This is a genomic window from Flavobacterium sp. (assembly GCF_031537875.1).
In the GTDB taxonomy this organism is placed as follows: Bacteria; Bacteroidota; Bacteroidia; order Flavobacteriales; family Flavobacteriaceae; genus Flavobacterium.
In genome coordinates, this window is record NZ_JAVKNB010000010.1 from 1 (window position 1) to 57,671 (window position 57,671).

Annotated in this window: 53 protein-coding genes and 5 tRNA genes (1 of these 58 running past the window's edge); 38 read left to right on the forward strand and 20 right to left on the reverse strand. The window is 34.7% G+C overall.

Annotated elements, in window-relative coordinates:
- On the forward strand, positions 1-265 hold a 265-nt coding region (locus RMR09_RS05165), incomplete at its 5' end, for a PfkB family carbohydrate kinase (protein WP_310594743.1).
- A gap of 304 nt (positions 266-569) precedes the next feature.
- On the opposite strand, the gene RMR09_RS05170 is transcribed toward RMR09_RS05165, so the two are convergent.
- Positions 570-642, reverse strand: a tRNA-Met gene (locus RMR09_RS05170).
- A 119-nt stretch (positions 643-761) separates the two neighbouring features.
- Here RMR09_RS05170 and era point away from each other — a divergent pair.
- Entirely contained in the window at positions 762-1,643 is an 882-nt protein-coding gene (gene era, locus RMR09_RS05175; RefSeq protein WP_229325392.1) for a GTPase Era, read from the forward strand.
- A 165-nt stretch (positions 1,644-1,808) separates the two neighbouring features.
- Positions 1,809-3,119, forward strand: a complete 1,311-nt coding sequence (gene der, locus RMR09_RS05180; protein WP_310594744.1) for a ribosome biogenesis GTPase Der — start codon at positions 1,809-1,811, stop codon at positions 3,117-3,119.
- 50 nt (positions 3,120-3,169) lie between these two features.
- Here der and RMR09_RS05185 read toward each other — a convergent pair whose 3' ends face one another.
- From RMR09_RS05185 to RMR09_RS05235, 11 genes are all read right to left on the reverse strand, one after another.
- On the reverse strand, positions 3,170-3,931 hold the full coding sequence (locus RMR09_RS05185) for a phosphate ABC transporter ATP-binding protein (RefSeq protein WP_310594745.1): 762 nt from the start codon (positions 3,929-3,931) through the stop codon (positions 3,170-3,172).
- The gene (gene pstA, locus RMR09_RS05190; RefSeq protein ID WP_310594746.1) at positions 3,928-4,767 is read right to left on the reverse strand and encodes a phosphate ABC transporter permease PstA; all 840 of its coding nucleotides are present in this window, start codon (positions 4,765-4,767) and stop codon (positions 3,928-3,930) included. Before pstA ends, RMR09_RS05185 begins: the two co-directional genes overlap by 4 nt.
- Positions 4,768-4,778: 11 nt before the next feature.
- On the reverse strand, positions 4,779-5,672 hold the full coding sequence (pstC, locus tag RMR09_RS05195) for a phosphate ABC transporter permease subunit PstC (protein ID WP_310594747.1): 894 nt from the start codon (positions 5,670-5,672) through the stop codon (positions 4,779-4,781).
- A gap of 77 nt (positions 5,673-5,749) precedes the next feature.
- A complete protein-coding gene (locus RMR09_RS05200; protein WP_310594748.1) occupies positions 5,750-6,697 on the reverse strand; it encodes a substrate-binding domain-containing protein in 948 nt (315 codons plus the stop codon).
- Positions 6,698-6,725: 28 nt separating this feature from the next.
- Complete coding sequence (locus RMR09_RS05205) at positions 6,726-7,871, reverse strand: porin (RefSeq protein WP_310594749.1); 1,146 nt, start codon at positions 7,869-7,871, stop codon at positions 6,726-6,728.
- Between the two features lie 239 nt (positions 7,872-8,110).
- Entirely contained in the window at positions 8,111-8,524 is a 414-nt protein-coding gene (locus tag RMR09_RS05210; RefSeq protein WP_310594750.1) for an Rrf2 family transcriptional regulator, read from the reverse strand.
- Positions 8,525-8,578: 54 nt separating this feature from the next.
- Positions 8,579-9,382, reverse strand: coding sequence for a TPM domain-containing protein (locus RMR09_RS05215; protein ID WP_310594751.1), 804 nt, complete (start codon positions 9,380-9,382; stop codon positions 8,579-8,581).
- Positions 9,382-9,819, reverse strand: coding sequence for a TPM domain-containing protein (locus tag RMR09_RS05220; protein ID WP_310594752.1), 438 nt, complete (start codon positions 9,817-9,819; stop codon positions 9,382-9,384). Before RMR09_RS05220 ends, RMR09_RS05215 begins: the two co-directional genes overlap by 1 nt.
- 18 nt (positions 9,820-9,837) lie before the next feature.
- Entirely contained in the window at positions 9,838-10,431 is a 594-nt protein-coding gene (locus tag RMR09_RS05225) for a LemA family protein (RefSeq protein ID WP_310594753.1), read from the reverse strand.
- Between the two features lie 37 nt (positions 10,432-10,468).
- Positions 10,469-10,801: a MerR family transcriptional regulator gene (locus RMR09_RS05230; protein ID WP_310594754.1), complete on the reverse strand. Its 333-nt coding sequence runs from the start codon at positions 10,799-10,801 to the stop codon at positions 10,469-10,471.
- On the reverse strand, positions 10,801-11,778 hold the full coding sequence (locus RMR09_RS05235; protein WP_310594755.1) for a M23 family metallopeptidase: 978 nt from the start codon (positions 11,776-11,778) through the stop codon (positions 10,801-10,803). Before RMR09_RS05235 ends, RMR09_RS05230 begins: the two co-directional genes overlap by 1 nt.
- Positions 11,779-11,951: 173 nt before the next feature.
- Between RMR09_RS05235 and alaS the strand changes: the two genes are divergently transcribed.
- Positions 11,952-14,588, forward strand: a complete 2,637-nt coding sequence (gene alaS, locus RMR09_RS05240; protein ID WP_310594756.1) for an alanine--tRNA ligase — start codon at positions 11,952-11,954, stop codon at positions 14,586-14,588.
- Positions 14,589-14,724: 136 nt separating this feature from the next.
- The gene (locus tag RMR09_RS05245) at positions 14,725-15,678 is read left to right on the forward strand and encodes a GSCFA domain-containing protein (protein ID WP_310594757.1); all 954 of its coding nucleotides are present in this window, start codon (positions 14,725-14,727) and stop codon (positions 15,676-15,678) included.
- Here the strand turns inward: RMR09_RS05245 and ilvA are convergent, their stop codons facing one another.
- The 3 genes from ilvA to RMR09_RS05260 all read right to left on the reverse strand — a co-directional run bounded on the left by ilvA (position 15,679) and on the right by RMR09_RS05260 (position 17,803).
- A complete protein-coding gene (gene ilvA, locus RMR09_RS05250; RefSeq protein WP_310594758.1) occupies positions 15,679-16,923 on the reverse strand; it encodes a threonine ammonia-lyase IlvA in 1,245 nt (414 codons plus the stop codon). It lies immediately after the preceding gene.
- A 95-nt stretch (positions 16,924-17,018) separates the two neighbouring features.
- The gene (locus RMR09_RS05255; RefSeq protein WP_310594759.1) at positions 17,019-17,558 is read right to left on the reverse strand and encodes a DUF4136 domain-containing protein; all 540 of its coding nucleotides are present in this window, start codon (positions 17,556-17,558) and stop codon (positions 17,019-17,021) included.
- A 65-nt stretch (positions 17,559-17,623) separates the two neighbouring features.
- Positions 17,624-17,803 (reverse strand): DUF5522 domain-containing protein, encoded by a 180-nt coding sequence (locus RMR09_RS05260; protein WP_310594760.1) that lies wholly within the window; start codon positions 17,801-17,803, stop codon positions 17,624-17,626.
- A gap of 105 nt (positions 17,804-17,908) precedes the next feature.
- Between RMR09_RS05260 and RMR09_RS05265 the strand changes: the two genes are divergently transcribed.
- Genes RMR09_RS05265 through hemL form a run of 3 tightly spaced genes read left to right on the forward strand, consistent with a single transcriptional unit; the run spans position 17,909 to position 20,907 of the window.
- On the forward strand, positions 17,909-18,802 hold the full coding sequence (locus RMR09_RS05265; RefSeq protein WP_310594761.1) for a pyridoxal-phosphate dependent enzyme: 894 nt from the start codon (positions 17,909-17,911) through the stop codon (positions 18,800-18,802).
- Positions 18,799-19,602: a glucosaminidase domain-containing protein gene (locus tag RMR09_RS05270; RefSeq protein WP_310594762.1), complete on the forward strand. Its 804-nt coding sequence runs from the start codon at positions 18,799-18,801 to the stop codon at positions 19,600-19,602. The genes RMR09_RS05265 and RMR09_RS05270 overlap by 4 nt, the downstream gene beginning before the upstream one ends.
- 18 nt (positions 19,603-19,620) lie before the next feature.
- Positions 19,621-20,907: a glutamate-1-semialdehyde 2,1-aminomutase gene (gene hemL, locus RMR09_RS05275; RefSeq protein ID WP_310594763.1), complete on the forward strand. Its 1,287-nt coding sequence runs from the start codon at positions 19,621-19,623 to the stop codon at positions 20,905-20,907.
- 45 nt (positions 20,908-20,952) lie between these two features.
- Here hemL and RMR09_RS05280 read toward each other — a convergent pair whose 3' ends face one another.
- Positions 20,953-21,387, reverse strand: a complete 435-nt coding sequence (locus RMR09_RS05280) for a hypothetical protein (RefSeq protein WP_310594764.1) — start codon at positions 21,385-21,387, stop codon at positions 20,953-20,955.
- Positions 21,388-21,628: 241 nt separating this feature from the next.
- On the opposite strand from RMR09_RS05280, the gene RMR09_RS05285 reads away from it, so the two are divergent.
- The 4 genes from RMR09_RS05285 (at position 21,629) to RMR09_RS05300 (ending at position 24,996) form a co-directional block, all read left to right on the forward strand.
- A complete protein-coding gene (locus RMR09_RS05285; protein ID WP_310594765.1) occupies positions 21,629-21,898 on the forward strand; it encodes a hypothetical protein in 270 nt (89 codons plus the stop codon).
- A gap of 130 nt (positions 21,899-22,028) precedes the next feature.
- Positions 22,029-22,826: an MbnP family protein gene (locus RMR09_RS05290; protein ID WP_310594766.1), complete on the forward strand. Its 798-nt coding sequence runs from the start codon at positions 22,029-22,031 to the stop codon at positions 22,824-22,826.
- Between the two features lie 54 nt (positions 22,827-22,880).
- Entirely contained in the window at positions 22,881-23,921 is a 1,041-nt protein-coding gene (locus RMR09_RS05295) for a cytochrome c peroxidase (protein WP_310594767.1), read from the forward strand.
- A 121-nt stretch (positions 23,922-24,042) separates the two neighbouring features.
- Positions 24,043-24,996 (forward strand): transporter, encoded by a 954-nt coding sequence (locus RMR09_RS05300; protein WP_310594768.1) that lies wholly within the window; start codon positions 24,043-24,045, stop codon positions 24,994-24,996.
- A gap of 54 nt (positions 24,997-25,050) precedes the next feature.
- On the opposite strand, the gene lysS is transcribed toward RMR09_RS05300, so the two are convergent.
- Positions 25,051-26,754, reverse strand: coding sequence for a lysine--tRNA ligase (gene lysS, locus RMR09_RS05305; protein WP_310594769.1), 1,704 nt, complete (start codon positions 26,752-26,754; stop codon positions 25,051-25,053).
- A gap of 274 nt (positions 26,755-27,028) precedes the next feature.
- Here lysS and RMR09_RS05310 point away from each other — a divergent pair, with 274 nt between their 5' ends.
- Both RMR09_RS05310 and lipB read left to right on the forward strand, forming a co-directional pair.
- The gene (locus tag RMR09_RS05310; RefSeq protein ID WP_310594770.1) at positions 27,029-27,754 is read left to right on the forward strand and encodes a hypothetical protein; all 726 of its coding nucleotides are present in this window, start codon (positions 27,029-27,031) and stop codon (positions 27,752-27,754) included.
- 159 nt (positions 27,755-27,913) lie between these two features.
- On the forward strand, positions 27,914-28,618 hold the full coding sequence (gene lipB, locus RMR09_RS05315) for a lipoyl(octanoyl) transferase LipB (protein ID WP_310595129.1): 705 nt from the start codon (positions 27,914-27,916) through the stop codon (positions 28,616-28,618).
- Positions 28,619-28,658: 40 nt separating this feature from the next.
- On the opposite strand, the gene RMR09_RS05320 is transcribed toward lipB, so the two are convergent.
- On the reverse strand, positions 28,659-29,258 hold the full coding sequence (locus tag RMR09_RS05320) for a ribonuclease HII (RefSeq protein ID WP_310594771.1): 600 nt from the start codon (positions 29,256-29,258) through the stop codon (positions 28,659-28,661).
- Positions 29,259-29,462: 204 nt separating this feature from the next.
- On the opposite strand from RMR09_RS05320, the gene RMR09_RS05325 reads away from it, so the two are divergent.
- The 5 genes from RMR09_RS05325 to RMR09_RS05345 all read left to right on the forward strand — a co-directional run bounded on the left by RMR09_RS05325 (position 29,463) and on the right by RMR09_RS05345 (position 37,814).
- Positions 29,463-32,612, forward strand: a complete 3,150-nt coding sequence (locus RMR09_RS05325) for a SusC/RagA family TonB-linked outer membrane protein (RefSeq protein WP_310594772.1) — start codon at positions 29,463-29,465, stop codon at positions 32,610-32,612.
- Between the two features lie 14 nt (positions 32,613-32,626).
- On the forward strand, positions 32,627-34,090 hold the full coding sequence (locus RMR09_RS05330) for a SusD/RagB family nutrient-binding outer membrane lipoprotein (RefSeq protein ID WP_310594773.1): 1,464 nt from the start codon (positions 32,627-32,629) through the stop codon (positions 34,088-34,090).
- A 144-nt stretch (positions 34,091-34,234) separates the two neighbouring features.
- Positions 34,235-36,193 (forward strand): putative porin, encoded by a 1,959-nt coding sequence (locus RMR09_RS05335; RefSeq protein ID WP_310594774.1) that lies wholly within the window; start codon positions 34,235-34,237, stop codon positions 36,191-36,193.
- A gap of 80 nt (positions 36,194-36,273) precedes the next feature.
- A complete protein-coding gene (locus RMR09_RS05340; RefSeq protein ID WP_310594775.1) occupies positions 36,274-37,545 on the forward strand; it encodes a DUF2851 family protein in 1,272 nt (423 codons plus the stop codon).
- A gap of 50 nt (positions 37,546-37,595) precedes the next feature.
- Positions 37,596-37,814: a PspC domain-containing protein gene (locus RMR09_RS05345; RefSeq protein WP_310594776.1), complete on the forward strand. Its 219-nt coding sequence runs from the start codon at positions 37,596-37,598 to the stop codon at positions 37,812-37,814.
- 54 nt (positions 37,815-37,868) lie between these two features.
- Here RMR09_RS05345 and RMR09_RS05350 read toward each other — a convergent pair whose 3' ends face one another.
- Positions 37,869-39,341, reverse strand: a complete 1,473-nt coding sequence (locus tag RMR09_RS05350; protein ID WP_310594777.1) for an amino acid permease — start codon at positions 39,339-39,341, stop codon at positions 37,869-37,871.
- A 196-nt stretch (positions 39,342-39,537) separates the two neighbouring features.
- On the opposite strand from RMR09_RS05350, the gene RMR09_RS05355 reads away from it, so the two are divergent.
- The 19 genes from RMR09_RS05355 (at position 39,538) to RMR09_RS05445 (ending at position 57,199) form a co-directional block, all read left to right on the forward strand.
- The gene (locus tag RMR09_RS05355; RefSeq protein WP_310594778.1) at positions 39,538-40,422 is read left to right on the forward strand and encodes a helix-hairpin-helix domain-containing protein; all 885 of its coding nucleotides are present in this window, start codon (positions 39,538-39,540) and stop codon (positions 40,420-40,422) included.
- 15 nt (positions 40,423-40,437) lie between these two features.
- A complete protein-coding gene (locus RMR09_RS05360) occupies positions 40,438-41,580 on the forward strand; it encodes an acyl-CoA dehydrogenase family protein (RefSeq protein WP_310594779.1) in 1,143 nt (380 codons plus the stop codon).
- A gap of 249 nt (positions 41,581-41,829) precedes the next feature.
- Positions 41,830-42,024, forward strand: coding sequence for a 30S ribosomal protein S21 (gene rpsU, locus RMR09_RS05365; protein ID WP_229317267.1), 195 nt, complete (start codon positions 41,830-41,832; stop codon positions 42,022-42,024).
- A 71-nt stretch (positions 42,025-42,095) separates the two neighbouring features.
- On the forward strand, positions 42,096-42,992 hold the full coding sequence (locus RMR09_RS05370; RefSeq protein ID WP_310594780.1) for a tyrosine-type recombinase/integrase: 897 nt from the start codon (positions 42,096-42,098) through the stop codon (positions 42,990-42,992).
- Between the two features lie 32 nt (positions 42,993-43,024).
- Positions 43,025-43,327, forward strand: a complete 303-nt coding sequence (gene hpf / locus RMR09_RS05375; RefSeq protein ID WP_310594781.1) for a ribosome hibernation-promoting factor, HPF/YfiA family — start codon at positions 43,025-43,027, stop codon at positions 43,325-43,327.
- Positions 43,328-43,419: 92 nt separating this feature from the next.
- Positions 43,420-43,493 (forward strand) — tRNA-Thr (locus RMR09_RS05380).
- A 36-nt stretch (positions 43,494-43,529) separates the two neighbouring features.
- Positions 43,530-43,610 (forward strand) — tRNA-Tyr (locus RMR09_RS05385).
- Positions 43,611-43,784: 174 nt separating this feature from the next.
- Positions 43,785-43,856 (forward strand) — tRNA-Thr (locus tag RMR09_RS05390).
- A 57-nt stretch (positions 43,857-43,913) separates the two neighbouring features.
- Positions 43,914-45,098 carry an elongation factor Tu gene (gene tuf / locus RMR09_RS05395; RefSeq protein WP_310594782.1) on the forward strand — a complete coding sequence of 395 codons (1,185 nt, stop codon included), beginning with the start codon at positions 43,914-43,916 and terminating at the stop codon, positions 45,096-45,098.
- Between the two features lie 61 nt (positions 45,099-45,159).
- Positions 45,160-45,230, forward strand: a tRNA-Trp gene (locus tag RMR09_RS05400).
- A gap of 16 nt (positions 45,231-45,246) precedes the next feature.
- Positions 45,247-45,444: a preprotein translocase subunit SecE gene (gene secE / locus RMR09_RS05405; RefSeq protein ID WP_229317259.1), complete on the forward strand. Its 198-nt coding sequence runs from the start codon at positions 45,247-45,249 to the stop codon at positions 45,442-45,444.
- Positions 45,445-45,454: 10 nt separating this feature from the next.
- Complete coding sequence (gene nusG, locus RMR09_RS05410; protein ID WP_310594783.1) at positions 45,455-46,006, forward strand: transcription termination/antitermination protein NusG; 552 nt, start codon at positions 45,455-45,457, stop codon at positions 46,004-46,006.
- 67 nt (positions 46,007-46,073) lie between these two features.
- Positions 46,074-46,511, forward strand: a complete 438-nt coding sequence (gene rplK / locus RMR09_RS05415; protein WP_310594784.1) for a 50S ribosomal protein L11 — start codon at positions 46,074-46,076, stop codon at positions 46,509-46,511.
- A 13-nt stretch (positions 46,512-46,524) separates the two neighbouring features.
- Entirely contained in the window at positions 46,525-47,214 is a 690-nt protein-coding gene (gene rplA, locus RMR09_RS05420) for a 50S ribosomal protein L1 (RefSeq protein WP_229317256.1), read from the forward strand.
- A 22-nt stretch (positions 47,215-47,236) separates the two neighbouring features.
- Complete coding sequence (gene rplJ / locus RMR09_RS05425) at positions 47,237-47,731, forward strand: 50S ribosomal protein L10 (RefSeq protein WP_264532592.1); 495 nt, start codon at positions 47,237-47,239, stop codon at positions 47,729-47,731.
- 83 nt (positions 47,732-47,814) lie between these two features.
- On the forward strand, positions 47,815-48,186 hold the full coding sequence (gene rplL / locus RMR09_RS05430) for a 50S ribosomal protein L7/L12 (protein ID WP_310594785.1): 372 nt from the start codon (positions 47,815-47,817) through the stop codon (positions 48,184-48,186).
- A gap of 260 nt (positions 48,187-48,446) precedes the next feature.
- On the forward strand, positions 48,447-52,259 hold the full coding sequence (gene rpoB, locus RMR09_RS05435; RefSeq protein WP_310594786.1) for a DNA-directed RNA polymerase subunit beta: 3,813 nt from the start codon (positions 48,447-48,449) through the stop codon (positions 52,257-52,259).
- A 267-nt stretch (positions 52,260-52,526) separates the two neighbouring features.
- Positions 52,527-56,834 (forward strand): DNA-directed RNA polymerase subunit beta', encoded by a 4,308-nt coding sequence (gene rpoC / locus RMR09_RS05440; RefSeq protein ID WP_310594787.1) that lies wholly within the window; start codon positions 52,527-52,529, stop codon positions 56,832-56,834.
- 62 nt (positions 56,835-56,896) lie between these two features.
- Entirely contained in the window at positions 56,897-57,199 is a 303-nt protein-coding gene (locus RMR09_RS05445) for a DUF3467 domain-containing protein (protein ID WP_229317243.1), read from the forward strand.
- A gap of 39 nt (positions 57,200-57,238) precedes the next feature.
- Here the strand turns inward: RMR09_RS05445 and RMR09_RS05450 are convergent, their stop codons facing one another.
- Positions 57,239-57,671 carry the 3' portion of an Lrp/AsnC family transcriptional regulator gene (locus tag RMR09_RS05450; RefSeq protein ID WP_310594788.1) on the reverse strand. 23 nt of this gene lie beyond the right edge of the window, so 433 of the gene's 456 nt are visible here — the last part of the coding sequence; its start codon lies off the right edge, out of view — the gene reads right to left on this strand; its stop codon occupies positions 57,239-57,241.

Genomic DNA, 57,671 nt, shown 5'->3' on the forward strand with positions numbered 1-57,671 from the left:
GGCTGTTTTGTTTTACAATGACAAATTTTATTATAACAGTGGATATTTTATAAAAGTAGCTGACACAGTAGGGGCAGGAGATTCGTTTTTAGCTTCATTAGTAACTAAACTTTTGCGAGGAGATTCACCTCAAAAATCATTGAATTTTGCTTGTGCAATGGGGGCATTGGTAGCATCAAAAGAAGGAGCAAATCCTGAAATTTCCGAAAAAGAAATCAAAAAATTTATGATGTTGAAAGAGTTTAAAAATATTCTATTAATTTAATAGTAATTCAAAAGCCTCAAGATTTTCCTTGAGGTTTTTTTATTCCAAAAATCGGTAAAATTTTTCTAACTAATTGATTATTAATCTATAAATTTTCTCTAAAAAGAGTATGTTTTGTCATTTACATCCTAATGATAAAGTTAAGCGCATCGAATTTGAGCATTGGAAAGACTTGGATGTTAAGTTTGGCAAGGAAATGTTTACTAGATAACAAAAAAAACCATACCCGCCGCTTCTCAGTAGAACCAGTTACTGATTGTATTGCATAAAAAAACCTCAAAATTGCTTTTGAGGTTTGTCTTAGTAGCGGGAACAGGACTCGAACCTGTGACCTTCGGGTTATGAGCCCGACGAGCTGCCTACTGCTCTATCCCGCGATGTTTCGAGTGCAAATATACAACGAAAATCGACTATTGCAACAAAAAAAATTAAAAAATCTTTTATTTCTTCTATTAGCTTGATATAACTACCTTTGCAAAAAATTAAAACGCAGTAAATGGCACACAAAGCAGGTTTTGTAAACATCATTGGAAATCCAAACGTAGGAAAATCAACCTTGATGAACGCTTTCGTTGGTGAAAGATTGTCTATTATCACTTCTAAAGCACAAACGACTCGTCATAGAATTTTAGGAATCGTAAATGGAGAAGATTTCCAATTGGTTTTGTCAGACACACCTGGAATCATTAAACCAGCTTACGAAATGCAGGAATCAATGATGAACTTTGTAAAGTCGGCTTTTGAAGATGCTGATATTTTGATTTATATGGTCGAAATTGGCGAACAAGAGTTAAAAGACGATGCCTTTTTTAATAAAATTATACACGCCAAAATTCCAGTATTATTGTTGTTGAACAAAATCGATAATTCGAATCAAGAACAATTAGAAGAGCAAGTGGCTTTTTGGACAGCCAAAGTACCTAACGCTGAAATTTTTCCGATTTCAGCTTTGCAAAATTTCAATGTACCTGAAGTTTTTGGACGTATTATAGAATTACTGCCTGAATCACCGGCTTATTATCCAAAAGACCAATTGACCGATAAACCGGAACGTTTCTTTGTGAACGAAACCATTCGAGAAAAAATCTTGTTGAATTACAGCAAAGAAATTCCGTATGCAGTTGAAATCGTGACGGAGGAATTTTTTGAAGATGAGAATATCATTCGCATTCGTTCCTTAATTATGGTAGAACGCGATACCCAAAAAGGAATTATCATTGGTCACAAAGGAGCCGCTTTGAAAAAAGTAGGAATGGATTCCCGTGCCGATTTAGAAAAATTCTTTGGCAAACAAATCCACATCGAATTGTACGTTAAAGTCAATAAAAATTGGCGAAGCAATGCCAATATGCTAAAACGTTTTGGGTACAATCAATAATTTTTTGGCGTGACCACAAGGGTCAGGCTATCCGTTTCAATCTTTTTAAGTTGCCTTCAAGAACCTCAGTCAACTTAAAAAGGATTTTCACTACTATCCTTCACGCACCACAATAGTAGCATATAAAATAATACCGTACCTTTGCAAAATATTTCAAATTAGATTATGAATAACATAGTAGCCATAGTAGGAAGACCTAACGTAGGAAAATCGACCCTTTTTAACCGATTAATCCAAAGAAGAGAAGCTATCGTAGATTCAGTTTCAGGGGTAACCCGTGATAGAAACTACGGAAAAAGTGAATGGAATGGAAAAGAGTTTTCAGTAATTGATACGGGTGGATATGTTCGTGGATCGGACGATATTTTTGAGGGAGAAATTCGCAAACAAGTAGAACTAGCTATTGATGAAGCGGATGTAATCATTTTTGTGGTGGATGTGGAAGAAGGTATTACTCCTATGGATGATGCTGTAGCAAAATTACTTCGAAAAGTGACTAAACCAGTATTATTAGCCGTGAATAAGGTAGATAATGCGATGCGTGAAAAAGATGCAGTAGAGTTTTATAACCTAGGTTTAGGAGATTATTTCACTTTTGCCAGTATATCTGGAAGTGGAACGGGAGATTTATTAGACGCTTTGATTGACGCTTTCCCTGTAAAACCAGAACCAACGGAAGAAGAAGTGACATTACCTCGTTTTGCAGTAGTAGGACGTCCTAATGCGGGTAAATCTAGTTTTATCAATGCCTTGATTGGTCAAGACCGTTACATTGTTACCGATATTGCAGGAACTACACGTGATGCTATTGATACTAAATTTGATCGTTTTGGATTTGAATTTAACTTAGTCGATACCGCTGGAATTCGTCGTAAAGCGAAGGTAAAAGAAGATTTAGAATTTTATTCGGTAATGCGTTCCGTTAGAGCCATTGAACACGCGGATGTGTGTATCTTAATTATTGATGCTACTCGTGGATTTGAAGGGCAAGACCAAAGTATTTTTTGGTTGGCTGAGAAAAACCGTAAAGGGGTTGTGATTTTGGTAAACAAATGGGATTTGGTTGAAAAAGACACCATGTCAACCCGCGATTACGAAGAAAAAATCAGAAAAGAATTAATGCCTTTCACGGATGTGCCTATTCTTTTTGTTTCGGCTTTGACCAAACAACGTTTGTTAAAAGCTTTAGAAGCAACGGTTCAGGTGTATGAAAGTAGACAACAGCGTATTCCAACCTCTAAATTCAATGAGTTTATGTTGAAAGTGATTGAAGCCTATCCGCCACCTGCAACCAAAGGTAAGTATGTCAAAATTAAATATTGTATGCAGTTGCCAACACAAACACCTCAGTTTGTATTCTTTGCTAACCTACCTCAATATGTAAAAGAACCATACAAAAGGTATTTGGAAAACAAAATCAGAGAAAAATGGGACTTCTCAGGAGTGCCAATCGATATTTATATTAGAGAAAAATAACAAAAAAGTCCCGAGAAATCGGGACTTTTTATTTTAGTATTTGTTTTTGATTAACTCAAAAATCCTTTTACATAATCTCTAGTTAATTTCTCTTTAGGATTCAACAAAATTTCTTCGGTAGGACCAAATTCAATAATTTCTCCCATGTATACAAATCCAATATAATCGGAAACTCTTCTAGCTTGACGTAAAATATGAGTTACTAATACAATAGTATATTTGTCTTTTAGCTGTAAAAATAACTCTTCGATATGTTGCGTAGAAATAGGATCTAAGGCAGATGTTGGTTCATCACCTAGAATAATTTCAGGTTCAATCGCCAACCCTCTTGCTAAACAAAGACGTTGTTGTTGACCAATAGACAAACGGGTTGCAGGTGATTTTAATCGGTCTTTTACTTCATCCCAAAGGTTGACACCACGAAGGTATTTTTCTACAATTTCATCTAATTCTGCCTTGTTGTTGTTCCCATGGATGCGTTGCCCATAAGCAATGTTGTCATAGATGTTCATTGGCAATGGGAAAGGTCTTTGAGATAGTAATCCCATTTTTTTACGAATGTGAGTTACTTCTACTCCAGGGTCGTAAATATTTTCACCGTCAACTAAAACTTTACCTTCTACTCTTACATCATTTTGGCGATCTAAAAGTCGGTTCATGGTTTTTAGCAAGGTTGTTTTTCCACAACCTGAAGGCCCAATTAGCGAGGTTACTTTTTTGTCTGGAAAATCAATGTTAATGTTTTTTAAGATATGGTTGTCACCAATGTGTACATTAAGGTCTTGAATACTGATATGTGGTTGAATGATCATATTTTATTTTTTGAAAGGTTTTTGCTAACTATTTTTGCGCTAATGCTAATGATTAAAACGATTATGGTAAGAACTACTGCGGCAGCATAAGCTCTATTTTGAACTTCTACAATTGGACTACTCAATTGAAAGAAAATAGATAAGGGTAGCGTGGCTGCTGGTTGATCTAGTGAGGTAGGGATACTATCTGTAAATCCTGCTGTAAAAAGTACACAAGCAGCATCTCCAATAGCTCTACCAAAGGAAAGTAAAATGGCTGTTACAATACCTGGAATGGATTGTCTAAGAATTATTTTAGCTGTTTCATATCGGGTTCCTCCTAAAGAATAAACGGCATTACTCATATCCTCAGGAACCACTCGTACGACTTCGTCTATGGCTCTAACCAAAATAGGAATAATTAATAAAGTCACTGTCACAATTCCTGCTAATAGAGAAGTTTTTAATCCAAAATACACCATAATCACAAATCCGAATGCGCCATAAACTATGGATGGGATTCCAAAAAGGATGTCGTAACTTAATCGGGTAATATTGGCTAATAACGAATTTTTCTTAGTGTAGATATTAATATAAATCACAATAGGAAGACTAACTAAAAGTCCTAATAAGGTTGAACCAATGGTAATGTAAATGGAACCTATAATTGCATTTAAAATTCCGCCACCTTTACCAATATAGAATCCTCCTTCAGGTATTTTGGATACCATATCCCAACTAAGCGAACCAATTCCTTTTGAAAAAATGGTATACAATATCATGAATAAGGTACTACTTACAATCAATGTGCTAAAAATCATGATGCCTTTAGCGATATTTTCTTCTATTTTTCTCATGTTTTTTAGATTTAATTGTTTCTTTTTTCGATTCGGAATAAAATGATTCTCGACACTGCATTAAATAAAAAGATGATGACAAAAAGTAGTAAAGCAGCAAACATCAAAGCAGAATCATACATAGGAATGGACATCATTTCGCCATAGTTATTAGCAATAAGTGCTGGTAAAGGATAGACCGAATCAAATACATTTTTTGGCACTTGTGCCAAATTTCCGCAGACCATTAACACGGCAATTGTTTCTCCAAATGCTCTTGAAATAGCCAATACGGTGGCTGCAATGATACCTTCTGCCGAACGTTTGAGTACCACTTTTTTGATTGTTTGCCATTGAGTTGCTCCTAGTGACAAGGAAGCATCTCGTAATTCTTGTGGGATGTTGTTAAATACCTCAATTAAGATGCTGATGATCAACGGGAAAATCATAATGGCTAATACAATCCCCCCTGCTAAAGCAGAATATCCCGTAGAAAATTCGACAAAATGGGGTGCGATTTTTTCCTGAATTAAAGGTACGATGACTAATCCTCCCCAAACACCAAAAAGTACTGGCGGAATTCCAGATAATAATTCAATTAACGGCAGTACTGATTTTCTAATTTTTGAAGGCGCATATTCAGAAAGGTATATGGCTGTGAGTAACGACAGGGGTAATGCAATTAGTAAAGCGATACCTGTTACCCAAAGTGTTCCCATAATATAGGAATAAAATCCGAAGGATTCTTTGAATGGTTTCCAATCTGAAGATAACAGTAAGTTTTTCAATGAGTTACTGTTGAGTACTGGAATGGACTTATAATACAAACCAAATCCTAGCAACACCACAGTGGATATTGATAGGATGGTAAGTATGAAGAAAATTTTACTAAAGAAACTATCTTTTAATAGTCTAAATTTTTTCATTTATTTGGATTTAAACCCAACTTAGAAATTTCAATTTTAAAAAATATAAGTTGGGATTAGTATTGTGTATTCTTAAATTATTTTAATTTCTCTAATTCTTTGGTTAACTTCTCTTTTGAGAATTTGATGTAACCAGCTTCAGTAACAAATTTTTGTCCGTCAGTAAGAATGTATTTAATGAATTCTTTTACTATTGGATTTTTTGGCTTACCTACAGTTACATAATACAAATCTCTTGCAGGCGGAGAAGGATATTTTCCGGCAACAATAGCCGCAATTACATCGTTGATATCTCCATAAAAATCTTCGTCTGGATCTAATTTTCCGTTATTGTTCAAGTCAATTGGCACAGGAACTACACCGTTGATTGGTTTGTTACTTTTAGTGTCATAGATGTAAACGATGTTGTTGTAACCAATTCCAGAAGGGTCTCTTTTTACAGCTTGAGCCAAACCTGGATCTCCAAAGACAGCAACTCCTAGTAAATCTTCTTGTTTTTTACCAAAGTATTTTGCCCAAGTTTCAGCAGCTCCAGCAGCATCAGATCTTGTATATACGTGGATTGGCGCCTCACTTTTGAATCCTAAAGTACTCCAAGTTTTGTATTTACCTGTGATAAAGATGTTGTTGAAAGCATCTTTTTTCACTCCTCTTTCATATAATACTTTTCTGTAAGGGCTAGAAGCACTGATGGTTGGAATTACAGCATCTTTGGTTACAGCAATAGCATAAGCTCCTTTTTTGGCTTCCGCTCCATTCAAATCTCTTGAAACTAAACCAATATCAGTTACCTTAGATAAAACGTCAGTAATTCCTTTTCCAGCACCACCTGCTTGAATGTCAATTTTTACACCTGGGTTTTGTTTTTTAAATTCTTCAGCCCATTTTACAGTAATAGGATATAAGGCAAAAGCTCCTGAAATACTGATGTTTCCTTTTAATTCTTGTGCAGTTACTTTGCTGGTTGTTGTGTTAGCAAATAATGCTATGACCACAGCTAATAATGTAAGTTTATATGTTTTCATTGTTTTGTGTTTATTTACGATTATTGAATTAGAATTTTAATTGTATTTGAGCTACAATTTCATCTTTGTTAATGCTGTTAGATTGCTCTTCTTTGTGTTTGTAGTTGATTTGTAACTTGGTAAAACTATTGATATAGAAATTAGTTCCGGCAGTATAAATAGAACTAATATCTCCTATTGCGTTATTCTTTGTAGGATCAAAAGTGTCGTATCGTGCTACAAATTGTAATTTTTTAGGCAAAGCAAAATAACCTGCTTGAACATACCATCCGACTCTTACTAAATCTTTTACGGCCCCATTTACTACATAAGAACCTTGTGTAGCTTGTAAATATTCAGCTCTGAAAGTAAAATCGTTGTAGTTGATAGCCAAATCAGCTCCAATACGGTTTTGAACTTGATCTTTTGCCACTGTTCCCCAGTTGTCAAATCCATTGGAATAGGATAGTCCAAAATCGAAATATTCAGATGGGTGCGCTACAAGTCGAGCTGCAATATCTTTTGCCTCATTTTTGTCAGCTATATTAATTCCTTGTCCGTTGAAGTAAGCTAAATAATAGTCTAAAAGGAATCGCCCAGATTCGGTTTTGAACAAGTTCCCACTCAATTGAACTCCAATATCGCGACCATTTTGATCACCTAGTGCATCTTTATTTCGACCCACTAAACCACTTACTTGTGCTCTGTCAATAACTTCTAAAGTATTGTCAGATGTAGTGCTTTCTAATGAGATTGGAATTATGAATTGCCCACCAGTAATTTTCAAATAATCATACGGTTTGTATGCAAAATAGGCATCAATAATTTTTGGTGAACCTGCAAAATCGGTTTGTAAACGGTATTCCCATTCAGGAGAAAAGTTGCCTTTTAGGTCAAAACGAACCCTTCTTAAGTCAAATCCGTCAATTTTATTGGCTTCTTGTAAAGATTGATAACGTACTTGTGTGTAACCACCTAGATTGATATTACGACTTGACAACACATTAAATAGTTTTTGTTTTTCTTTGATTTCTTGTTGTTTGAAAGCGTAATCGGCACGAATTGAATCCGCATCATTTTGTTTTACAATCCCTCTTTGGATTAATAAATTCAATACATCATCAGATGATTGTGCATTAGCGATTCCAAAAGTTAGGAACGCAATAAGTATAGAAAATATATGTTTAGTTTTCATTAGTTTGAATTTTAATTTATGTATATATATGTAATTAGTAGACTTTAAAATTATTTTTTTAGCAACACATTCGCATCATCATGCACATAGAATTGCAATTAGTCTTGTGAGTTGATTTTTTTGCTGAAAAACGAAATTGATTTTGATTTGTTTTCATCTGTTTTTTAATTTTAAAAGTTATTTCGAGTGCAAATATATAATTAATTCTATAAAAATAGTAGAGTTTAAAAAATATTTTTTTATTTTTTTACTAATGAAGCTATAGAAATGTCTTGCATTGCTTTTAAAGTTTCTTCTCGAATAGCAATTAAACCGTGTCTTAATGCGCATTCTGACTCGCTTTTGCAATCAGAACAAGGTTCGTAAAAATTAAGTGAAGCGCATGGAAGTAAAGCAATGGCGCCATCAAATAATCGATGAATATCGGCTAAAGTAATTTCGTTAGACGACTTTATAAGGTAGTAACCACCAAATTTTCCTTGTTTACTACCTACAAAATGAGCGCGTTTTAAATCCAATAAAATTTGCTCTAGAAACTTTTTAGGAATAGAGGCTACTTCAGCAATTTCTATAGTACGAGCTATGTATCCTGGCTCTTGTTGAGCAAGAAATAATAAAGCTTTAAGCGCATATTTAGTTTTGTGAGATAGCATTTTCTACGATTGTTTTTACAAATATAATGGTCAATTGGTTAGAAATCAAATAAATTACCAACTTCCTCCAGAACCGCCACCAGAGAATCCGCCGCCGCCAAAACCACCACCGAAGCCTCCGCTGCCAAAACCACCACCTGATGGACTTCCAAAACCTCCTCTGTTACCACTACCTAGGCTACTTAATACAAGGATGTCTAATAAACTTGGACCTCCATTAAAACCGCCAGAACCCCCTGAATTGCCTCCCCCTTTTTTATTTCTTGAGAATAGAATCAAAACAATAACGATGATTACTATAAAAGGGAGTAGTGGAAAATCTTCTCCTTTATTTTGTTTGCGGGTTCCTTTGTATTTGCCTTTAAAAACATCAATAATAGCAGTTGTTCCTTTGTCCAATCCGTTAAAGTAGCTCCCTGCTTTAAATTCGGGTATAATGATATTTCTTGTAATTTCTCCGCCAATTCCTGCAGATAATCTATCTTCTAAACCATATCCAGCAGAAATCCAAATTTTCCTTTCTGCTTTCGCTAATAAAATAATTACTCTATTGTCATTTTTTTCGCTACCCCCAATTCCCCATTTGTGTCCCCATTTAGGGGTTAAAATACCTATATCCTCTCCTTTAAGACTTTCAATAGTAATGATAACAATTTGAGTTGTAGTAGAATCCGAATAGCGTACCAGTTTTTCTTCCAGTTGTGCTTTTTCATTGGCACTAAGCACTTGGGCATAATCATAGACTGAAGTTTGAAATGCTGGTTTTTCAGGAATAGTAAATTGAGCAAAACCAATTTGTGTCACCAAAAAACAAACGAATAATTGTAGAAAAGTAGGAGTAGGTAATAGTGCTTTCATTATCCTTTGGAGATTTCGTTTGATAATTCGTTGGTGTCGTCGGCTTGCCAAGGGAAATAGGTTTTCAATTGTTCGCCAGCTTGGGTAATTCCGTCAATTAAACCTTGTTTAAAATTGCCTTTTTTGAATTGGGTAGCCATAATTTTTTTGGTACTATCCCAAAAATCAGTAGTTACCACATCATTAATTCCTTTGTCGCCACAGATAACAAATTGTTTGTCGGCACTAGCCAAATAAATCAAAACGCCGTTTTGCAATTGCGTTTCATTCATTTTTAATTCATAAAAAACTTCCAAAGCCCTGTCAAAAGGAACTTTGGAAGTCGTTTGTTCTATGTGTACTCTTATTTCGCCAGAAGTATTTTTTTCAGCCAATCGAATGGCTTCAACAATTTCGTTTTCTTCTTCTTTGGTTAAAAAAGCGGTTTCTGGTTTCATAAGTTGTCTGTTATTCGTTTAGAATTTTACTTCTACCGGTTTGTCAGCTCCAACAGCTGCTTCAAAATACGGTTTTTCTTTAAATCCAAACATTCCTGCAAAAATTGAATTCGGGAACGTTTTGATATGTGTATTATACGGTTTTACTGCTTCGTTAAAACGAGTTCTTGCTGTTAAAATTTGATTTTCAGTACTCGCTAATTCATCCTGTAATTTCAAGAAGTTTTCGTTGGCTTTTAAGTCAGGGTATTTTTCTACTGAAACTAATAATCTAGATAATGAACTGCTAACACCACTTTGCGCTGAGTTAAATGCTGCCAATTGTTCTGGACTAATATTAGTAGGGTCAACCGTGATTGAAGTCGCTTTGGCTCTAGCCGAAATCACAGCAGTCAAAGTACTTTTTTCAAAGTCAGCAGCACCTTTTACGGTATTAACTAAGTTACCTATCAAATCATTTCTTCTTTGATACGAAGTTTGAACATTACCCCAAGCTTCATGAATGTCTTGTTCGTAAGTCACTGCGGTGTTGTTGATTCCTTTTACCCAACTGTAGATTCCTATTACTACTACAACTGCTATAATCCAAGGTAAGAATTTTTTAAAGTCCATTTTTAATTTAATTTAAGGTTGATTGTTTATTAATAATTTATATTTCATTTTTAATACTCAATAATTGTGCCTTAATAGCTTCTAATTTATTGATGATATCAAATTTGTCTAAAGTTTTCTTTTGGCCTTCTTTCAAGTGTGTCTTAGCCCCTTCTAGAGTAAAGCCTCTTTCTTTTACTAAATGAAAAATTAATTGTAAGTTTTTCACATCTTCGGGAGTGAACATGCGATTGCCTTTGGCATTTTTCTTTGGTTTTAAAATGTCAAATTCACTATCCCAAAAACGAATGAGTGATGCGTTTACTCCAAAAGCTTTGGCTACTTCGCCAATGCTGTAATACCTTTTGTCTGCTGATAAATTAATGTGCATTAGTCTAATGATTGATTTTCTTGATTAGCCAATTTTGAAATGGCCACATATTCCACTGCCGAGATATTTCCGTAATAAAAATTAAGCGGATTCACGACTTTATTGTCTTTATGTACTTCATAATGTAAGTGTGGTGCTTCTGATCTTCCGGTGCTACCCACATACCCAATGATGTCTCCTCTTTTTACTCTTTGTCCCGCACGCGCTTTGTATTTGCTCAAATGGGCATACAAAGTTTCATAACCATAACCGTGCCGAATCACAATATGATTCCCAAAACCGGAAGCTGAATTGTCAGCTCTTGCAACTACACCATCGCCAGTAGCATAGATTGGAGTGCCTGTTTTGGCAGTAAAATCCATTCCTTCGTGCATTTTTCGTGCTTTAGTAAATGGGTCAGAACGATAGCCAAAACCTGATGCCATTCGTCTCAAATTTTCATTTTTGACAGGTTGAATGGCAGGAATAGCACTCAATAAATTATCTTTTGCCTTGGCTAATTTTAAAATTTCATCCAAAGATTTGGATTGAATAGCCAATTCTTTACTTAAAATATCCACGTGTTGTGTGGTGTTTTTTACCAATTCTGAATTGTCAAAACCTTCTAATTCGGCGTAGCGATTTTTTGTTTTAAACCCTGCTTTTCTTTCTTCATCCGAAATAGGAGCTGTATTAAAATAAGTACGATATATATTGTTGTCCCGTTCTTCAAGAGCATCTGCCACTGTGTTTAACTCGTCTATTTTTTTATTCAAAATAGCATAATGCAATTTCAAATTGTCAATTTCGCGCGCTTGCAATCGGTCTTTGGGTGTCTCAAAATAGGGTGTATTCAATAAAACTACAAAACTTAAAAATCCGAATAGGGCAGAAGCCAATAAAAACAAGAAAACCACACCTAATTTCGTTGCTTTTTTCGTTTTTATTTTTCGATACGCCAGATTTTCAGAATCGTAATAATATTTTACTTTCGACATATTTTAAAATACCCTATTTTTGCACTTCGTAAAAAAGTTAGACGAACAAATTTAATAAATGTTTCATTGGTTCGCTTCTTTTTTGAGAATAAAAAAGTTGATGTGTTGATTTGGTTATTCGCTGATGCGAGAACCTATTGAACCTTAACTCAATAAACGAATAAAAAATACAGATGAAATCACAAGACGTACGTAAACAATTTTTGGACTTTTTTCAAAGCAAAGGACACTTGATCGTTCCTTCGGCACCTATCGTTCTTAAAGACGATCCTACCCTGATGTTTAACAATTCAGGAATGGCGCAGTTTAAAGAATATTTTTTAGGTAACGGAACGCCTAAAAGTCAACGAATTGCCGATACGCAAAAATGTCTTCGTGTTTCTGGAAAACATAACGATTTAGAGGATGTAGGTTTTGATACCTACCACCACACTATGTTTGAAATGTTGGGGAACTGGTCTTTTGGCGATTATTTCAAGAAAGACGCCATCAACTGGGCATGGGAATTATTGACTGAAGTGTATAAAATTCCAAAAGAAAACTTATACGTTTCTGTATTTGAAGGAAACCCTGACGAAAACGTTCCTTTTGACCAAGAAGCTTGGGATTTATGGAAGGAATTGATTGATGAAGATCGTATTATTCTAGGAAATAAAAAAGATAATTTCTGGGAAATGGGTGACCAAGGACCTTGCGGACCTTGTTCTGAAATTCACGTCGATTTGCGTTCAGCAGAAGAGAAAGCGTTAGTTTCGGGTAAAAGTTTGGTCAACAATGATCATCCGCAAGTGGTGGAAATTTGGAATAATGTATTCATGGAATTCAACCGTAAAGCGGATGGTTCTTTAGAAAAATTACCGGCCCAACACGTCGATACCGGAATGGGATTTGAGCGTTTGTGTATGGCTTTACAAGGAAAAACTTCCAATTATGATACTGATGTTTTTAGTCCGCTAATTGAAAAAGTAGAACAAATTACAGGTTTGAAATATACTTCAAATGAAATTCAAAATATTTCAGAAGAACAAAACAAAACAAATATTGCAATTCGTGTAGTGGCTGATCACGTTCGTGCGGTAGCCTTTGCTATTGCAGATGGTCAATTGCCGTCGAATACAGGTGCAGGTTACGTAATTCGTCGTATTTTGCGTCGTGCCATTCGTTACGGATTTACTTTCTTGAATACGAAAGAGCCATTTATTTATGAATTGGTTACGGTTTTATCCAACCAAATGAGTGAATTTTTCCCTGAAATCAAATCACAACAAACTTTGGTTACGAATGTAATTCGTGAAGAAGAAGCGTCATTTTTAAGAACTTTGGATCAAGGATTGCAATTGCTTGAAAATGTAATGAATCAAACCGCTGGAAAAGAAATTTCGGGAGAAAAAGCATTTGAATTGTATGATACTTTCGGATTTCCAATTGATTTAACCGCTTTGATTTTAAGAGAAAGAGGCTACCAATTAGACGAAGCTGGTTTTGAAAAAGCCATGCAAGAGCAAAAATCACGTTCGCGTGCTGCTTCAGAAGTGTCAACCGAAGATTGGTCGGTTTTGATTCCTGGAAATGTAGAAACATTTGTGGGCTATGACCAAACTGAAAATGAGGTTAAAATCTCTAGAATCAGAAAAATTGACAGTAAAAAAGATGGGGTTTTGTACCAAATCGTTTTAGATACTACACCGTTTTATCCAGAAGGAGGAGGGCAAGTTGGGGATAAAGGAACTTTAGTTTCTGCCAATGAGTCGATTGAAATCATCGATACTAAAAAAGAAAACAATTTGATTTTGCATTTGGCGAAGCAATTACCTGAAAATGTAACGGCTAGTTTTGTTGCAAAAGTCAATACGGATTTGAGAACTTTATCGTCTCGCAATCACTCGGCTACGCACTTGATGCACCAAGCCTTGAGAAGTATTTTAGGGACACATGTTGAGCAAAAAGGATCTTTGGTTAACCCTAATTATTTGCGTTTTGACTTTTCTCATTTTGCTAAAATGACTGAGGAAGAATTGCAAGCAGTAGAAGATTTTGTAAATGCTCGAATCCAAGAGCAATTGCCTTTGATAGAAAGAAGAAGTATTCCAATTCAACAAGCCTTAGACGAAGGTGCTATGGCTTTGTTTGGCGAAAAATACGGAGATAACGTTCGTGCAATTAAATTTGGCGAAAGCATGGAATTGTGCGGTGGCATCCACGTGAAAAACACGGCTGAAATCTGGCATTTTAAAATTGTTTCAGAAGGTGCTGTTGCGGCGGGTATTCGTCGTATTGAAGCTATTACAAGTGATGCTGTAAAATCGCATTTTGCTTCGTATGAAAACACGCTAAATGAGATTAAAGGAGCTTTGAAAAATCCACAAGATATTTTGAAAGCCGTTCATAATTTACAAGATGAAAATGCGAAATTAGCGAAACAAATTGAAGCTTTGATGAAAGACAAAGTGAAACATTTGAAAGCGAGTTTAGCGGCACAAATACAAGAGGTTAATGGTGTTCAATTTTTGGCTACTCAGGTTGAATTGAATCCAGAAGGAGCTAAAGATTTGGCGTATGAATTAGGTAATTTAGGAACTAATTTATTCTTAGTTTTAGCTACTGCCGACGAAGACAAGCCGATGTTAACCTGCTATATTTCGAAAGAATTAGTGGCGGCTAAGAATCTTAATGCCGGACAAGTAGTTCGTGAATTAGGAAAATTTATCCAAGGTGGAGGAGGAGGACAACCGTTCTTTGCTACTGCAGGAGGAAAAAATGTTGCAGGAATTGCTGAGGCCTTAACTAAAGCAGTTGATTTTATACAATAATACAATATAGAAATTCAATGAAGCCCTTTTAAAGTCTATACTTTTTAAGGGCTTTGTTATGGAGCTGAAAATTAAAATCTATAATTCACTATTTATTTTTAAAATAATTGTAATTTGTAGTAGCAAAATAAAGAAAATGAAGTTTACTACTCCTGTACCTATTGCCAATTCAAATCATCCAATTGACTACAATGCTAAAATTGTGTCTTTAGGGTCCTGTTTTGCTGTAAATATGGGCGAGAAGTTGGATTATTTTAAGTTCCAAAATAGAACCAATCCGTTTGGAATTATTTTTAATCCCGTATCCATTGAAAAATTAGTTGCAAGGGCAGTGGATCAAAGAATGTTTACGGAGGCAGATATTTTCTTTCATAACGAACGTTTTCATTGCTACGCAGTGCATTCTGATTTAAGTCATCAAGACAAAAATGAATTTTTAGAGCGTCTCAATGAAATAGTAGCATCTACACATCAACAAATCAAGGAATCAACACATGTATTAATTACTTACGGAACTTCCTGGGTGTATCGAGAAAAGGAAAAAAGTGTGATTGTTACTAATTGCCATAAAATGCCGCAAACTCATTTTGACAAACATATTTTGTCAGTAGCCACCATTGAAACGGCAATCCAAAATACGGTAGATACTATTCGGCAATTGAATCCCAGTTGTGCTTTTGTATTTACGATTTCTCCAGTGCGACATATCAAGGATGGTTTTGTAGAAAATCAAAGAAGTAAAGCCCATTTAATTACTGCGTTGCAAAATCTACTTTATGAACAACAATTAAATTATTCGGAATATTTTCCAGCATACGAAATTGTAATTGATGAGTTACGTGATTATCGTTTTTATAGTGACGATTTATTGCACCCAAGTTCGGTAGCTATTGATTATGTTTGGGAGCGATTTAGAGAGACAACACTTTCTGAAACGACATTCTCAACTCTTGAAGAAGTGGATTCGATTCAAAAAGGATTGTTGCACAAACCTTTTTATCCAGCATCTGAAAGTCATCAGAAATTTGTGTCTAAATTACAAGAAAAGATAGCTCAAGTACAAGCTAAATTTCCTTTTATTCAATTTTAATTACCCAATTAACTGGTTGAATAGGTCTTGCTTTTCGTTGATGTAGTTGTATTGAAAACCTCTTTCGATCATTTTGGTTTTAATAGCTTGGATGTCATTTTTATTTTTCAATTCTAGACCAACTACAACGGGTGCCGATTCTCGATTGTTCTTTTTGGTAAATTGAAAATAGGTGATATCGTCGTCTGGACCTAAAATTTCGTTGACAAATTCTTTTAACGAACCAGGTCTTTGAGGAAATTGAATGATGAAATAATGCATCAAGCCTTCGTACAATAATGAACGTTCTTTAATTTCGGCAGTACGTTCAATGTCATTATTGCTTCCGCTGACGATGCAAACTACTGTTTTGCCTTTGATTTTTTCTTTATAAAAATCCAAAGCGGAAATAGTTAAAGCTCCTGCAGGTTCTACCACCATTGCTTCTTCGTTGTACAATCGCAAAATTGTTGTACATACTTTCCCTTCTGGAACAAGAATGATATCATCTAAAAGATGTCGACAAATTTCAAAAGTTAGGTTACCTACTTGTTTTACAGCAGCTCCATCTACAAATTTATCAATGGTTTCAAGAGGGGTGTTCTTGCCTACAGCTATGGCAGTTTTCATTGTTGGCGCTCCTTCGGGTTCAACTCCGATGATTTTTGTTGTAGGACTCAGTTTTTTAAAAATGGTTGCTAAACCAGCTGCTAATCCACCTCCACCTATAGGAACGAAAACATAATCAATAGGTTTGTGATACGATTCTAAAATTTCTAATCCCACAGTTGCTTGTCCTGCAATGACTTTTAGATCGTCAAAAGGGTGAATGAATATTTTATTATTTTCTTTCGCATCGGTTACTGCTTTAGCGTAAGCATCATCAAAAGTGTCTCCAATTAATTCAATCTCCACAAAGGATTTTCCGAATAACTGAACTTGTTTTATTTTTTGTTTTGGGGTGGTTTTGGGCATGTATATTTTGCCCTTAATTTGTAATAAATTACAAGAATAAGCAACGCCTTGGGCATGATTACCCGCACTTGCACAAACAATTCCTTGTTGCTTTTCGGATGCTGAAAGCGAACTTATTTTATTGTAAGCCCCTCTAATTTTATAAGAACGTACAATATGAAGATCTTCTCTTTTTAATAAAATTGTAGCGTCAAATTCAGCAGAAATATTAGTATTTTCTGTCAACGGTGTTGGAGATACAACACCTTGTAATTGATTCTTGGCAATTATGGCTTCTTTAAAAAGATTCATATTTTATTAATTTTAATTCAAAAATACGAATTGTTTTCATCTGTTGTTTGTCTTATTGATAAAAAAAACCTCCTGAATAAGGAGGTTTGATTTTTTTATTTTTTAGTGGGAGGGTATTGAGATAGAATTTGGCTGACAAATTCATTAATTCGTTCTTCTTTCCTGTTGGTGTTTTTGGTGAGTACCCCAGTACCTTCTCCTTGCCAAATCATTTCTTTCTTTTTAGCATCAATAAAGTCAATGTATAATGTGCCTTCAGTAGAAGTAGTTACGGTGGTTTGTCTGCCTCCCATCATGTAAGGATTCCATCCCCAACCCCATCCGTATCCCCAACCTGCATTGAATTGGTTTACATTGACTTGCTCACGGGATTTAGTAAAAAGATTAATTAATAAATCAGGAGTATCACTTTTGGTAAATCCTTTAGCAAGCATTTGTTGGTCAATAGCATTCAAGATTCTACGTTTGTCTAAATCTGAAATTTCTACTTTGTCAATTCCGGTTTTATAATAGGCATACGTTTTATAAGCCGAAAAGTCGACTTTTTTGTCGTAATCAGAGTTAACGCTTATCATTGAACCGCAAGAAGCAAGTGTCAAAAGGGTTACTAAGGATAAAAATTGAATTGCTTTCATTTTTTTAAATTTAAGAGTTGGAAATTGAGTGATACAATTTATAAATCAACTACTATGCCGAAATTTTATTTTTTACGAATAGTATTGGTCTTTTTGTCAAATCCATAAGGACAATGGCGACAGCCACTTTTACAACAATACCCCCGTTTGAGATGGAATTTTTCTGTAAAACATTTATATCCTTCAGGAGTATAATAGAAATCTTCGTCTCCTGTTAATTTATTTTCATTACTTTGCCTATCCATAAATTAGTATTTGAACAGTAACTTGTTCTCTAACAAATTTAGAAATTTAATAGCGTCTATTGTTATTCGTTACTAAATATTTAACACTTTAATATCAACTACGCATTGAATCAAGCGGTTTTTATCGAATTTCCAAAGGGTATTTCTCTAGTAATTAAACGAGAGGATTTAATTCATCCTTTTGTTTCGGGGAATAAATTCAGGAAATTAAAGTACAATTTGCGTCAAGCTAAAATTGAAAATCAAACTACACTATTAACTTTTGGCGGGGCGTATTCGAATCATATTGCAGCAGTGGCTTATGCCGGCAAAGAGAATGATTTTAAAACCATCGGTGTTATTCGAGGTGATGAATTAACAGATAAAATAGAAGATAATCCTACCCTGAAATTTGCTCAAGAATGCGGTATGCAATTGGTATTTGTATCAAGAGATAACTATCGCTTAAAAACTGCACCTTCTTTTTTAGAGCAATTGGAACAACAATACGGTTTGTTTTATTTGGTTCCCGAAGGAGGAACGAATGCACTTGCGATTAAAGGTTGCGAAGAAATTCTAACTAATGAAGACACTATATTTGATTATATAGGATGTGCTGTAGGAACGGGAGGGACTATTTCGGGGATTATAAATAGTGCATTGCCTCATCAAAAAGTTTTAGGATTTCCTGCTTTAAAAGGTGACTTTTTACAAGATGAAATTCGTAATTTTGTACACAATGACAATTGGGAGTTAATTACCGATTATCATTTTGGAGGTTATGCGAAAGTGAATGATGAATTAATTGATTTTATCAATTGGTTTTTCGAAAAGACTACGATTCCGTTAGATCCTGTTTATACAGGGAAGATGGTTTTTGGAATATTCGATTTAATCGAGAAAAATTATTTCCCAGAAAACTCTAAAATTTTATTAATTCATACTGGTGGATTACAAGGGATTCAAGGGATGAATTTGAAACTGAAAAAGAAAGGTCTACCAACAATAAATACCTTATGATTAAAAAAATTGCGCTTGTTTTTGTAGTATTTCTATTAGTAGGTTGTCACACCAAAAAATCGGTGATTGTGACCAAAAAAGACGACCGATACAATTCGAGTAAATATAAAAATCAATCTGGGTCAACTTCTACAAAACAACTGTCTACCAATGTAGTAGTCTATGGTTATATTGCTAATTACAAAGAAGTCGCCATGAACAATATGAAGAGTTATGGTATTCCTGCGAGTATTATTTTGGCACAAGGCATTTTAGAGTCGGGTGCGGGTAGAGGTACTTTGGCAGTTACGGCAAATAATCATTTCGGGATCAAATGTCATAACGATTGGACTGGAGAAAGCGTTTTACAAGACGATGATGCAGCACAGGAATGTTTTAGAAAATACAACGATCCCGCGGAGTCATTTAAAGATCACGCTACTTTTTTGACAGGAAGAAACCGTTATGCTAGTCTGTTTGAATTACCCAAAGATGATTATGAAGCCTGGGCAAAAGGATTGCGTTTGGCAGGTTATGCTACTGATCCCAATTATCCTGAAAAGCTGATTTCGTACATAGAACGCTATGAATTGTACCAATACGACAATCAGGTTTTGGGGAAGAAATATGCTATCAATAAAAAGAAAATAGAAACGCCTGTATTGGCCGAAAATCAAATTAAAGGTGATTATGAAGTACAAAAAGGAGATACTTTGTTTTCCATTGCCAAAAAATTCAATTTGAGTTTAGAAGAAGTGAAACAAAAAAATAACATGATAGATAACACACTTTATGTGGGGCAAAAACTTCGCTTAAAGTAATTATAAAATTCAATAACAATGATATACCAAAGAAGCAGTCAGTTATTCGCTGAAGCCGAAAAAGTAATTCCTGGAGGCGTAAATTCGCCGGTAAGAGCCTTCAAAGCCGTAGGAGGAACTCCAATATTTGTTAAAAGTGCAAAAGGTGCCTATTTGTATGACGAAGATGGAAACCGATTAATTGATTATATCAACTCTTGGGGACCGATGGTTTTAGGTCATGCTTTTGAACCTGTGGTAGAAGCGGTTGTAGCGAAAGCGCAATTAGGTACTTCCTTTGGAATGCCAACCGAATTAGAAACGCAAATTGCTGCTTTAGCAGTAGCAATGGTGCCGAATATTGATAAAATTCGTTTTGTAAATTCAGGAACTGAAGCTTGTATGAGTGCCATTCGATTGGCTCGTGGTTATACTAAAAGAGATAAAATTATCAAATTTGCAGGTTGTTATCATGGTCATTCTGATTCATTTTTGATTCAGGCGGGAAGTGGAGCTATTACTTTTGGATCACCCAATAGTCCGGGAGTTACAGCAGGTACAGCAAAAGACACTTTGTTAGCGCGTTACAATGATTTAGAAAATGTTGCGACTTTAATTGAAGCGAATAAGAATGAGATTGCTGCTATTATTGTAGAACCAGTAGCTGGAAACATGGGTTGTATCCCTCCTCAAAAGGGATTTTTAGAAGGTCTTCGCCAATTGTGTACCAACAACGGAATTCAATTGATTTTTGACGAAGTAATGACGGGTTTTCGTTTAGCAAAAGGAGGAGTTCAAGAGCTATTCGGAATTCAAGCGGATATAGTTTGTTTCGGAAAAGTGATTGGAGGCGGTTTGCCTGTTGGTGCGTTTGCGGCTCGATCAGAAATTATGAATCATTTGGCGCCATTAGGTCCAGTGTATCAAGCTGGAACTTTATCTGGGAATCCATTGGCTATGGCAGCAGGATTAGCCATGTTGCAAGCGTTGAATAATGATGCTGCTGTTTTCCTGCGATTGGAAGAAAAAACAGCCTATTTAGAAGCAGGAATAGATCGTGTTTTAAAAGCTAATAATGTTGTGTTTACAATAAACCGAGTAGGGTCTATGATTTCGGTTCATTTTGATGCCAATCCAGTAGTTGACTTTCAATCCGCCGCAAAAGGAGATAATGACACTTTCAAGAAATTCTTTCACGGTTTGCTGCAAGAAGGAATTTATATCGCGCCATCTGCGTATGAGACTTGGTTTATTACAGATGCTTTGACCTACGAAGATTTGGATTTTACTATCCAGGCGATTGATAAAGTCTCTAAAACATTCTAATTTATATAAAAAAAACTTCCGGTTATGCCGGAAGTTTTTTTTGAATTAATCTCTTTTATGGTCTTTGCGTTTTTCTCTCCATTCATCACCCATTCGTTCTTTGGTTTTTTCTTTTAGGGTTTCCCATTTTGCGAATTGATCAGCAGATAGAATGCTTTTCATTTTGTCTTTCATTGCGATTTGTTCGTCTAACAGTTTGTTAGCCATTTCAAATCGGTTGATTTTTCCTTCTTCCATCTTAGCTTTTCGTTCCGCTCTCATAGCTTCTCTTTTAGCACTTTGTTCCGCTATGATTTTAGCCACTTGATCCTGTTGTTTGGCATTCAAGTCCAATTCCAAGGTCATTTTCTTTACAAGTAATTGGCTGCGTTGTTCAGGAGTCATTTGTTCCATTTCTCCTCTTGAAGGTCTTTCTTTTCGATCTTGCGCAACACTACTTAAGCTAATAGCTAATAGCGCTACAATAAATACTTTTTTCATGGTTATAATTTTTAAGTTATAGTGATAAGACTTTTGAATAGCAAAAAGGTTTAAGTGTTAACAAAAGTTTGGGATTTGGTTTGATTTAAGTTAATGGAATCAATTTATTTATGATAGAATTGATTAATTTTGCATCGTGAAAAAAATAGTCTTCATAATATTAATCGCATTAATTCTAAAGCCAATTCTTCCGGTTGTAGATTATATTGTTAATTATGAATACATTTCCAAAGTGCTTTGTGTGAACAAGGCAAAGCCAATGATGCATTGTAATGGAAAATGTCACTTGATGAAAGAATTGGCAAAAGCTGCTGAGACAGAAAATCCAAAATCTTCAGATAAGAAACAAAATACGCCGATACAAGAAGTGTTGTTTTTCAAAGAAATCAAATCATTCTCAATAGTATCTTTTAGTTTTTCAACTGAAAGTAAAATTAATTCCTCGTATTTAGAATTGTATTCCTATTTGAATACCAATTCAGTATTTCACCCACCCACCATTATTTCTTAAATCTTTTATTGCATTTTAGTGCTTTTCGATTCATTATTATGAACGAATTTATTCTTGTATGCCTTTTTTAGAAAATTCTAGAATAGGGTGTACACGTATATTATTAATACAATTACATAAAATTTAAAAAATGAAATTTCAATTTAAATATAGTATAGCTGCTATAGCTATCGCGTTTGCTTTGTTTTCTTGTACCGATAAAAATGACGAAGTAATTACTGGTGAAGGGAATTTAAAATTAGAATTTGACAATGTGTATAATGCTAATAATTTAGCTTTTGATACACCATATACCAATTCTAATGGTGAAGTAGTCAAGATAAATAAGCTAAAATATATTGTAAGCAATATTGTATTGACAAAAGTAGATGGGACTACATTTACAGTGCCAAAATCACAAAGTTATTTTATTGTTGATGAGTCAACAACTGCAAGTACATTGTTAAATCTTCTAAATATTCCTGCTGCTAATTATACTAAAGTAAGTTTTGGAATTGGAGTAGATCAAGCCCAATTTAATTTAGGAGCTACGGGTCAAGGTGATTTTTTAGCATTAGCGCAAACTGCTGGAATGATGTGGTCTTGGTCGGCAGGATATAAGTTTTTAGCTTTTGAAGGAACTTTTACTTCGTCAACAGTAACTAGTCCTACTAGTTTTATGGTTCACACAGGACAAACAGGAACGGATTATAACTATACTACAGTTACATTGAATTTGCCAACAAATGCATTGGTAAGAACTACCATAACGCCACAAGTCCATATTATGACAGATATTTCAAAAGTGTTAGATGGAACTAATAAAGTTAGTTTAACGGCAAGTAATGGTATGGGAATGGGAGCAATGATTATGAGTGGGGCAAATCTGCCTTTAATTACAGCAAATCTTTCCAACATGTTTAGTGTGGAACATGTTCATAACGACTAAATTTAATCTTGAAGCGGTTGGTTCTATGGCTGACCGCTTTAAAAATATCAGAAAATGAAAACAAATTATTTATTGTTACTCATTTTACCATTGTTGTGGAGTTGTTCCAATGATCATGATGATGCGTACCAAAACATTCCTTTGGAATTCAAGGTGCCTTCTAATTTTCCGCCTTTGGCGTATGATTTGGTAAATAATCCTCCTACGCAAAAAGGATTCGAATTAGGTAAAAAATTATTTTATGAAGGACGCCTAGCTTCAGACGGAATAGTTTCCTGTGGGTTTTGTCATATCCAAGAAGATGCTTTTACACATCACGGTCACTCTTTAAGTCATGGGGTGAATGATGCTATTGGAACTAGAAATACACCTTCGATTCAGAATCTTGGGTTCCAAACCAGTTTTATGTATGATGGAGCGACAACTCATTTGGATTTACAACCGATTATACCATTTACAAGTCCTATAGAAATGAATGGTAATTTTAGTAAAGCTATCGCCATGATGAAATCCGATGCCGAATATCAAAAATTATTTCGTTTAGCTTTTACAGACGGACAAATTAATTCTGAAAACATGCTCAAAGCCTTGGGACAATTTATGGTAATGGTCACTTCGTCCAATTCTCGTTTTGATAAATACCGCCGCAATGAAACAGGTGGAACTCTAACTCAACAAGAATTAGATGGGTACGCTGTATTTAACCAAAAATGTGCAACCTGTCACGCAACGGATTTATTTACCGATAATTCGTTCCGAAATAATGGGTTGCCTGTTAATCCTTTAATTAATGATGTCGGACGTTTTCGTGTTACTCAATTAGCTCAAGACTTGCATAAATTTAAAGTGCCAAGTTTGCGGAATGTTGAAAAAACAGCACCTTATATGCATGATGGGCGTTTTTTAACTTTAGAAGGAGTTTTAGAACACTATAATTCAGGTGTTGGAAATTCAACCAATTTGGATCCTATTTTAAATACTAATGGACGTTTAGGTATAGCGCTAACACCAACTGAAAAAACGCAGTTGATCGCTTTTTTAAAAACATTAACAGATACACAGTATTTAACCGATAAACGTTTCTCGGAATATTAATTTAATTTTCTAAAACCATTAAGAGATTAAGTAAATTAAGGCTTAATGAAACTTAATTCCTTAATGGTTAAATTTTAAATAGAGGTTTTATTTAAAAACTTGTTCAAACAAAACTTATTAAATGAAAAAAATAACCTTATTGATACTATTTCTTTTTCAATTGGCTAATGCCACTGAAAAAGACAGTTTACAATTCAAAAATCCGTTTACCCAATTTCATCATTTTTTGGATGACGATTGTGATGCTTGTGGCTGCTCTGCTAGTGGAGGAAGTATGGGATTTGCATCCATGTTGAATTCTAATTTCGTTGGGATCCGATATTTCAATCAGCAATACCAATCAACAGACGGGTTGTATAGCAATTCGCTTTGGTACAAAGAAAATTTTAATACCACTCAAGTTTGGGCCAGAATTCCTGTAAAGGAAAATATACAGCTATCCGTTTTACTTCCATATCATTCCCACAATAGAGCCACGGCTACAGGAGATCAAACGATTAATGGTGTTGGAGATATTACACTTTTGGTTATGTATCGTTTGTACCAAACACACAAAGACAGTACTTTTTTGGTTCATACCCTACAAATGGGAGGTGGTGTAAAAATGCCAACAGGAAAATTCAATGAAGCCAATTCTGGGAACATTAATCCGAGTTTTCAAGTTGGAACGGGGAGTTGGGATTATCTTTTGGCAACCGAATATATTGTAAGAAGAAAACAATTCGGACTCAACACGCTATTGAATTACGTGATAAAAACTGAAAATCAGAAAAATTACCGCTTTGGAAACCAGCTGAATTATGCCGCTACGTTTTTCTATTTGTATGAAAAGGATGCATACTCCTTTGCCCCTCAAATAGGAATTGCAGGTGAAAACTACGAAAATAATTACCAACATGGACAAAGATTAAACAAAACTGCAGGAAATGCCTTGTTTGGTAAATTGGGGTTTGAAGTGGGACGTAATGCTTTTTCTTTTGGAGCCAATGCTATGTTGCCTATTCAGCAAAATTTAACAGGAGGTAATGTAGAAGCCAATTACCGTTGGAGTATTAATTTGAATTATTCGTTATAAAACTAAAAAAGGAGCTTCAATTGAAGCTCCTTTTTTTATAATTGCAGAATTAATTTATCCAATTAATTCCATTATTTTGCTTTCGCCAGTTACACTTACTTTGATTAATTTGTGTTGCGATAAACCTTTAGTAGCAGTATCCCATTTTTTACCGCTCAATTCTGATTTGGCTTTCAATTCGCCCAAATCCATTTGGTTGTTGTTGGCTTTCAATAAATCTACTACTAATTTTTCTTCGTCAGTCAATTCAATTTGAATTTGTTTTTTCTCCGGACGCATTTGCGGGAAGAACAATACTTCTTGAATTGAGGCATTATTCGTCAAGAACATCATCAATCGGTCCATTCCAATCCCTAATCCAGATGTAGGTGGCATTCCGTATTCTAACGCTCTCAAGAAGTCTTCGTCAATAACTCCATTCGCTTCATCGTCTCCTTTTTCTGCCAAACGCATTTGGTCTTCAAAACGCTCTCTTTGGTCAATTGGGTCGTTCAATTCAGAATAGGCATTGGCTACTTCTTTTCCGCAAACCATTAATTCAAAACGTTCTGTCAAATCCGGATTGTCTCGGTGTTGTTTGCAAAGCGGACTCATTTCTTTTGGATAATCTGTGATGAAAGTCGGTTGGATATAATTTCCTTCGCATTTAGCGCCAAAAATTTCGTCAATCAATTTTCCTTTACCCATGGTTTCGTCTACTTCGATTCCCATTCCTTTGGCAGCAGCAAACAATTCAGCTTCTGATTTTCCAGAAATATCAAATCTAGTAAAGTGTTTGATAGAGTCGGCCATCGTTACACGAGCGTAAGGCGCTTTGAAATTGATTTTATGTTCTCCAAAAGTTACTTCGCTTGTTCCATTAACGCTCGTAGCACAATGCTCCAACAAGTTTTCGGTAAATTCCATCATCCAGTTGTAGTCTTTGTAGGCTACATATATTTCCATGGCAGTGAATTCAGGATTGTGCGTTCTATCCATTCCTTCGTTACGGAAGTTTTTAGAAAACTCATATACCCCGTCAAATCCTCCAACAATCAATCTTTTTAAGTACAATTCATTGGCAATTCGCATGTACAACGGAATGTCAAGTGAGTTGTGGTGCGTGATAAAAGGTCGTGCTGCAGCGCCACCAGGAATCGATTGTAAAACCGGAGTTTCTACCTCTAAATATCCTGCATCATTAAAAAAAGAACGCATTGCGTTGAACAATTTGGTTCTTTTAATGAACGTTTGTTTTACATTTTGGTTTACCGTCAAATCGACATAACGCATTCGGTAGCGCAATTCAGCATCATTAAAAGCATCGTGTACTTTTCCGTCTTCGTCTATTTTTGGTAAAGGAAGCGGGCGTAACGTTTTACTCAAAAAGGTAAATCCATCCACACGAATACATTGCGCACCCACTTGTGTGGTAAACAATTCTCCTTCGATACCAATAAAATCACCTAAATCGGTTAGTTTTTTGAATACCTGATTGTACAATGTTTTATCTTCCTCTTTACACAATACATCTCGGTTTACGTACAATTGGATACGGCCTTCGCTATCTTGTAATTCGGCAAAACAAGCTTTTCCTTGGTCTCTCACGCTCATCAAACGTCCAGCAACAATTACCTTCTTACCTTCTTCAAATTGCTCTTTGATTTGTTTTGAGCTATGATTTACAGGAAAAAGGTTAGCAGGATAAGGATCGATTCCTAAGTTGCGTAAGGATTGAAGTTTTTCTCTTCGGATAATTTCTTGTTCAGATAATGCCATTGTAATCAGATTTTAAGAGCGCAAAGATAGTTAAATTTGAAAATGTGGCAATTTCAAAATTTTAAAATGATAGTAGTTTTTTAAGGAGCAGTTATTTAGTGCTTTAATTTCGTTTAGTCCCGCTATTCGCTTTATCTTTTAAGGAGGACTTCGAGAGCCTCAGCCCTCCCTAAAAAGGATGCCGCTGCTATCGGGGCTAGAAAAGACGATTTTGGTTCCAAAACCTATAAAACCTTTTGTATATTTGAAATCCCAACCAAAAACCCAAATCGAAATGAAAAAAATCTTTTTTGCTTTTGTTGTACTAACACTTCAAAGTTGTCAAGTAACCGAAACGATTCATCTAAACTCTGATGAAAGTGGAAGTATTACAGTAGAACAATTTCGTGATGAACAATCGTATCAGCTCTTGGCTAGAGAAAACTATTCAAAAGAAGAAAAGTTTGAAGATACCACTTATGTCTTTCAAGATTATGCCAAAAAATATGGAGAAACCTTTGCTAAACTAACGTCATTTGAGAAATCGGTTTACGAAAAACATTTTCCAGTTGAGGTTAAGATTAAAAAAAGTTCTTATGAAAAAGAGTTTCGCACGCAACTTTCCCAGCAATTCAAAGCTATTTCTGAAGTCGCCGATTTGTATAAAACCGAAGATTATGCAGATAACATTCAAAATAATTATGCGTTAAGTGCCGAGAAACATTATTATTCGGTACATTTTACTTTTGACGGTACCCGATTCAACCGAATAGTAGCAATTACTAATCCAGAAGAACTGAAAAAACAGCAAGAGGAAATAAATGAAGCTAAAAAACGCATTTCAGTATTGCCATTGAAAGAAGTATTTGTATTACATTATTATTTCCCTAAATCGATACAATCGGTTTCCAATCCTAAGGCAGTTGTAGGTTCCGACAAGAAGTCGTTATTGCTCACTTTTTCTCTTTTGGAAGTTTTGGCAAATCCCGAAAGTACAAATTTAGAAGTGGTTTTGGAATAAGAAGTTAAAACTTCAATTCTTTAAAAGGCTGAAGCTTTGAAATGACAGGAACCCTATTGGGTCGCGAAAAGACGATTTTGTTTTGAAAACTTTGTACCTTTGGAACTCAGATATAAAAAAGTGAACGAGAAAAGATTGCTTCGTTCCTCGCAAGGACAAATGAACAAACAAATCCAATTATTCGATTTAGGGAACAAAGATTACAAAGCCACTTGGGAATACCAAGAGGAATTGTTTAAAGGCATTGTTGATTTAAAAATCCAAAATAGAAAAGAAGAAACTAGTTTGCCTACGCCTAATTACTTTCTTTTTGTGGAGCATCCGCATGTGTACACTTTAGGTAAAAGTGGCGATTTGAGTAATTTGTTACTTTCCGAAAAACAATTGGAATCCAAAGGGGCTACGTTTTACAAAATCAATCGAGGAGGGGATATTACCTACCACGGCCCAGGTCAAATTGTAGGGTATCCTATTTTGGACTTAGAAAATTTCTTTACCGACATTCATAAATACTTACGATTGCTGGAAGAAGCTATCATTTTAACTCTTGCCGAATATGGTTTGACTTGCAGTAGAAGCGAAGGAGAAACGGGGGTTTGGCTAGGTGTTGGAACTCCCTTTGCTCGAAAAATTTGTGCTATGGGTGTTCGTGCTTCTCGCTGGGTTACCATGCACGGATTTGCGTTAAATGTTAATGTAGATTTGGGATATTTTGATAATATTATTCCATGTGGTATCCGAGGCAAAGCGGTAACTTCTTTAAACGTTGAATTAGGAGTTGAAAAAGTGGATGAAGACCAAGTGAAAGCTAAAATTCTAAACCATTTTGCTCAATTGTTTGAATGTTCGATCATTAGACAATGAGATTTTTAGACTTCTTAGATTTCTCTTGAAATCTAAAGATCTAAAATTCTAATTTAAATTGCTCAGGCAATAATCTAAAACTCATGCGGTGGTATTTGGTTACTCCATATTTTCGGATAGCCTCTCGGTGTTCTTGCGTCGGATAGCCCTTATTTTGTTTCCAATTATACATAGGGAATTCTTCGTGTATTTGATTCATGTATTCGTCACGGTACGTTTTTGCTAAAACAGAGGCAGCAGCTATACTCATGAACTTCGCATCTCCTTTGACAATACAACTGTGTGGTATATCTAAAACGGGTTTAAACCGATTGCCATCTACAATTATATATTCGGGTTTTGGATCGAGTTTAAAAATACTTTCCTGCATTGCTTTAATAGATGCATTCAAAATATTGATTTCGTCAATGATTAAAGGCTCTAAATGAGTTACAGCAAATGAGATTGCTTGTTCTTCAATAATGGGTTTTAATTGTTCTCTTGATTTTTCAGATAATTGTTTGCTGTCATTCAGTATTTTATTTTCAAAATTGGAGGGTAAAATGACCGCAGCAGCAGTAACAGGTCCGGCAAGACAGCCACGACCAGCTTCATCGGTGCCAGTCTCAATGGAGTAATCAGAGAATTTTAGTAAAAGCATTTTGTTATTTTGGTAGCCAATAAAATTAATACTATAAATTCACAATCCAAAAAAATAGAGATAATAAAATTAAACACTGATTTAATCGCAATTCAATTTATTTTACCTTCAACAGTTGTTAAATTAACATTTATTTAATTAAATGTTTGTTTATTAAGAAATAATTAAGACTTTTGTTTTAACTAATTCAAAATTAATTTTACTATGAGATTAAAATTCAAGTGGATTTATACGCTTTTATTAGCGTTGTCTATGCAGTTTTCTTTTGCTCAAGAGAAAACAGTTTCAGGTGTTGTTTCTGATGGAACAGGTCCTGTTCCTGGTGCTAACGTAATCGTTAAAGGAACGAAAAATGGTGTTCAAACTGATTTTGATGGAAAATATTCTATCAAAGCTAAAACAGGAGATGTTTTAGTAGTTTCTTTTGTAGGGATGCAAGACGTATCTTTAAAAGTAGGAGCTTCTAATTCACTAAATTTTAAATTACAACAAGGTAATGCTCTTGAAGAAGTTGTGGTTACTTCTTTTGGTATCAAAAGAGACCGTAAGTCTTTAGGGTATTCAACTCCTAAAATTGATGCTGCAGAATTGACGGCGTCAAAAGCAACTAACGTTACAAACCAACTTAGCGGTAAAATAGCAGGAGTTCGTGTTTCTGGTTCTGGAGGAGCATTTACAGGTTCTAGTGTTATTATTAGAGGGTTTACAACTTTTACGGGAAGTAATCAACCTCTTTATGTTGTTGATGGTGTGCCTATTGACAATAGTGGTGGTGCAACACCCTTACAAACAGGGCCATCTCTTTCTAATAGAGCTATTGATATAAATCCTGAAGATATTGAGAGTATCGTTGTTCTGAAAGATGCTGCATCTACAGCACTTTATGGATCAAGAGGTGCTTCTGGAGTTATCTCAATCACCACTAAAAAAGGTAAAAAAGGTGAAAAATCTACTGTTACTTTTAGTTCAAGTTTAAATGTAGGAACAGTGAGTCGATTACCTGAATATCAAAATGAGTATGCACAAGGTTCTAATGGAACTCTTACTAGTACTCAAATCGGTACAGTAAATAGCCCTGGTGGATGGACAATTACTTCTTGGGGACCAAAAATTGACGGAAGAATCTATACAAATGCTTATGGTCAGTCTGAAGTATTACAGGCATATGCTAATAATATTAAAGATATTTTCAAAAAATCTACTAATACGCAAAATAACTTGAGTTACAGCGGGGGTACTGATAAATCTAATTACAGAATAGCTTTAGGAAATACAGAAGAGACTTATGTGTTAGATAATAATAAATTGATCCGTAACAATATTACTTTCTCTGGAAATAGTCAAGTTTCTGACAAGTTAAATATAGGAGCTTCGTTTACTTATACAAACACTTCTTCTGACAGAACTCTTCAAGGAAATCAATTGTCAAACCCTCTTTTTAGAGCATATTTTATCCCTAGGTCATATAACTTAACTGGATTGCCATTTGAAAATGCAATAGGTCAACAATTATATCCTGGAGGAGAAGATAATCCTTATTGGAGTATTAAAAACAACAAGTATTCGGATAAAGTAAATAGAATTTTAGCTAATTTCAATGCTAAATATAACTTTACCTCATGGTTAAATGCTGATTTTAAAATTGGTACTGATTTCTATGACTTAACTAGTAAAGGTTTTGATCAAATAGGAAATAGAGGTGGTGGATTTACAGGCTCATCAGGTAATAGTGTTGGTGGTATTGTAGATAGAGTAAGTAATGTTCATAATGTTAACTCTTACTTTACTTTAAATGCTAATAAAAAAATTAATGATTTTACTATTTCTGGAACTTTAGGAAATGAGTTCAGTAATAATTATAGTTATTCATCAAGTGTTTTTGGTTATTCATTAGTAGTACCTAGTTTTGATAATTTAAAAAATGCTTTAACTTATCAACCGAGTCAAGGTAGTACCCAAACTAAATTATTTGGTGTTTTTGCTGATGTTGCTGTTGAATATAAAAATTTCTTATCAGTTGATTTAAAAGCAAGAAATGACTGGTCTTCAACTTTAGCTCCTGCAAATAATTCTATTTTCTATCCTGCAATTTCTGGAAGTTTTGTTCTTACTGAAGCAATTCCTGCAATCAAGCTAGACGATAAAATAAATTTAATTAAATTTAGAGTAAGTGCTGGTGAAGTAGGTAAAGGAGCTCCAGCATATGGAACAGATTCTTATTATTATCAAGCTTCTGCTTCGGATGGTTTTGGTCCAGTAATTAACTTTCCATTTAATGGACAAGCTGGTTTCTCATTGGGTGATGCTGCGGGTAATGCTGCTTTAACCCCAGAATTTACCAGAGAAATCTCTTACGGAACTGAATTAGGATTTTTTAACAATAGATTGACTATTGATGCGACTATGTATAATAGAAATACTCGAAATGTAATTTTAAGTGTTCCTGTTTCTGCTGGATCTGGTGTTACCTCTGTTCTTAAAAATGCTGGTAAACTTTCTACTAAGGGTGTTGAAATATCTGTATCTGGTACGCCAATTAAAACAGCAGATTTTTCTTGGGATTTAGGTGTTAATTACACTCAATATAAATCAATGGTAGATGAATTGGCTCCTGGTGTTTCTAACATATTTTTAGGAGGTTTTACTACTCCAAATATTAGATTAGTTGCAGGTGACGAATACGGTCAAATTTACGGTAGTGCTTATCAACGAGATGCTTCAGGTAAATTATTGATTAATCCTTCTACTGGTTTACCATTAGCTACTGCTGGAATTCAAAAAATTGGTAATCCTAATCCTAAGTTTACAATGGGTATTACTAATAATATTAATTATAAAAATTTCAGCTTATATGTATTAATGGATATAAGAAAAGGTGGGGATCAATATTCTAGAAATATTGCAGATGTTCAAAGAAATGGAGTTGCAATTGAAACTGCTGAATATCCAAGGTTTAATGCAGATGGAACTGCAAACACGCCTTATTTATTTGACGGGGTCTATGCTTCAGGAGCTAGTGCAGGGCAACCAAATACTACTAAGGTAAATGCTCAAAATTATTATGGTAATTCAGGTAAATATGTTGCTGCTGAAGGATATATTTATGACACTTCTTGGTTTAGAGTAAGAGAAGTTTCGTTTTCATATAAATTGAGTTCAAAACTTTTAGAAAAAACTCCATTCAAACAATTTGAAGTAGGTGCTTTTGGTAGAAATCTTTTCTTGAGCGCACCTAATTATCCTCATTTCGATCCAGAGCAAAATGCTTTAGGTGTAAGTAATGCTCAAGGTTTAGAGTTTAACTCTTTACCAAACACTAGAACATTTGGTTTTAATCTTAAAGTAGTATTATAATAATAATTAGAAATATGAAAAATATAAAAAACACAGTCATTGCGTCACTATTATTAGCTGCTTTTTCTATGAGTAGCTGTGACTATGGCAATCTTAATCAAGATCCGGATAATATCGTAGCTGCACCAATAAATCAACAATTAACTTCGTTAACTGTAAATGTAGGTTTTTTTGCAGGTAGCGATTTAAATAGGTATTCGTCATTAATTATGCAGCAGTTTTCAGGTCAGAGTACTGGTTCGAAAAATCAAACTCAAGATTATGAATCGTATTTAATTACAGGGTCAGACCAAAATAATGTTTGGTCTAGTATTTATGCTACAATTTTAAATGATGCAGAAAATATTATCAATGCAGCTAATACTTCGAATAGTCCACATTATTCTGGTGTTGCAAAAATTTTGAAAGCATATACTTATCAAGTTGCAGTTGATACTTGGGGAAGTATACCATATTCTGAATCTCAAAAGTTAGCGGCTAACACTAAGCCAAAATATGATTCAGATCAACAGATTTATACAGAAATTGTAAATTTACTAGATCAAGGTATTGCTGAGGTAAGTGCTACTACTTCAAGCAGTTCACCTGGAACTAATAGTACAATTTTTCCAGGAACTTTTTCTACTACAAAAAATAATTGGATAAAGTTTGCTAACACATTAAAACTTAGGATTTTCTTGCATTATAGTGAAAAAGATGCAACTTTTGCTAAAAGCAAAATAGATGCTTTAATTAATGCATCTGCTCCTTTTATTGCAAGTAATGCTGATAATTTCAAAATGGATTTTGTTAGTGCAGCTGGTGCTAAAAATCCTATAGATCAATTTGAAACAGCAAGAGCTGGCTATATTGTTGCGAATGCTAAAATTGTTAACCTAATGAATACTAAAACTGACCCTAGACGTCAATTTTATTTCACTCAATATCCTGCTGGTTCTGGATTGTATGTTGGAGCTGTAGGTGGAGCTGCGTCAGCGGCAAACAATTATTCTAAATTGCATACTTATTTAAGAGGTGCGCTAAGTGGTACTGCTTATTCAGGAGCTGCACCAATTAGAATGTTAACTTTTGCAGAATACAATTTCATTAGAGCAGAAGCTGCTTTAAGATTTGCTTCTCCAGGTGATGCACAAGCTTTTTTCCAAGCAGGTATAACTGCCTCTATGCAAGATGCTGGAGTTGCTACAGCTGATATTACAGCTTACATCGCGGCTAATGGTACTTTAACTGGTACTAGTGCTCAGAAATTAGAACAAATAATTACTGAAAAGTATATTGCTAACTATGGTGTAGTTTTAGAGCCTTGGTCAGATTGGAGAAGAACAGGTTATCCTGCGATTACTCCTCCAAGTAATGCGGTTATTTCATTTGTTCCAAGATCATTATACTATCCTCAGAGTGAGATTGACTTGAACGGTGAAAATGTTACTCAAAAAGCAGGAATGAATGTAAAAGTATTTTGGGATACAAGACCATAAAACCTAGAATTTATTAGTTATTTTATAACTATATATTCTTTTATTTTAAAACAGCAGTAAGCAATAGTTTACTGCTGTTTTTTTTATCCCATTATATGAATTACCTTTGTGCTGGTTATTAGATAAATCCTATCCTATTTGCACATGAGACTGTATTTTAGTTTTCTTTTTATTTTGTCTTCGACGTTACTGTTTTCTCAAAAACAAAAAAACGTCCTAGATTTTAATACCAAATACCAAAGTGCATCTGATACTACTAAAGCTGCTAAGCCTAAAAAAATAGCTACAATAGATATGTATCGTGTAATTACTTTGGATAGGGATACTACTTACATCGATACGTCTTTGACTATTCAAAAAGAATACAGTCATAATTATTTACGAAGAGATACTTTCGGATTGTTGCCATTTCCTAATGATGGACAAACGTACAATACGTTACAATACAGTTTAACCGAATTTTCGCCCTATCCTGAATTTGGGTTTAAAGCGAAACATTTTAATTATTTAGAAGCCAATCAAATTCGGTATGCCTCAATGGCTACTCCTGTTACCGAATTGTATTTTAAATCAACGCAGCAAAGAGGTCAATCGGTTGATTCGTATTTTAGTTTAAATACCAAGCCTAATCTTAATTTTTCCATAGCATATAGAGGTTTACGTTCTGTTGGAAAGTATATCAATCAATTAGCGAGTGCTGGAAATTTTAGATTTACAGTTAGTTATAATACCAAAAACAAGCGTTATTTTACCAATGCGCATTACACACAGCAAGATATTTCAAATGAGGAAAATGGTGGAATTACAACTGTTGAGGACTTTGAAAGTGAAAATCCAGACTACAAAAATAGACAGCGATTGGAAGTGTATCTTACTAATGCTTCGTCTTTTTTGAAAGGGAGAAGAATTTTTGTAGATCATTTTTTTAGAGTAAATGGAACTCAAGGCGCAAATAATTTATACGTAAACCATCAATTTAATTACGAAAATAAATTTTTTGAATTTGCTCAAGGAACCGTTCCGTCAACTTCAAATGGAAGTGTAGTGTATCGTTTTGGGGACTCATTTAAAACCAGCGGAATTAACGATCAAACGCATTATAACAGAATGTATAATAAGTTAGGATTGACTTATGAAAATACTTCGTTAGGAAAATTTCAGTTTTTTGTAGATGATTTTAGATCGAATTATTATTACAATCAAATTTTGATTTTTGACAATAGAACAGTTTTGAATGCCTTAGCGCAAAAAATAAACAGTGCAGGAGGTCAATACGAATACCGAAAAAATAAATGGAATGGTAAGTTCTTGTACTCAAGATCGATTACGAATCAGTCTTTGTCTAATTTAGATGCAAAAATGCAATTTGATTTGGATGATGAAAATCAGTTTGTTTTTCAGTACCAAAATATCAATAAGTTGCCAAATAACAATTACAACTTATACCAAAGTAGTTATGTAGCTTATAACTGGTCCAATAATTTTAATAACGAAAAAATCAATTCGTTATCGGCTAGTGCTACAACACCTTGGGTAAATGCTTCTTTTCAGTTTTCGGTTTTAAAAGATCATTTGTTTTTTGATGATCTATCAAGTGCCACTCAAAAATTAGCTGAAACTCAAATTGTAGCTCCCTCGCAATATGCAGGAACCATTAATTATCTCTCTTTGAAAATGAGTAAAGAGTTTCAATTTGGAAAATTTGCTTTGGATAATACCATTTTATATCAGAAAGTCGGGCAAGATCAGTCTGTTTTGAATGTGCCAGAAGTAGTGACAAGAAATACCATTTATTATACTAATTACTTCTTCAAAAAAGCCTTGTATTTACAAACGGGAGTCGTATTTAATTATTTTACTAAATACTATGCGAATGATTACAATCCAGTTATTGGTGAGTTTTTTGTTCAAAGAGACAAGCAAATTGGCAACTTTCCAAACCTTGACTTTTTTGTAAATGCTAAAATTCAACGTACTCGAATCTATTTTAAAGCAGAACATTTTAACTCCTCTTTGTCAGGTAATAATTTTTATGCTTCTCCTAATAATCCATACCGTGATTTAACGATTCGCTTTGGTTTAGTCTGGAATTTCTTTGAATAAAATCGGATGCTCTTTTAGGTTGAACTGAAATAAGTAATTCTTTTTTTAGTATCTTAGTTTTTCATTTAATAGCCCCCTGAATGAAAGAAGATTTTTTACATCACCTATGGAAATTTAAAAATTTTAATACTCGTACTCTCAAATCTACCACTGGCGAGTTAATTACCATTATTCATGTTGGACAGTATTTAGAACAAGCTGGTCCTGATTTTTTTAATGCTCAAATTATCATTGGAAATCAAAAATGGGCAGGAAATGTAGAAATACATTTGAAATCATCGGATTGGTATGCACATCATCATGAAAAGGATAGTGCGTATGAAAATATCATTCTTCATGTAGTTTGGGAACATGATGTCGAAATTTACAGGAGAGATAATTCAGTTGTACCTGTGTTAGCTTTAAAAGAGTTTGTTTCATCAGAAACAATTGCAAATTACAATTCTTTGCGCTCGACAAAATCGTGGATTTATTGCGAAAAACAATTAGCTGATTTGGATGATTTTCTTTTAAGCAATTGGCAAGAACGGTTATTTTTTGAACGATTGGAGCGAAAATCAAAACCTATTTTTGAATTGCTTCATCAAACAAATTCGGATTGGGAATCGGTTTTGTTTTATTTGCTGGCAAAGAACTTTGGGTTGAATACAAATGGAGAATCTTTTTTTAAAATAGCTAGTTCGATTCCGTTCTCAATAATTCGAAAAGAAGGCTTTGAATTAGCGAATATTGAAGCGCTACTATTTGGCAATGCAGGTTTACTGGATTCAGACAAAGAAGATCAATATTTTAGTGATTTGAAGTTTCGCTATTATTATTTACTTCAAAAGTACCAGTTAGAGAAGCCAATAATAGCTCCTGTACAGTTTTTTAAGCTTCGCCCAGATAACTTTCCAACGATTCGTTTGTCTCAATTGGCAGCCTTGTATCACAGCCAACAGAATTTGTTTTCAAAAATTATACAATTAAATTCTGCTTTAGCTATCTATCAGTTCTTTGAAGTGTCGGCTAGTTCGTATTGGTCAAGTCATTATCAATTCGACAAAGAGAGTCCAAAGAAAAAGAAATTGATGTCAAAATCATTCATTGATTTACTAATCATAAATACAATTTTGCCCATACAGTTTGCTTATTCGCAAAGTTTAGGGGAAGAGAATAGTGAAGATTTAATACAGTTATTAGTTGCGATTAGTCCAGAGAAAAATTCAATAATTGATAAATTCAAATCGTTTGGTATTACCTCAAAAAATGCATTTGAAACCCAATCATTATTGCAGTTAAAAAAGGAGTATTGTAATAAAAGTAAATGTTTGGAATGTGCAATAGGAGTTGAACTGTTACAAAATAAATAAGTTGAGGAGTTGTATAAATTTGTGTAATTTTGAATTCAAATAAATTACTTATGAATCGTTTAAAATTCTTTTTAGAAAAACATGGATTTCACGTTTCTTCCCGCTTAGCAGACGCTTTGGGAATGCGTGCGAGTAGTGTGCGATTGTTTTTTATTTATTTGTCTTTTGTGACTGTGGGATTATGGTTTGCGGTCTATTTGATATTAGCTTTTTGGATTCGTTTGAAAGATTTAATACGTGCCAAACGCAGTTCGGTATTTGATTTGTAAAGTATGGGTATAAAAAAAGGAGCTGTTAAGCTCCTTTTTTGTGGTTATTTACAGTTATTCACCGTGGTTTAAAACACTATGTTTTTTTCCGTATGAAAAATACAATACAATACCAATTGCCATCCAAACGAATAGTCGCAACCAGTTAGTCCATCCTAGACCGTACATCATAGCAATACAAACTGCTACTCCTAATAAAGGAACTAATGGTACAAAAGGAGTTTTAAATTCACGAACCATATTAGGCTCTTTAACTCTTAATATAATTACAGATATACAAACTAATACGAAGGCAAATAAAGTTCCAATACTAGTCATATCCCCTACAATATCTCCAGGTACAAAAGCGGCAAAAGCACCAACGATGATTAAAATAGCAATATTAGCTTTGTAAGGAGTTTTGTATTTTGAATGCAAATCACTGAATGCTTTTGGTAACAAACCATCTTTACCCATAGCGTAGAATACACGAGATTGTCCTAGTAACATTACTAAAATAACAGATGAGAATCCTGCTAAAATAGCTACGGTTACTAATTGCCCTAACCACTCGTATCCAATCATATATTTATTAATTGCAAAAGCTACTGAAGCTTCTTTACCACCAGTTCTAAAGTCTTCTACAGTTGCTACTCCTGTTAAAACGTGAGCAAAAAGAATATACATAAGGGTACATATTGCCAATGAACCTAAAATACCAATTGGCATTGCTTTCTTAGGATTTTTAGTTTCTTGAGCAGCAGTACTTACTGCATCAAATCCAATGAAGGCAAAGAAAACGGTTCCTGCGGCTCCTAATATTCCTAAAACTCCTCCGTAATTATGTTCGATACCATGTTCGTCTGTGAAAATTGAACTTTCTGGAATATAAGGAGTATGGTTAACTGGATTGATGAAATTCCATCCAATTACTATGATAAGAATCACGATAGCAACTTTTACAATCACAATGATTCCGTTTACAAAAGCTGATTCTTGAATTCCTTTAATCAATAGTAAACTAATAATCCCTACAATAAATAAAGCAGGTAGATTAATAATACCACTTACTCCTTCTGCTGATGTTTGGAATGGAGAATGCGAGAATTCATACGGTATGGGGCTAATATGGAAGACATTCACAAGTAAATTGTTTAAATATTCACTCCAAGCAATTCCAACAGTTGCGGCACCCACCGCATATTCTAATATTAAATCCCAGCCAATTATCCAGGCTAAAAATTCACCCATTGTGGCATAAGTATAGGTGTAAGCACTTCCAGAAATTGGAATTGAAGATGAAAGTTCTGCATAACAAAGTCCAGCTAAAGCACATCCTATAGCGGCAACAATAAAAGCAATTGTTACTGAAGGTCCTGCACTTTGAGCAGCTGCTGTAGCCGTTCTAACAAATAGTCCAGCTCCAATAATAGCTCCAATTCCAAGAGCAATTAATGACCATGCGGTTAGCGTTCTTTTTAATCCTTTCTCAGAATCAGCGGCTTCGGCCAAAAGTTGTGCTAATGGTTTTCTTTTCCAAATTGACATATTTATGATGTTTATTGTTATTAAGTTCCAAATGTATTGTTTTTTATAAAAAATAAAAACAATAAATGCTTTTAAAGTTATAAAAAGTAAATTATAATTTGAGAGTACGTACTTATACCAATATTTTTTTAAGGTTTATGGTGGGAGCTAGATTTTTTTATTATTTTTAAATACCAAATCTAAATTGTCCCAACTTATGAATTTCAAATTAATTACGTCCTATTTTAATTTTTCTAAGCCCCAACGATTAGGTCTTTTAGTGTTATTGGTCTTGATCGTCGTTTTACAAGTGTTTTATTTTGTTGTCGACTTTAGTTTGCCAATAAAAGAAAATCCTGAAAAAGAGAAATGGCTTGCTGTACAATCAGAAATTGATTCAATAAAAGGAGAAGTATTAAACCGAAGCCAAAAAATATACCCGTTCAATCCTAATTTTATTTCAGATTACAAAGGGTATAAATTAGGGATGTCTATTCAAGAAATTGATCGTTTGTTCGCTTTTAGAAAACACAACAAATATGTTAATTCTGCTGAAGAGTTTCAAAAGGTTACAGGAGTTTCAGATTCTTTGTTGAAGAGAATCAGTCCGCTTTTTAAATTTCCAGATTGGATAAATCAAAAACAAACCTCCCAATCGTTTCCAAATACAAATTATCCTGTTTTTGCTAAAAAAGAAAAAATAGTAGTATTGGATATTAATAAAGCTACAGTAGAAGATTTAGTCAAAGTATATGGAGTAGGTGAAGTGACAGCTCAACGAATATTGAGTTATAAAGATAGTTTTGGAGGTTTTGTAACGATGGAGCAGTTAAGTGAGATATGGGGACTTTCACCTGAAGTGGTGAATAATTTGAAATCTTATTTTAAAGTAGAATCGTTTTCGGGGATAAAGAAAGTAGCTATAAATGAGGCTTCAATCAAAGAATTAGCTCAATTTCCGTATTTTAAATATGCATTGGCAAAACAAATAGTAATCTATAGAAGTATGAACGGGACTATCAATAGTATTGATGATTTGATAAAAATTAAATATTTTCCTGTTGATAAAGCAAAAATAATTGGTTTATATTTGGACTTTTAATCAGAATGATACATTATGAACTTCGACTATAACGAAACCCAATCGCTCATCGCGCAATCTATACGAGATTTTGCAGAACAAAATATTCGACCACATATTATGGAGTGGGATGAAGCGCAAGTTTTTCCAGTTCCTTTATTTAAAAAATTAGGAGAAATGGGCTTTATGGGGATTTTAGTTCCTCAAGAATTGGGTGGTTCAGGTTTGGGGTATCACGAGTATATCACAATAGTAGAAGAGATTTCAAAAGTGGATCCTTCTATTGGTCTATCAGTTGCAGCTCACAATTCGTTATGCACCAATCATATTTTGACTTTTGGAAACGAAGAGCAAAAAAAGAAATGGATTCCGAAGTTGGCTTCTGGAGAACATATTGGGGCTTGGGGTTTAACCGAACACAATACAGGCTCAGATGCTGGTGGGATGAATACTACTGCGGTTCGTGATGGAGACGATTGGATTATTAACGGGTCTAAAAATTTTATTACGCACGCAGTATCAGCACAAATTGCAGTTGTTGTAGTTCGTACAGGTGAAAAAGGAGATTCAAAAGGAATAACTGCTTTTGTGGTTGAAAAAGGAACTCCTGGATTTAGTTCAGGAAAAAAAGAAAATAAATTAGGAATGCGTGCCAGTGAAACGGCAGAGCTGATTTTTGATAATTGCAGAGTTCCAGATGCGAATCGTTTGGGAGAAGTGGGACAAGGATTTATTCAGTCCATGAAAATCTTAGATGGTGGTAGAATTTCTATTGGGGCTTTAGCTTTAGGAATAGCCAAAGGGGCTTATGAAGCTTCATTGAAATATTCGAAAGAAAGACATCAGTTTGGTAAAGCAATTTCTGAATTTCAAGGTATTTCATTTAAGTTAGCGGATATGGCTACGGAAATTGAAGCGGCAGAATTGCTCTTGCATAAAGCGGCTTTCTTGAAAGAACAACATCGTCCGGTGACTACACTAGGCGCTATGGGCAAAATGTATGCTTCTGAAATGTGTGTAAGGGTAGCAACTGATGCTATTCAAATTCACGGAGGGTATGGGTATACTAAAGATTATCCTGTGGAGAAATTTTACCGAGATGCTAAATTATGTACTATCGGAGAAGGAACTACTGAGATTCAAAAAGTGGTTATCTCAAGAAATATATTGAAAGACTAGTCGAGAGAATTTAAGTATTAAAAAGAAGCGCCGAGGAATTTTTATTTTTCGGCGCTTCTTTTTGCGTGAAGGATAAGTAGTGAAAAGCCCGGAATGTAATGAGGACTTGAAGCGAATAGCCTGACGGCGAATGGGAGTATGTTTCTGGGAAGTTCGCCGGCACGCCAAAAAAAATATTTTAAAAAATACGTTTGTTATTCAAAATAAAAATATACTTTTGCAGCCTTAACGAGAGGAGGTGTCTATATTATGTTAATTATACCAATTAAAGACGGAGAAAATATCGATAGAGCATTAAAGCGCTATAAAAGAAAATTTGATAAAACAGGAACTGTTCGTCAGTTACGTGCGCGTCAAGCTTTCATTAAGCCATCTGTAACCAATAGAATGAAGTTCCAGAAAGCGGCTTACATCCAAAACATGAGAGATAATTTAGAAAGTTAATATCTAAATTTATTGAAATACTAACCGTTAGTCATTGAAATTATATAATTTTGATGCTAACGGTTTTTTTTATGAAGAATAATAAAGAGGCATTTCGAGATTATTTGCAGTTGGAGAAAAAATATTCTCCGCATACTGTATTGGCCTATTGGAATGATATTGCTTCTTTCGAGTCTTTTAATGCAATTCATTTTGAACAAGAAAACATCGACCAGGTTAATTATAGTCAAATTAGGAGTTGGATAGTTTCGTTAGTTGATGCAAACGTGTCTAATGTTTCGGTAAATCGAAAAATAGCGTCTTTAAAAGCCTATTATAAATTTCTTCTTAAAACGAAACAGATTGATTCAAGTCCGCTCTTAAAACACAAGGCGCTAAAAACGCCAAAAAAAATCCAAATTCCATTTTCAGAAAAAGAAGTTGATGCGGTATTGGTGCATTTGCAAAACTCTACGGGTTTTGAAGCTGTCCGAGACAAATTGATTATTGACTTATTCTATACTACAGGGATGCGAAGAACAGAATTGATTCATTTAAAAGTGTCAAATGTTAATTTTGCATCTCGCACCATTAAAGTTTTAGGGAAAAGAAATAAGGAACGAATTATTCCTATATTACCTGTAATTAGTTCTCAATTTGAGAGTTATCTTTTAGAACGGTCTAAATTAGAAAACCAAATAGATGTAGATTATTTTTTTCTTACCACAAAAGGGTTAAAAATAAATGAATCTTTTGTGTATCGATTAATAAATTCTTACTTTAGTACTGTCTCCGAAAAAGTAAAAAAGAGTCCGCATATATTACGTCATACGTTTGCCACTCATTTATTGAATAACGGAGCCGATTTGAATTCAGTCAAAGAATTATTAGGACATTCTAGTTTAGCATCGACACAAGTATATACTCACAATAGTTTGTCTGAACTGAAAAAAGTATATAAAGACGCACATCCTAGAAATCAGAAGTAGTTCTAAATGTTTAATTATTAATTAATTTGATTATGAAGGTAAGTGTTCATGCCGTTAACTTTGCAGTTGACAGAAAACTAGTTGATTTTATTCAGGAAAAAATGGATAAATTAGAAAAGTATTATGACAAAGTAGTGTCGTCAGATGTTTTTTTAAAGGTGGAGAAAACTAGTGATAAGGAAAATAAATTGGTTGAGATAAAAATAAATGTGCCGGGAGATGATTTTGTAGTCAAAAAACAATGTAAAACATTTGAAGAGGCAGTTGATTTAGCAACAGAATCTTTAGAACGTTTATTAGTAAAAAGAAAAGAAAAAATCAGAACATCGGTTTAAATTGAAATTTTTTTAAAAAAATGTTTTGAAAGAGAGATAAAATCTATACATTTGCAGTCCGTTAGAAATAGCGGACTTTTTTTATTGAAATTGCCAGCGTAGCTCAGTTGGCTAGAGCAGCTGATTTGTAATCAGCAGGTCGTGGGTTCGAGTCCCTCCGCCGGCTCAAAGTCGGAAGATTTCAAAAAAATAAAGAAAGTTTGGGGAGATACTCAAGCGGCCAACGAGGGCAGACTGTAAATCTGCTGTGTGAACTTCGCAGGTTCGAATCCTGCTCTCCCCACAAAATTTTCAGAAATGAAATTTTAATAAAGCTTGCTTTGATGAAAATTTTGTTTTGAAAATTTAGTAAGGGTTCACCCTTACGGATCGCGAGCTTGCTTGCAATCCTCGATGCCTAATGATGAGAGTTGTAGTTCTTGTTTTTTAGGTCGCCGGTGAAAACTTTACAATCCTTGCCGGTGTAGCTCAGGGGTAGAGTGCTTCCTTGGTAAGGAAGAGGTCACGGGTTCAATTCCCGTCATTGGCTCAAAATAGAATATTTGAACACTAATAAATATATAACTAAGATTAAAAATTAAGTAAAATGGCAAAAGAAACCTTTAACCGTTCGAAACCACACTTAAATATTGGTACGATCGGACACGTGGATCACGGTAAAACAACTTTAACAGCAGCAATCACGAAAGTATTATCTGATGCTGGTTACTGTCAAGCAAAATCATTTGATCAAATTGATAATGCTCCAGAAGAAAAAGAAAGAGGTATTACAATTAATACTTCACACGTAGAGTATGAAACTGCTAACCGTCACTACGCACACGTTGACTGTCCTGGTCACGCGGATTACGTAAAAAACATGGTTACTGGTGCTGCTCAAATGGATGGTGCTATCTTAGTAGTTGCTGCTACTGATGGTCCAATGCCACAAACACGTGAGCACATCCTTTTAGGACGTCAAGTAGGTATTCCTAGAATCGTTGTATTCATGAACAAAGTGGATATGGTTGATGATGCGGAATTATTAGAATTAGTAGAAATGGAAATTAGAGATTTATTATCTTTCTACGAATATGATGGAGATAATGGTCCTGTTGTTCAAGGTTCTGCTTTAGGTGGATTGAACAATGATCCAAACTGGGTTCCTAAAATCATTGAATTGATGGAAGCTGTTGATGCTTGGATTGAAGAGCCAATTCGTGATACTGAAAAACCATTCTTGATGCCGGTTGAAGATGTATTTACAATTACAGGTCGTGGAACTGTTGCTACAGGTCGTATCGAAACTGGAGTTTGTAATACTGGAGATCCAGTTGAAATCATCGGTATGGGTGCTGAAAAATTAACTTCTACTATTACAGGTATCGAAATGTTCCGTCAAATCCTTGATAGAGGTGAGGCTGGAGATAACGCAGGTATCTTGTTAAGAGGTGTTGCTAAAGAAGATATCAAAAGAGGTATGGTTATTGTAAAACCAGGATCTGTAAAACCACACGCTCATTTCAAAGCTGAGGTGTATATCTTGAAAAAAGAAGAAGGTGGTCGTCACACACCATTTCACAATAACTACCGTCCACAATTCTATGTTCGTACAACAGACGTAACAGGTGTAATTACTTTGCCTGCTGGTGTAGAAATGGTGATGCCAGGAGATAACTTAACTATCGAAGTTAATTTGTTGAGCGAAATCGCTATGAATGTAGGTTTACGTTTCGCTATCCGTGAGGGTGGTAGAACTGTAGGTGCTGGTCAGGTAACTGAAATTCTATAGTACTATTTAAGTATAAAAATAAAAAGCCAGTAATGGAAACATTACTGGCTTTTATTAACAAACGGGCGTAGTTCAAGGGTAGAATAGCGGTCTCCAAAACCGTTGATGGGGGTTCGAATCCCTCCGCCCGTGCAAAATATATATCATAATGACAAAAGTTGTTAATTACATATCGGAAGCATTTGAAGAGTTAAAATCAAATGTAACTTGGCCAGCTTGGTCTGAAGTACAACGTCTAACAATTGTTGTTGCTGTTTTTTCAGTAGTATTCGCCTTGGCAACTTGGGGAGTAGATGAAGTTTTTGCGAAAGCATTAGCTGGATTTTTTAACTGGTTAAAAGCGTAATTTTTTTGTGATGACAGATAATAATATTAAGAAATGGTATGTCGTTCGTGCAGTAAGCGGTCAAGAGAATAAGGTTAAAGCTTATATCGAGACTGAAATTGCTCGTTTGGGTATGGGAGATTATGTTTCTCAGGTACTAGTTCCAACAGAAAAAATTGTTACCGTTAAAGATGGTAAAAAAATAGCTAAGGATAAAGTGTATTTTCCTGGCTACGTTATGATTGAAGCTAACTTAGTTGGTGAGATTCCTCATATTATTAAGTCTATCACTAGTGTTATTGGATTTTTAGGTGAAACTAAAAATGGGGAACCAGTTCCTTTACGAGTAGCAGAAGTAAATAGAATGTTAGGTAAAGTAGATGAGTTAGCTGTTACTACAGATACTCAAGCGATACCATTCAACTTAGGAGAAACAGTTAAGGTTATTGATGGACCTTTCAACGGTTTCAACGGTACGGTTGAAAAAATAAATGAAGAAAAGCGTAAACTTGAAGTAATGGTGAAAATTTTCGGAAGAAAAACACCATTAGAATTGAGTTTTATGCAAGTTGAAAAAGTATAATTTTTGTTACATCTATAATAATCATTACAATTGCTTCCAATGATTGTAATGTTAAATTTTTTAAAAAATGGCTAAAGAAATTAGTAAGGTAGTTAAACTACAAGTTAAGGGAGGTGCTGCGAATCCGTCGCCACCGGTTGGACCTGCTTTAGGAGCTGCTGGGGTAAACATCATGGAGTTCTGTAAGCAATTTAATGCTAGAACTCAAGATAAACCTGGCAAAATTTGTCCAGTGCAAATCACTGTGTACAAAGACAAATCATTTGATTTTGTCGTTAAGACTCCTCCAGCAGCAGTTCAGTTATTGGAAGCTGCAAAGCTAAAATCTGGTTCTGGTGAGCCTAATCGTAAAAAAGTAGCTAGTGTTACTTGGGAACAAATTAGAGCAATTGCTGAAGACAAGATGCCTGACTTAAATGCATTCACAATCGAGTCTGCAATGAGTATGGTTGCTGGAACAGCTAGATCTATGGGTATAACTGTATCAGGAGAAGCTCCTTTTTAATTAAGAGAAAGACATGGCAAAATTGACAAAAAAGCAAAAAGAGGCTGCTTCAAAAATTGAAAAGAACAAATTGTATTCTTTAAAAGATGCTGCTGCATTAATTAAAGTTATTGCTTCTGCAAAATTTGATGAGTCTGTTGATATCGCAGTACGTTTAGGAGTTGATCCTAGAAAAGCGAATCAAATGGTAAGAGGTGTGGTAACATTGCCTCATGGAACAGGTAAAGATGTAAGAGTTTTGGCTCTTGTAACTCCTGATAAAGAAGCTGAAGCTAAAGCGGCTGGTGCAGACCACGTTGGTTTAGATGATTACCTTCAAAAAATTAAAGACGGTTGGACTGATATTGATGTAATCATCACTATGCCTGCTGTTATGGGTAAATTAGGTCCATTAGGTCGTGTTTTAGGACCTAGAGGTTTAATGCCAAACCCAAAAACAGGTACGGTAACTATGGATGTTGCAAAAGCAGTTCAAGAAGTTAAAGCTGGTAAAATCGATTTCAAAGTTGATAAAACTGGTATTGTACACGCAGGTATAGGTAAAGTATCTTTTGATGCTGATAAAATCTATGACAATGCACACGAAATTATTCAAACATTAATCAAACTTAAACCAACTGCTGCTAAAGGTACCTATATTAAAGGTATTCACCTTACAAGCACAATGAGTCCTGCAATTGCATTGGATCCAAAAGCAGTATAATTGGTAGTTAATAATTTTTAGTATGACTAGAGAAGAAAAATCAATCGCGATTGAAGATTTAACTGCACAGTTAGCTGGTACAAATGTTATTTATGTATCTGATATTTCTGGACTTAATGCAGAGACTACTTCAGACTTAAGAAGAGCTTGTTTTAAAGCAGGTATTAAATTAGAGGTTGTAAAAAACACTTTGCTTGCAAAAGCAATGGAGGCTTCTGATAATGATTATGGTGACTTGCCATCAGTATTAACTGGTAACAGCGCTATTTTTATTGCAGATATAGCTAATGCACCTGGAAAAATAATTAAAGATTTCAGAAAAAAATCAGATAAGCCTGTATTAAAAGGTGCTTACATTAATTCTGAAGTTTACATTGGAGACGATCAATTAGATGCTTTGGCAACTATCAAATCGAAAGAAGAACTTATTGGCGAAATCATTGGATTACTTCAATCACCAGCACAACGAGTTATTTCTGCTCTTCAAAACCACTTCAAAGACGAAGAGGTTGCTTAATTAAGCTTTGCTTAAATTAAGTGTAGAAAACGCGCACAATAAATAAATTATATTTTACAAATCATTTTAAAACGATAGAAAAAATGGCAGATTTGAAACAATTCGCAGAACAATTAGTTAACCTAACAGTAAAAGAAGTTAACGAATTAGCAACAATATTAAAAGATGAGTATGGTATCGAGCCTGCTGCTGCAGCTGTAGTAGTTGCTGCTGGTGGTGCTGATGCTGGTGGTGCTGCTGAGCAATCAGAGTACACTGTAGTATTGAAAGATGCTGGTGCTTCTAAATTAGCAGTTGTTAAATTAGTAAAAGAACTTACAGGTTTAGGTTTGAAAGAAGCTAAAGATGTAGTTGACGGTGCTCCAAGTAACGTTAAAGAAGGTGTTTCTAAAGAAGAAGCTGAAGGGCTTAAAAAATCTTTAGAAGAAGCTGGAGCTGTTGTTGAGTTAAAATAACTTTTACATAGTTTTAGAACAAGGTTTAGGTCTTGAGTTGTAACACTCAATGACCTAAACCATTTTTCGTATAATAAAATTATTACCAGTTTTATTATAAATTAGTTTAAAATACGAAAAAGTTTTTGATCAATACGAAGACAAAAAATACACTATTGATAGTCTATTTTTAAAGATGTGTTGGTTACAAAAAGAAAGTATAGATTAAACAGTGTTTTACACAAAAAATTACTTTTTTTAAATCAAAATTTTGTCCATCGATGATAACGAATCAGACTGAAAGATTGAATTTTGCCTCAACAAAAAATATTCCTGCATATCCAGATTTTCTAGATGTTCAGGTTAAATCGTTTAAAGATTTTTTCCAATTGGAAACTAAATCTGACGAAAGAGGCGACGAAGGGTTGTACAACACCTTCATGGAAAACTTCCCAATCACAGATACAAGAAATAACTTTGTATTAGAATTTCTCGATTATTTTGTAGATCCACCACGTTATACAATTCAAGAATGTATAGAAAGAGGACTTACGTATAGTGTGCCTTTAAAAGCGCGTTTAAAACTGTATTGTACAGATCCAGAACACGAAGACTTTGAAACTATTGTACAAGATGTATATCTTGGAACAATTCCTTACATGACTCCAAGTGGTACTTTTGTTATCAATGGTGCTGAGCGTGTAGTTGTTTCTCAATTACACAGATCACCTGGTGTTTTCTTTGGACAATCATTCCATGCAAATGGAACTAAATTATATTCTGCCAGAGTAATTCCTTTTAAAGGTTCTTGGATAGAATTTTCTACTGATATCAATAGCGTAATGTATGCTTATATCGATAGAAAGAAAAAATTACCAGTTACGACTCTTTTTAGAGCAATTGGTTTTGAAAGAGATAAAGATATCCTTGAAATTTTTGACCTTGCTGAAGAAATTAAAGTTTCTAAAACAGGACTTAAAAAATATATTGGTAGAAAATTAGCGGCACGTGTATTGAATACATGGCACGAAGACTTCGTTGATGAAGATACTGGCGAGGTGGTTTCTATCGAACGTAACGAGATTATCCTTGATAGAGATACCATTATCGACAAAGATAATGTAGAAGAAATCATTGATTCTAACGTTAAATCTATTTTGTTACATAAAGAAGATGCTAATCAAGGTGATTATGCTATCATTCACAATACGTTACAAAAAGATCCAACAAACTCTGAAAAAGAAGCTGTTGAGCATATCTACAGACAATTGCGTAACGCAGAACCGCCTGATGAAGAAACTGCTCGAGGCATTATCGATAAATTGTTCTTCTCTGACCAACGTTATAACTTAGGTGAAGTAGGTCGTTACAGAATGAACAAAAAACTTGGTTTAGATATCCCAATGGAAAAGCAAGTGCTTACCAAAGAAGATATCATTACCATTGTAAAATATTTGATTGAATTGATCAACTCTAAAGCGGAGATTGATGATATCGATCACTTATCAAACCGTCGTGTTAGAACAGTTGGTGAACAATTGTCTCAACAATTCGGTGTTGGTTTAGCTCGTATGGCTAGAACCATTAGAGAAAGAATGAACGTTAGAGATAACGAGGTGTTTACACCTATTGATTTGATTAATGCTAAAACATTATCTTCTGTAATTAACTCTTTCTTTGGAACTAACCAGTTGTCTCAATTTATGGATCAAACGAATCCATTAGCTGAGATTACACACAAAAGAAGATTATCTGCACTTGGACCAGGTGGACTTTCAAGAGAAAGAGCTGGTTTCGAGGTTCGTGACGTTCACTATACGCACTACGGACGTTTATGTCCTATTGAAACACCAGAGGGACCAAACATTGGTTTGATTTCATCTTTAGGTGTTTATGCTAAAGTGAATGGTATGGGATTCATTGAGACTCCTTACCGTAAAGTAACTAATGGTGTAGTAGATTTAGAATCTACTCCTGTTTACTTAAGCGCTGAAGAAGAAGAAGGTATGATGATTGCGCAAGCAAACATTCAAATGGATAATTCAGGAAAAATTACTGCTGATAACGTAATTGCACGTCAAGAAGGTGATTTCCCTGTAATTGAACCATCTAATGTTCATTATACTGACGTTGCTCCGAACCAAATTGCATCGATTTCGGCTTCATTAATTCCTTTCTTGGAACATGATGATGCGAACCGTGCGTTGATGGGATCAAACATGATGCGTCAAGCAGTACCTTTGATTCGTCCAGAAGCTCCAATTGTTGGAACTGGTTTAGAGCGTCAAGTGGCTTCGGATTCTAGAGTATTAATTAATGCTGAAGGACACGGAACAGTTGAATACGTTGATGCTAATATCATTACTATTAAATACGATCGTTCTGAAGAAGAAAGAATGGTGAGTTTTGATACTGATGAGAAAACATACAATTTAATCAAATTTAGAAAAACCAACCAAGGAACAAGTATCAACTTGAAACCTATCGTAAGAAAAGGTGATAGAGTAGTTCCAGGTCAAGTTTTATCTGAAGGATATGCTACTCAAAATGGAGAGTTGGCTTTAGGTAGAAACCTTAAAGTTGCCTTCATGCCTTGGAAAGGGTATAACTTTGAGGATGCGATTGTAATTTCTGAGAAAGTAGTTCGTGACGATATCTTTACCTCTATTCACGTTGATGATTATTCATTAGAAGTGAGAGATACTAAATTAGGTAACGAAGAGCTAACGAATGATATTCCTAACGTTTCTGAAGAGGCCACTAAAGACTTAGATGAAAACGGTATGATTAGAATTGGAGCCGAGGTGAAACCTGGTGATATTCTTATCGGAAAAATTACGCCAAAAGGAGAATCAGATCCTACTCCAGAAGAGAAATTGCTTCGTGCTATCTTCGGGGATAAAGCAGGTGATGTAAAAGATGCATCGTTAAAAGCGTCTCCTTCTCTACACGGTGTAGTTTTAGATAAAAAATTATTCGCAAGAGCGGTAAAAGATAAACGTAAGAGAACGCAAGATAAAGATGCTTTAACAGCTCTTGAATCTGAATTCGAAACTAAATTTGTTGAATTGAAAGACAAATTAGTAGAGAAATTGTTCGTTATCGTTAACGGAAAAACGTCTCAAGGTGTAATGAATGATTTGGGTGAAGAAGTTTTACCAAAAGGTAAAAAATATACTCAAAAAATGTTGTACGCTGTTGAAGATTTCGCTCACTTAAGTAAAGGTCAATGGGTTGCTGATGATGCAACTAATAAAATGGTTAATGATTTGATTCATAACTATAAAATTAAATTGAACGACTTACAAGGAGCTTTACGTAGAGAAAAATTCACGATTACTGTTGGGGATGAATTGCCAGCGGGAATCTTGAAATTAGCGAAAGTATATATCGCTAAAAAACGTAAGTTGAAAGTTGGGGATAAAATGGCGGGTCGTCACGGTAACAAAGGTATTGTTGCTCGTATCGTTCGTCATGAAGATATGCCTTTCTTGGAAGACGGAACACCAGTTGATATTGTATTGAATCCACTTGGGGTACCTTCTCGTATGAACATTGGTCAGATTTATGAAACCGTTTTAGGATGGGCAGGTATGAACTTGGGTAGAAAATTTGCTACTCCAATTTTTGATGGTGCTTCTTTAGACGAAATCAATGCCTTGACAGACGAAGCAGGTGTACCACGTTTTGGACACACACATCTTTATGATGGAGGTACTGGAGAACGTTTCCACCAAGCTGCAACTGTGGGTGTTATCTATATGTTGAAATTAGGACACATGGTAGATGATAAAATGCACGCACGTTCTATCGGACCATACTCGTTGATTACACAACAACCATTGGGTGGTAAAGCTCAATTTGGAGGTCAACGTTTTGGAGAGATGGAGGTTTGGGCTCTTGAGGCATATGGAGCTTCAAGTACATTGAGAGAGATCTTGACTGTTAAGTCTGATGATGTTATTGGTAGAGCTAAATCTTACGAAGCAATCGTTAAAGGTGAGTCTATGCCAGAACCAGGATTGCCAGAATCATTCAATGTATTAATGCATGAATTGAAAGGTCTTGGATTAGACATCAGATTAGAAGAATAAAAAAGAATGCTGTATTCAGTTCCATTAGTTTGGAACTGAATACTTTATTTATAATAAGTTTTTAAGGATTTATACCCGTAAACCGTTCCGATTTTTTATTGAAGCCTTTAGGTTTTTATAACTAGCACTTCAAAATTAGTTTGAAGTTTAGAGAAGTAATTCGAGGTATTAGCTGAATGGTTTGTTTTGAAGAGTTTAATCACTAATTGGAACAAGTCATAAATCTAAATCAATTTTTTAATTGCAAATAAATCAATAGTAAAAACTATGATGAATAATAGAAATAATAAAGACAAGAACCAAGTAAAAAGGTTCGACAAAATTTCGATAGGACTTGCTTCTCCTGAATCTATCTTAAAAGAATCAAGAGGTGAAGTATTAAAACCAGAGACTATCAACTATAGAACACACAAACCAGAGCGTGATGGTCTTTTCTGTGAAAGAATTTTCGGTCCTGTTAAGGATTTTGAATGTGCTTGTGGAAAATACAAAAGAATTCGTTACAAAGGAATCATTTGTGATCGTTGTGGTGTTGAAGTTACGGAGAAAAAAGTTCGTAGAGATAGAGTAGGACACATCAACCTTGTTGTGCCAATTGCTCATATTTGGTATTTCCGTTCTCTTCCAAACAAAATTGGTTATATCCTTGGATTGCCATCTAAGAAATTAGACATGATTATTTACTACGAAAGATACGTAGTAATCCAAGCGGGTATTGCTAAAAATGCTGAAGGAGAGTCTTTACAAAGATTAGATTTCTTGACAGAAGAAGAGTATTTGAATATTTTAGATACACTTCCAGCTGACAATCAATATTTAGATGATTTTGATCCTAATAAATTTGTTGCCAAAATGGGAGCAGAGTGTATTATGGATTTATTAGCACGTATCGACTTAGATGAGTTATCATACAGTTTACGTCACAGTGCTAACAATGAAACGTCTAAACAACGTAAAACAGAAGCATTAAAAAGATTACAAGTAGTAGAGTCTTTCCGTGAGTCTAACTTGAACCGTGAAAATCGCCCAGAATGGATGATTATGAAAGTAGTTCCAGTTATTCCACCAGAATTACGTCCATTGGTGCCACTTGATGGAGGTCGTTTTGCTACTTCTGATTTGAATGATTTATACCGTCGTGTAATTATACGTAACAATCGTTTGAAAAGATTGATGGAGATCAAAGCTCCTGAGGTAATCTTGAGAAACGAAAAACGTATGTTGCAAGAGTCTGTAGATTCACTTTTCGATAATACTCGTAAAGCATCTGCAGTAAAAACAGAATCGAACAGACCATTAAAATCATTATCGGATTCATTAAAAGGGAAACAAGGACGTTTCCGTCAAAACTTACTTGGAAAACGTGTGGATTATTCTGCTCGTTCGGTAATTGTTGTTGGACCTGAGTTGAAATTATTCGAATGTGGTATCCCAAAAGATATGGCATCTGAATTGTACAAACCTTTCGTAATCCGTAAATTGATTGAAAGAGGTATTGTAAAAACGGTAAAATCAGCTAAAAAAATAATTGATAAAAAAGAGCCTGTAGTTTGGGATATCCTTGAAAATGTAATCAAAGGTCACCCAGTATTACTGAATCGTGCTCCTACTTTGCACCGTTTAGGTATTCAAGCGTTCCAACCGAAATTAATTGAAGGAAAAGCAATCCAATTGCACCCTTTAGTGTGTACGGCATTCAACGCGGATTTTGATGGAGACCAGATGGCAGTTCACTTGCCATTAGGACCAGAAGCAATCTTGGAGGCACAATTATTAATGTTGGCTTCTCACAATATTTTGAACCCTGCTAATGGAGCGCCTATCACGGTACCTTCTCAAGACATGGTTTTGGGTCTATATTATATGACCAAAGAACGTTTATCTACTCCTGAGCATAAAATTTTAGGTCAAGATTTGACTTTCTATTCTGCTGAAGAGGTAAACATTGCATTAAACGAAGGCCAATTAGAATTGAATGCTCGTGTGAAAATTAGAGCTAAAGATTTTAATGAAAATGGAGAGTTGGTTTACAAAATAATCCAAACTACTGCAGGTCGTGTATTGTTTAATGAAGTAGTTCCTGAAGCTGCTGGATATATCAATGATGTATTGACTAAGAAAAACTTAAGAGATATTATCGGTCACATTTTAAGTGTTACTGATGTACCTACTACAGCTGCGTTCTTAGATAATATGAAAGATATGGGGTACAAATTTGCCTTCAAAGGTGGATTGTCATTCTCATTAGGGGATATTAGAATTCCAGAGCAAAAAACAAAATTGATTGCAGATGCTAGAGAACAAGTTGAAGGTATTTCTGCTAACTATAACATGGGTCTTATCACCAATAACGAACGTTACAACCAAGTTATTGACGTGTGGACTTCAACCAATGCTCAATTAACAGAAGCAGCAATGAAAAACATTAGAGAAGACCAACAAGGTTTCAACTCTGTGTATATGATGCTTGACTCTGGAGCAAGGGGATCTAAAGAACAAATTCGTCAGTTAACTGGTATGCGTGGTTTGATGGCTAAGCCTAAAAAATCGACTGCTGGTGGTGGTGAAATTATTGAAAACCCGATTTTGTCTAACTTTAAAGAAGGTCTTTCTATCCTTGAGTACTTTATTTCTACTCACGGTGCTCGTAAAGGTCTTGCGGATACCGCTCTTAAAACTGCAGATGCAGGATACTTAACAAGAAGATTACATGACGTTTCTCAAGACGTAATTGTAAACATTGATGATTGTGGTACATTAAGAGGTGTTGAAGTTTCTGCTTTAAAGAAAAACGAAGAAATCGTAGAATCTTTAGGAGAAAGAATTCTTGGACGTGTAGCATTGCAAGATGTTATTAATCCTTTGAACAATGAAGTATTAGTTGCCTCTGGTCAACAAATTACAGAAGCAATTGTGAAAGCAATTGAAGCATCTCCATTAGAAAAAGTAGAGGTTCGTTCTCCATTAACTTGTGAGGCATTAAAAGGAATCTGTGCTAAATGTTATGGTAGAAACTTAGCTACTGGAAAAATGACTCAAAGAGGAGAGGCAGTTGGAGTTATCGCTGCTCAATCTATTGGAGAGCCTGGTACACAGTTGACACTTAGAACATTCCACGTTGGAGGGGTTGCAGGAGGTATTTCTGAAGAATCTAGCATTGTTGCTCGTTTCCCAGGAAAACTAGAAATTGAAGATTTGAAAACAGTAAAAGGAGAAGATAGCGAAGGAAACGCAGTGGATATTGTTGTTTCTCGTTCTACTGAATTGAAATTAGTTGACGAAAAAACAGGTATTTTATTAAGTACCAATAACATTCCTTACGGTTCAAGTATCTTTGTAAAAGACGGTCAGTCTGTTGGAAAAGGAGAAGTAATCTGTAAATGGGATCCATATAATGGAGTTATTGTTTCTGAGTTTACTGGTAAAATTGCTTACGAAGATTTAGAGCAAGGACAATCGTTCATGGTTGAAATCGATGAGCAAACTGGTTTCCAAGAAAAAGTAATTTCTGAAGCAAGAAACAAAAAATTAATTCCAACTTTATTGGTTTACGGTAAAGACAATGAATTAATTCGTTCTTACAACTTACCAGTTGGAGCCCACTTGATGGTTGATGATGGTGAGAAAATTAAAGCGGGTAAAGTATTGGTTAAAATTCCACGTCGTTCTTCTAAATCAGGAGATATTACAGGAGGTTTACCAAGAATTACAGAGTTGTTAGAAGCTCGTAATCCTTCAAACCCAGCGGTAGTTTCAGAAATCGACGGTGTTGTTTCTTTCGGAAAAATCAAACGTGGTAATCGTGAAATCATCATCGAATCTAAATTTGGTGAAGTGAAGAAATACCTAGTAAAATTATCAAGTCAAATCTTAGTTCAAGAAAATGACTTCGTTAGAGCAGGTGTTCCTTTGTCAGATGGTGCTATTACTCCAGACGATATTTTAAGAATTCAAGGTCCAGCAGCTGTTCAACAGTACTTGGTAAATGAAATTCAAGAGGTATACCGTTTACAAGGGGTAAAAATCAACGACAAACACTTTGAGGTGGTTATTCGTCAAATGATGCGTAAAGTAAGAGTTCAAGATCCAGGAGATACATTGTTCTTAGAAGATCAATTGATTCACACTAAAGATTTTATCTTAGAAAACGATAAGTTATACGGAATGAAAGTGGTAGAAGATGCAGGCGATTCTGATGTCTTGAAACCAGGTCAAATTATTACGCCACGTCAATTACGTGATGAAAATTCGTTATTGAAACGTAATGATAAAAACCTAGTTGTGGCACGCGATGTAATCACTGCAACAGCTACTCCAGTTCTTCAAGGTATTACAAGAGCTTCATTACAAACGAAATCATTTATTTCAGCTGCTTCTTTCCAAGAAACAACTAAAGTATTAAACGAGGCTGCAGTTGCAGGTAAAGTAGATTACTTAGAAGGATTGAAAGAAAATGTTATTGTAGGTCATAGAATTCCTGCTGGTACAGGTATGAGAGAATACGATCATACGATTGTAGGATCTAAAGAAGACTACAATGAAATGATGGCTAACAAAGAAGAATATATTTATTAATTCAAATATAAAGTTTCAAAGTCTGTAGCAATACAGACTTTGATTTTTTTACTCTTTTTATTATGACAGAGCAACAAGACCAGATCAACATTGAGTTAGATGAGCAAACTGCCGAAGGGATTTATTCTAATTTGGCTATTATTAATCATTCTTCTTCTGAATTTGTTTTAGATTTTGTAAGCATTATGCCAGGCATTCCTAAAGCAAAAGTAAAATCAAGAATTGTTTTGACTCCGCAACATGCTAAAAGATTGTTGAAAGCCATTGGAGAAAATATTCACCGTTTTGAAGTCGCTCATGGCGAAATAAAAGACACGGAGCAAGCTCCAATTCCATTGAATTTTGGTCCTGCGGGACAAGCTTAATACAAAAAAGAGGTTTCAGAAATGAAACCTCTTTTTTATTTATTGTAGTTTGTGTGCTACTTCGTTTTTAATTTCTTCTAACACAAATGTGCTCTGAACATTGGAGATACCTTCTATAATAGCTAATTTATCTACTGCAAATTTTTGGTATTCATTCATGTCTTTCACGGCTATTTTTAATAAAAAGTCATAGTTTCCAGAGACATGATAACAGCCCATTACTTCATGCAGTTTTTGGATTTGTTTTTTAAAATTATCAATAAAATCTTTAGAATGAGTAGATAGCGTTACTTGGCAAAATACTTGAATCGATTTCCCAATTTTCACTTCGTCGAGTAAGGCTACGTATTTTTTGATATAGCCTAATTGTTCTAACTTTTTGATTCGGGCAAAGGTAGGAGAGACTGATAAACCTGATTTTTCGGCAATCATTTTGATGTTGGCTTTAGCATCATCTTGTAAAACCATTAAA

Coding starts and splice junctions, on each gene's coding strand:
- RMR09_RS05230 (WP_310594754.1), bottom strand. CDS start 10,801: ATGCACATTAATTTATCAGCAGACAAAAGGTATTACAGCATTGGCGAA.
- RMR09_RS05245 (WP_310594757.1), top strand. CDS start 14,725: ATGAAGTTTACTACTCCTGTACCTATTGCCAATTCAAATCATCCAATT.
- alaS (WP_310594756.1), top strand. CDS start 11,952: ATGAAATCACAAGACGTACGTAAACAATTTTTGGACTTTTTTCAAAGC.
- RMR09_RS05270 (WP_310594762.1), top strand. CDS start 18,799: ATGATTAAAAAAATTGCGCTTGTTTTTGTAGTATTTCTATTAGTAGGT.
- RMR09_RS05200 (WP_310594748.1), bottom strand. CDS start 6,697: ATGAAAACATATAAACTTACATTATTAGCTGTGGTCATAGCATTATTT.
- RMR09_RS05310 (WP_310594770.1), top strand. CDS start 27,029: ATGAAAAAAATCTTTTTTGCTTTTGTTGTACTAACACTTCAAAGTTGT.
- RMR09_RS05355 (WP_310594778.1), top strand. CDS start 39,538: ATGAATTTCAAATTAATTACGTCCTATTTTAATTTTTCTAAGCCCCAA.
- der (WP_310594744.1), top strand. CDS start 1,809: ATGAATAACATAGTAGCCATAGTAGGAAGACCTAACGTAGGAAAATCG.
- rplA (WP_229317256.1), top strand. CDS start 46,525: ATGGCAAAATTGACAAAAAAGCAAAAAGAGGCTGCTTCAAAAATTGAA.
- RMR09_RS05295 (WP_310594767.1), top strand. CDS start 22,881: ATGAAAACAAATTATTTATTGTTACTCATTTTACCATTGTTGTGGAGT.
- RMR09_RS05255 (WP_310594759.1), bottom strand. CDS start 17,558: ATGAAAGCAATTCAATTTTTATCCTTAGTAACCCTTTTGACACTTGCT.
- rpsU (WP_229317267.1), top strand. CDS start 41,830: ATGTTAATTATACCAATTAAAGACGGAGAAAATATCGATAGAGCATTA.
- RMR09_RS05320 (WP_310594771.1), bottom strand. CDS start 29,258: ATGCTTTTACTAAAATTCTCTGATTACTCCATTGAGACTGGCACCGAT.
- rpoB (WP_310594786.1), top strand. CDS start 48,447: ATGATAACGAATCAGACTGAAAGATTGAATTTTGCCTCAACAAAAAAT.
- pstA (WP_310594746.1), bottom strand. CDS start 4,767: ATGAGAAAAATAGAAGAAAATATCGCTAAAGGCATCATGATTTTTAGC.
- RMR09_RS05370 (WP_310594780.1), top strand. CDS start 42,096: ATGAAGAATAATAAAGAGGCATTTCGAGATTATTTGCAGTTGGAGAAA.
- era (WP_229325392.1), top strand. CDS start 762: ATGGCACACAAAGCAGGTTTTGTAAACATCATTGGAAATCCAAACGTA.
- RMR09_RS05340 (WP_310594775.1), top strand. CDS start 36,274: ATGAAAGAAGATTTTTTACATCACCTATGGAAATTTAAAAATTTTAAT.
- RMR09_RS05345 (WP_310594776.1), top strand. CDS start 37,596: ATGAATCGTTTAAAATTCTTTTTAGAAAAACATGGATTTCACGTTTCT.
- RMR09_RS05225 (WP_310594753.1), bottom strand. CDS start 10,431: ATGGACTTTAAAAAATTCTTACCTTGGATTATAGCAGTTGTAGTAGTA.
- RMR09_RS05445 (WP_229317243.1), top strand. CDS start 56,897: ATGACAGAGCAACAAGACCAGATCAACATTGAGTTAGATGAGCAAACT.
- lipB (WP_310595129.1), top strand. CDS start 27,914: ATGAACAAACAAATCCAATTATTCGATTTAGGGAACAAAGATTACAAA.
- rplL (WP_310594785.1), top strand. CDS start 47,815: ATGGCAGATTTGAAACAATTCGCAGAACAATTAGTTAACCTAACAGTA.
- RMR09_RS05215 (WP_310594751.1), bottom strand. CDS start 9,382: ATGAAAGCACTATTACCTACTCCTACTTTTCTACAATTATTCGTTTGT.
- tuf (WP_310594782.1), top strand. CDS start 43,914: ATGGCAAAAGAAACCTTTAACCGTTCGAAACCACACTTAAATATTGGT.
- secE (WP_229317259.1), top strand. CDS start 45,247: ATGACAAAAGTTGTTAATTACATATCGGAAGCATTTGAAGAGTTAAAA.
- RMR09_RS05300 (WP_310594768.1), top strand. CDS start 24,043: ATGAAAAAAATAACCTTATTGATACTATTTCTTTTTCAATTGGCTAAT.
- lysS (WP_310594769.1), bottom strand. CDS start 26,754: ATGGCATTATCTGAACAAGAAATTATCCGAAGAGAAAAACTTCAATCC.
- RMR09_RS05210 (WP_310594750.1), bottom strand. CDS start 8,524: ATGCTATCTCACAAAACTAAATATGCGCTTAAAGCTTTATTATTTCTT.
- RMR09_RS05290 (WP_310594766.1), top strand. CDS start 22,029: ATGAAATTTCAATTTAAATATAGTATAGCTGCTATAGCTATCGCGTTT.
- RMR09_RS05205 (WP_310594749.1), bottom strand. CDS start 7,871: ATGAAAACTAAACATATATTTTCTATACTTATTGCGTTCCTAACTTTT.
- RMR09_RS05330 (WP_310594773.1), top strand. CDS start 32,627: ATGAAAAATATAAAAAACACAGTCATTGCGTCACTATTATTAGCTGCT.
- RMR09_RS05280 (WP_310594764.1), bottom strand. CDS start 21,387: ATGAAAAAAGTATTTATTGTAGCGCTATTAGCTATTAGCTTAAGTAGT.
- hpf (WP_310594781.1), top strand. CDS start 43,025: ATGAAGGTAAGTGTTCATGCCGTTAACTTTGCAGTTGACAGAAAACTA.
- rplJ (WP_264532592.1), top strand. CDS start 47,237: ATGACTAGAGAAGAAAAATCAATCGCGATTGAAGATTTAACTGCACAG.
- ilvA (WP_310594758.1), bottom strand. CDS start 16,923: ATGAATCTTTTTAAAGAAGCCATAATTGCCAAGAATCAATTACAAGGT.
- rpoC (WP_310594787.1), top strand. CDS start 52,527: ATGATGAATAATAGAAATAATAAAGACAAGAACCAAGTAAAAAGGTTC.
- RMR09_RS05185 (WP_310594745.1), bottom strand. CDS start 3,931: ATGATCATTCAACCACATATCAGTATTCAAGACCTTAATGTACACATT.
- RMR09_RS05220 (WP_310594752.1), bottom strand. CDS start 9,819: ATGAAACCAGAAACCGCTTTTTTAACCAAAGAAGAAGAAAACGAAATT.
- RMR09_RS05260 (WP_310594760.1), bottom strand. CDS start 17,803: ATGGATAGGCAAAGTAATGAAAATAAATTAACAGGAGACGAAGATTTC.
- pstC (WP_310594747.1), bottom strand. CDS start 5,672: ATGAAAAAATTTAGACTATTAAAAGATAGTTTCTTTAGTAAAATTTTC.
- RMR09_RS05350 (WP_310594777.1), bottom strand. CDS start 39,341: ATGTCAATTTGGAAAAGAAAACCATTAGCACAACTTTTGGCCGAAGCC.
- RMR09_RS05325 (WP_310594772.1), top strand. CDS start 29,463: ATGAGATTAAAATTCAAGTGGATTTATACGCTTTTATTAGCGTTGTCT.
- rplK (WP_310594784.1), top strand. CDS start 46,074: ATGGCTAAAGAAATTAGTAAGGTAGTTAAACTACAAGTTAAGGGAGGT.
- nusG (WP_310594783.1), top strand. CDS start 45,455: ATGACAGATAATAATATTAAGAAATGGTATGTCGTTCGTGCAGTAAGC.
- RMR09_RS05360 (WP_310594779.1), top strand. CDS start 40,438: ATGAACTTCGACTATAACGAAACCCAATCGCTCATCGCGCAATCTATA.
- RMR09_RS05335 (WP_310594774.1), top strand. CDS start 34,235: ATGAGACTGTATTTTAGTTTTCTTTTTATTTTGTCTTCGACGTTACTG.
- RMR09_RS05235 (WP_310594755.1), bottom strand. CDS start 11,778: ATGTCGAAAGTAAAATATTATTACGATTCTGAAAATCTGGCGTATCGA.
- hemL (WP_310594763.1), top strand. CDS start 19,621: ATGATATACCAAAGAAGCAGTCAGTTATTCGCTGAAGCCGAAAAAGTA.